The 54,953-nt window shown below is 62.9% G+C and carries 55 protein-coding genes (1 of these 55 running past the window's edge); 26 read left to right on the forward strand and 29 right to left on the reverse strand.

What is annotated here, in order from left to right; translation table 11 throughout:
- The first annotated feature begins 309 nt into the window (after window positions 1-309).
- Window positions 310-1,923 carry a peptide chain release factor 3 gene (locus FBR05_01220; GenBank protein ID MDL1870807.1) on the forward strand — a complete coding sequence of 538 codons (1,614 nt, stop codon included), beginning with the start codon at window positions 310-312 and terminating at the stop codon, window positions 1,921-1,923.
- 35 nt (window positions 1,924-1,958) lie between these two features.
- Here FBR05_01220 and FBR05_01225 read toward each other — a convergent pair whose 3' ends face one another.
- On the reverse strand, window positions 1,959-2,522 hold the full coding sequence (locus tag FBR05_01225; protein MDL1870808.1) for a hypothetical protein: 564 nt from the start codon (window positions 2,520-2,522) through the stop codon (window positions 1,959-1,961).
- Window positions 2,523-2,588: 66 nt separating this feature from the next.
- Complete coding sequence (locus FBR05_01230; GenBank protein MDL1870809.1) at window positions 2,589-2,846, reverse strand: hypothetical protein; 258 nt, start codon at window positions 2,844-2,846, stop codon at window positions 2,589-2,591.
- Between the two features lie 87 nt (window positions 2,847-2,933).
- Here FBR05_01230 and ald point away from each other — a divergent pair, with 87 nt between their 5' ends.
- On the forward strand, window positions 2,934-4,034 hold the full coding sequence (ald, locus tag FBR05_01235; GenBank protein ID MDL1870810.1) for an alanine dehydrogenase: 1,101 nt from the start codon (window positions 2,934-2,936) through the stop codon (window positions 4,032-4,034).
- A gap of 91 nt (window positions 4,035-4,125) precedes the next feature.
- On the opposite strand, the gene FBR05_01240 is transcribed toward ald, so the two are convergent.
- The 3 genes from FBR05_01240 to FBR05_01250 all read right to left on the reverse strand — a co-directional run bounded on the left by FBR05_01240 (window position 4,126) and on the right by FBR05_01250 (window position 6,509).
- Entirely contained in the window at window positions 4,126-4,692 is a 567-nt protein-coding gene (locus FBR05_01240; protein ID MDL1870811.1) for a hypothetical protein, read from the reverse strand.
- A 188-nt stretch (window positions 4,693-4,880) separates the two neighbouring features.
- Window positions 4,881-5,690 carry a type III pantothenate kinase gene (locus FBR05_01245; GenBank protein MDL1870812.1) on the reverse strand — a complete coding sequence of 270 codons (810 nt, stop codon included), beginning with the start codon at window positions 5,688-5,690 and terminating at the stop codon, window positions 4,881-4,883.
- Window positions 5,691-5,726: 36 nt separating this feature from the next.
- Complete coding sequence (locus FBR05_01250; GenBank protein ID MDL1870813.1) at window positions 5,727-6,509, reverse strand: biotin--[acetyl-CoA-carboxylase] ligase; 783 nt, start codon at window positions 6,507-6,509, stop codon at window positions 5,727-5,729.
- 243 nt (window positions 6,510-6,752) lie between these two features.
- Between FBR05_01250 and FBR05_01255 the strand changes: the two genes are divergently transcribed.
- Window positions 6,753-8,282: a diguanylate cyclase gene (locus tag FBR05_01255; protein MDL1870814.1), complete on the forward strand. Its 1,530-nt coding sequence runs from the start codon at window positions 6,753-6,755 to the stop codon at window positions 8,280-8,282.
- A gap of 11 nt (window positions 8,283-8,293) precedes the next feature.
- Here FBR05_01255 and FBR05_01260 read toward each other — a convergent pair whose 3' ends face one another.
- The 5 genes from FBR05_01260 to FBR05_01280 form a co-directional block, all read right to left on the reverse strand.
- Window positions 8,294-9,100: an NDP-sugar synthase gene (locus FBR05_01260; protein ID MDL1870815.1), complete on the reverse strand. Its 807-nt coding sequence runs from the start codon at window positions 9,098-9,100 to the stop codon at window positions 8,294-8,296.
- Window positions 9,100-10,152: an aminoglycoside phosphotransferase gene (locus FBR05_01265; GenBank protein MDL1870816.1), complete on the reverse strand. Its 1,053-nt coding sequence runs from the start codon at window positions 10,150-10,152 to the stop codon at window positions 9,100-9,102. The genes FBR05_01260 and FBR05_01265 overlap by 1 nt, the downstream gene beginning before the upstream one ends.
- Window positions 10,153-10,207: 55 nt before the next feature.
- Window positions 10,208-10,507, reverse strand: a complete 300-nt coding sequence (locus FBR05_01270) for a hypothetical protein (GenBank protein ID MDL1870817.1) — start codon at window positions 10,505-10,507, stop codon at window positions 10,208-10,210.
- A 171-nt stretch (window positions 10,508-10,678) separates the two neighbouring features.
- Window positions 10,679-11,725, reverse strand: a complete 1,047-nt coding sequence (locus tag FBR05_01275) for a radical SAM protein (GenBank protein MDL1870818.1) — start codon at window positions 11,723-11,725, stop codon at window positions 10,679-10,681.
- 89 nt (window positions 11,726-11,814) lie between these two features.
- Window positions 11,815-12,921: an HD domain-containing protein gene (locus tag FBR05_01280; GenBank protein MDL1870819.1), complete on the reverse strand. Its 1,107-nt coding sequence runs from the start codon at window positions 12,919-12,921 to the stop codon at window positions 11,815-11,817.
- A gap of 124 nt (window positions 12,922-13,045) precedes the next feature.
- Here FBR05_01280 and FBR05_01285 point away from each other — a divergent pair, with 124 nt between their 5' ends.
- From FBR05_01285 to purE, 8 genes are all read left to right on the forward strand, one after another.
- Complete coding sequence (locus tag FBR05_01285; GenBank protein MDL1870820.1) at window positions 13,046-14,296, forward strand: NADP-dependent isocitrate dehydrogenase; 1,251 nt, start codon at window positions 13,046-13,048, stop codon at window positions 14,294-14,296.
- 73 nt (window positions 14,297-14,369) lie between these two features.
- A complete protein-coding gene (gene mdh, locus FBR05_01290) occupies window positions 14,370-15,299 on the forward strand; it encodes a malate dehydrogenase (GenBank protein ID MDL1870821.1) in 930 nt (309 codons plus the stop codon).
- Window positions 15,300-15,301: 2 nt separating this feature from the next.
- The gene (gene sucC, locus FBR05_01295) at window positions 15,302-16,459 is read left to right on the forward strand and encodes an ADP-forming succinate--CoA ligase subunit beta (protein MDL1870822.1); all 1,158 of its coding nucleotides are present in this window, start codon (window positions 15,302-15,304) and stop codon (window positions 16,457-16,459) included.
- On the forward strand, window positions 16,456-17,325 hold the full coding sequence (sucD, locus tag FBR05_01300) for a succinate--CoA ligase subunit alpha (GenBank protein MDL1870823.1): 870 nt from the start codon (window positions 16,456-16,458) through the stop codon (window positions 17,323-17,325). The genes sucC and sucD overlap by 4 nt, the downstream gene beginning before the upstream one ends.
- 12 nt (window positions 17,326-17,337) lie before the next feature.
- Window positions 17,338-17,763 carry a nucleoside-diphosphate kinase gene (locus tag FBR05_01305; protein ID MDL1870824.1) on the forward strand — a complete coding sequence of 142 codons (426 nt, stop codon included), beginning with the start codon at window positions 17,338-17,340 and terminating at the stop codon, window positions 17,761-17,763.
- Between the two features lie 200 nt (window positions 17,764-17,963).
- Entirely contained in the window at window positions 17,964-18,317 is a 354-nt protein-coding gene (locus FBR05_01310) for a Spx/MgsR family RNA polymerase-binding regulatory protein (protein ID MDL1870825.1), read from the forward strand.
- Window positions 18,318-18,396: 79 nt separating this feature from the next.
- Window positions 18,397-19,545: a 5-(carboxyamino)imidazole ribonucleotide synthase gene (locus FBR05_01315; protein MDL1870826.1), complete on the forward strand. Its 1,149-nt coding sequence runs from the start codon at window positions 18,397-18,399 to the stop codon at window positions 19,543-19,545.
- Entirely contained in the window at window positions 19,530-20,060 is a 531-nt protein-coding gene (purE, locus tag FBR05_01320) for a 5-(carboxyamino)imidazole ribonucleotide mutase (protein MDL1870827.1), read from the forward strand. Before FBR05_01315 ends, purE begins: the two co-directional genes overlap by 16 nt.
- A gap of 59 nt (window positions 20,061-20,119) precedes the next feature.
- Here the strand turns inward: purE and FBR05_01325 are convergent, their stop codons facing one another.
- A complete protein-coding gene (locus FBR05_01325) occupies window positions 20,120-20,821 on the reverse strand; it encodes a carbonic anhydrase (protein MDL1870828.1) in 702 nt (233 codons plus the stop codon).
- Between the two features lie 62 nt (window positions 20,822-20,883).
- The gene (locus FBR05_01330; protein MDL1870829.1) at window positions 20,884-21,933 is read right to left on the reverse strand and encodes a methyltransferase domain-containing protein; all 1,050 of its coding nucleotides are present in this window, start codon (window positions 21,931-21,933) and stop codon (window positions 20,884-20,886) included.
- 148 nt (window positions 21,934-22,081) lie between these two features.
- On the opposite strand from FBR05_01330, the gene FBR05_01335 reads away from it, so the two are divergent.
- On the forward strand, window positions 22,082-22,579 hold the full coding sequence (locus FBR05_01335; GenBank protein ID MDL1870830.1) for a hypothetical protein: 498 nt from the start codon (window positions 22,082-22,084) through the stop codon (window positions 22,577-22,579).
- Between the two features lie 6 nt (window positions 22,580-22,585).
- Here the strand turns inward: FBR05_01335 and FBR05_01340 are convergent, their stop codons facing one another.
- The 3 genes from FBR05_01340 to FBR05_01350 all read right to left on the reverse strand — a co-directional run bounded on the left by FBR05_01340 (window position 22,586) and on the right by FBR05_01350 (window position 26,162).
- A complete protein-coding gene (locus FBR05_01340) occupies window positions 22,586-23,794 on the reverse strand; it encodes a hypothetical protein (GenBank protein ID MDL1870831.1) in 1,209 nt (402 codons plus the stop codon).
- 246 nt (window positions 23,795-24,040) lie between these two features.
- Complete coding sequence (locus FBR05_01345) at window positions 24,041-24,694, reverse strand: hypothetical protein (protein ID MDL1870832.1); 654 nt, start codon at window positions 24,692-24,694, stop codon at window positions 24,041-24,043.
- 280 nt (window positions 24,695-24,974) lie between these two features.
- Window positions 24,975-26,162 carry a hypothetical protein gene (locus FBR05_01350; protein MDL1870833.1) on the reverse strand — a complete coding sequence of 396 codons (1,188 nt, stop codon included), beginning with the start codon at window positions 26,160-26,162 and terminating at the stop codon, window positions 24,975-24,977.
- Between the two features lie 154 nt (window positions 26,163-26,316).
- On the opposite strand from FBR05_01350, the gene FBR05_01355 reads away from it, so the two are divergent.
- Window positions 26,317-26,607: a hypothetical protein gene (locus FBR05_01355; protein ID MDL1870834.1), complete on the forward strand. Its 291-nt coding sequence runs from the start codon at window positions 26,317-26,319 to the stop codon at window positions 26,605-26,607.
- A 34-nt stretch (window positions 26,608-26,641) separates the two neighbouring features.
- Here the strand turns inward: FBR05_01355 and FBR05_01360 are convergent, their stop codons facing one another.
- Genes FBR05_01360 through FBR05_01370 form a run of 3 tightly spaced genes read right to left on the reverse strand, consistent with a single transcriptional unit; the run spans window position 26,642 to window position 28,436 of the window.
- Entirely contained in the window at window positions 26,642-27,844 is a 1,203-nt protein-coding gene (locus tag FBR05_01360) for a DEAD/DEAH box helicase (GenBank protein ID MDL1870835.1), read from the reverse strand.
- A gap of 9 nt (window positions 27,845-27,853) precedes the next feature.
- On the reverse strand, window positions 27,854-28,177 hold the full coding sequence (gene grxD / locus FBR05_01365; GenBank protein MDL1870836.1) for a Grx4 family monothiol glutaredoxin: 324 nt from the start codon (window positions 28,175-28,177) through the stop codon (window positions 27,854-27,856).
- Between the two features lie 13 nt (window positions 28,178-28,190).
- Window positions 28,191-28,436, reverse strand: coding sequence for a BolA family transcriptional regulator (locus tag FBR05_01370; GenBank protein MDL1870837.1), 246 nt, complete (start codon window positions 28,434-28,436; stop codon window positions 28,191-28,193).
- Between the two features lie 201 nt (window positions 28,437-28,637).
- On the opposite strand from FBR05_01370, the gene FBR05_01375 reads away from it, so the two are divergent.
- From FBR05_01375 to FBR05_01395, 5 genes are all read left to right on the forward strand, one after another.
- Complete coding sequence (locus tag FBR05_01375; protein MDL1870838.1) at window positions 28,638-31,565, forward strand: hypothetical protein; 2,928 nt, start codon at window positions 28,638-28,640, stop codon at window positions 31,563-31,565.
- Between the two features lie 17 nt (window positions 31,566-31,582).
- Entirely contained in the window at window positions 31,583-32,755 is a 1,173-nt protein-coding gene (locus FBR05_01380; GenBank protein ID MDL1870839.1) for a tRNA-dihydrouridine synthase, read from the forward strand.
- Window positions 32,756-32,771: 16 nt separating this feature from the next.
- The gene (maf, locus tag FBR05_01385; protein ID MDL1870840.1) at window positions 32,772-33,380 is read left to right on the forward strand and encodes a septum formation protein Maf; all 609 of its coding nucleotides are present in this window, start codon (window positions 32,772-32,774) and stop codon (window positions 33,378-33,380) included.
- 23 nt (window positions 33,381-33,403) lie between these two features.
- The gene (locus tag FBR05_01390) at window positions 33,404-34,222 is read left to right on the forward strand and encodes a polyphosphate kinase 2 family protein (GenBank protein ID MDL1870841.1); all 819 of its coding nucleotides are present in this window, start codon (window positions 33,404-33,406) and stop codon (window positions 34,220-34,222) included.
- Between the two features lie 69 nt (window positions 34,223-34,291).
- Entirely contained in the window at window positions 34,292-36,700 is a 2,409-nt protein-coding gene (locus tag FBR05_01395) for a plasma-membrane proton-efflux P-type ATPase (GenBank protein ID MDL1870842.1), read from the forward strand.
- Here the strand turns inward: FBR05_01395 and FBR05_01400 are convergent.
- From FBR05_01400 to FBR05_01415, 4 genes are all read right to left on the reverse strand, one after another.
- The gene (locus FBR05_01400) at window positions 36,697-37,770 is read right to left on the reverse strand and encodes a hypothetical protein (GenBank protein MDL1870843.1); all 1,074 of its coding nucleotides are present in this window, start codon (window positions 37,768-37,770) and stop codon (window positions 36,697-36,699) included. The two genes, FBR05_01395 and FBR05_01400, sit on opposite strands and share 4 nt — an antisense overlap.
- Window positions 37,771-37,931: 161 nt before the next feature.
- Window positions 37,932-38,315, reverse strand: a complete 384-nt coding sequence (locus FBR05_01405; GenBank protein MDL1870844.1) for a PIN domain nuclease — start codon at window positions 38,313-38,315, stop codon at window positions 37,932-37,934.
- Entirely contained in the window at window positions 38,302-38,529 is a 228-nt protein-coding gene (locus FBR05_01410; GenBank protein ID MDL1870845.1) for a hypothetical protein, read from the reverse strand. Before FBR05_01410 ends, FBR05_01405 begins: the two co-directional genes overlap by 14 nt.
- A gap of 50 nt (window positions 38,530-38,579) precedes the next feature.
- Complete coding sequence (locus FBR05_01415) at window positions 38,580-39,599, reverse strand: 3'-5' exonuclease (GenBank protein ID MDL1870846.1); 1,020 nt, start codon at window positions 39,597-39,599, stop codon at window positions 38,580-38,582.
- Here FBR05_01415 and FBR05_01420 point away from each other — a divergent pair.
- Genes FBR05_01420 through FBR05_01435 form a run of 4 tightly spaced genes read left to right on the forward strand, consistent with a single transcriptional unit; the run spans window position 39,598 to window position 42,162 of the window.
- Window positions 39,598-40,347, forward strand: coding sequence for a hypothetical protein (locus FBR05_01420; GenBank protein MDL1870847.1), 750 nt, complete (start codon window positions 39,598-39,600; stop codon window positions 40,345-40,347). The two genes, FBR05_01415 and FBR05_01420, sit on opposite strands and share 2 nt — an antisense overlap.
- A gap of 1 nt (window position 40,348) precedes the next feature.
- Window positions 40,349-40,927 carry a hypothetical protein gene (locus FBR05_01425; GenBank protein ID MDL1870848.1) on the forward strand — a complete coding sequence of 193 codons (579 nt, stop codon included), beginning with the start codon at window positions 40,349-40,351 and terminating at the stop codon, window positions 40,925-40,927.
- A gap of 4 nt (window positions 40,928-40,931) precedes the next feature.
- The gene (locus FBR05_01430) at window positions 40,932-41,330 is read left to right on the forward strand and encodes a hypothetical protein (protein MDL1870849.1); all 399 of its coding nucleotides are present in this window, start codon (window positions 40,932-40,934) and stop codon (window positions 41,328-41,330) included.
- Window positions 41,326-42,162, forward strand: coding sequence for an RNA polymerase sigma factor (locus FBR05_01435; protein MDL1870850.1), 837 nt, complete (start codon window positions 41,326-41,328; stop codon window positions 42,160-42,162). The genes FBR05_01430 and FBR05_01435 overlap by 5 nt, the downstream gene beginning before the upstream one ends.
- On the opposite strand, the gene FBR05_01440 is transcribed toward FBR05_01435, so the two are convergent.
- The 3 genes from FBR05_01440 to FBR05_01450 form a co-directional block, all read right to left on the reverse strand.
- Window positions 42,148-44,049 (reverse strand): hypothetical protein, encoded by a 1,902-nt coding sequence (locus FBR05_01440; protein MDL1870851.1) that lies wholly within the window; start codon window positions 44,047-44,049, stop codon window positions 42,148-42,150. The genes FBR05_01435 and FBR05_01440 overlap by 15 nt on opposite strands.
- Window positions 44,050-44,072: 23 nt before the next feature.
- A complete protein-coding gene (locus FBR05_01445; GenBank protein ID MDL1870852.1) occupies window positions 44,073-45,407 on the reverse strand; it encodes a hypothetical protein in 1,335 nt (444 codons plus the stop codon).
- Between the two features lie 170 nt (window positions 45,408-45,577).
- Window positions 45,578-46,300 (reverse strand): ABC transporter ATP-binding protein, encoded by a 723-nt coding sequence (locus FBR05_01450; GenBank protein ID MDL1870853.1) that lies wholly within the window; start codon window positions 46,298-46,300, stop codon window positions 45,578-45,580.
- A gap of 318 nt (window positions 46,301-46,618) precedes the next feature.
- Between FBR05_01450 and FBR05_01455 the strand changes: the two genes are divergently transcribed.
- Window positions 46,619-47,362 (forward strand): outer membrane lipoprotein-sorting protein, encoded by a 744-nt coding sequence (locus tag FBR05_01455; GenBank protein ID MDL1870854.1) that lies wholly within the window; start codon window positions 46,619-46,621, stop codon window positions 47,360-47,362.
- Between the two features lie 3 nt (window positions 47,363-47,365).
- On the forward strand, window positions 47,366-48,724 hold the full coding sequence (locus FBR05_01460; GenBank protein MDL1870855.1) for a DUF1302 domain-containing protein: 1,359 nt from the start codon (window positions 47,366-47,368) through the stop codon (window positions 48,722-48,724).
- Between the two features lie 78 nt (window positions 48,725-48,802).
- Here the strand turns inward: FBR05_01460 and FBR05_01465 are convergent, their stop codons facing one another.
- The 4 genes from FBR05_01465 to FBR05_01480 all read right to left on the reverse strand — a co-directional run bounded on the left by FBR05_01465 (window position 48,803) and on the right by FBR05_01480 (window position 53,879).
- A complete protein-coding gene (locus tag FBR05_01465; protein MDL1870856.1) occupies window positions 48,803-49,315 on the reverse strand; it encodes a biotin/lipoyl-binding protein in 513 nt (170 codons plus the stop codon).
- 7 nt (window positions 49,316-49,322) lie between these two features.
- Window positions 49,323-50,840 (reverse strand): acetyl-CoA carboxylase biotin carboxylase subunit, encoded by a 1,518-nt coding sequence (accC, locus tag FBR05_01470; GenBank protein ID MDL1870857.1) that lies wholly within the window; start codon window positions 50,838-50,840, stop codon window positions 49,323-49,325.
- A gap of 13 nt (window positions 50,841-50,853) precedes the next feature.
- The gene (locus FBR05_01475; GenBank protein ID MDL1870858.1) at window positions 50,854-52,389 is read right to left on the reverse strand and encodes a methylmalonyl-CoA carboxyltransferase; all 1,536 of its coding nucleotides are present in this window, start codon (window positions 52,387-52,389) and stop codon (window positions 50,854-50,856) included.
- A gap of 158 nt (window positions 52,390-52,547) precedes the next feature.
- Window positions 52,548-53,879, reverse strand: coding sequence for an NAD-dependent malic enzyme (locus FBR05_01480; protein MDL1870859.1), 1,332 nt, complete (start codon window positions 53,877-53,879; stop codon window positions 52,548-52,550).
- 228 nt (window positions 53,880-54,107) lie between these two features.
- Here FBR05_01480 and mce point away from each other — a divergent pair, with 228 nt between their 5' ends.
- Both mce and FBR05_01490 read left to right on the forward strand, forming a co-directional pair.
- Window positions 54,108-54,527 carry a methylmalonyl-CoA epimerase gene (gene mce, locus FBR05_01485; GenBank protein ID MDL1870860.1) on the forward strand — a complete coding sequence of 140 codons (420 nt, stop codon included), beginning with the start codon at window positions 54,108-54,110 and terminating at the stop codon, window positions 54,525-54,527.
- Between the two features lie 32 nt (window positions 54,528-54,559).
- Window positions 54,560-54,953, forward strand: partial view of a CoA ester lyase gene (locus FBR05_01490; GenBank protein MDL1870861.1) — the 5' portion only. Its footprint extends 599 nt past the window's final position; 394 of the gene's 993 nt are visible here — the first part of the coding sequence; its start codon is at window positions 54,560-54,562; its stop codon lies off the right edge, out of view.

The raw sequence follows: 54,953 nt of genomic DNA on the forward strand, positions 1-54,953 counted from the left end.
CGAACTTGTGGGGTGACGGAGCTCTGCTCGCAGTCGGCGATCCGGTTGGCAACCGCGGCGTCAGCGCCAAGGACGACAAGGGGCCCGCCAACACGCAAAAGTTCTGCGAAGAGGGCAGCAGCGATCCCGATTGCATTCGGGCCGAGAAGCGCCAGACCTCTAAGGGCACCTGGCAGGACGACTGCGCCACCGGCGCGACGAAGGCTTGCCCCAAATAGCCATGCGGGAGGGTCCGGCGCGAAGCCGCCGGCGTTTTCGGTTGCCACCAAAAGGGTTGTGTTCGGTCCCGCATTTTTCTAGGTTCCGGGCATGAGCCCGCTCAGCCCCGAGATCCTGCACGAGATCCGCCGCCGCAAGACCTTCGCGATCATCTCGCACCCCGATGCCGGCAAGACCACCATCACCGAGAAGCTGCTGCTTTTCGGCAACGCCATCCACATGGCCGGGATGGTCAAGGCCAAGCGCGCCCAGCACTATACCACCTCCGACTGGATGGAGATCGAGAAGCAGCGCGGGATCTCCGTCTCCTCCTCGGTCATGCAGTTTTCCTATGGTGGCAAGGAATTCAACCTCCTCGACACCCCGGGCCACGAGGACTTCAGCGAGGACACCTACCGGGTGCTCACCGCGGTCGACAGCGCCCTGATGGTGATCGACTCCTCGAAGGGCATCGAGACCCAGACCAAGAAGCTCTTCCAGGTCTGCCGGGATCGCCACCTGCCCATCCTCACCTTCATGAACAAGGTCGATCTCGAGGGCCGCGATCCCTTCGAGCTGATCGACGAGGTCGAGCAGGTCCTCAAGTTGCCCTGCTTCACCGTCACCTGGCCGGTGGGGCAGGGGAGCCGCTTCCAGGGCGTCTACGACCTCATGGAGAAAAAGATCCGCCTCTTCCAGCCCGGGAAGCTCACCCGCGATTTCCAGCAGGAGGTCTTTTCGGACTTGGACGATCCGGCCCTGCGCGAGCGCGTCGGGGCCGAGTGGCTCGACAAACTGAAAGACGACCTCGAGCTGCTCTGCGGGGCGGGGCACGACTTCGACGAGGCGAAATTCCTCTCGGGGAACTTGAGCCCGGTCTTTTTCGGGTCGGCCGTCAACAACTTCGGCGTCCAGGAGCTGCTAGATGCCTTCGCGCGCTACGCGCCCTCGCCGCGGCCGCGGCAGGCGGAGGGCCGGCAGGTCCGGCCGGACGAGGAGAAATTCAGCGGGCTCGTCTTCAAGATCCAGGCGAACATGGATCCCAAGCATCGCGATCGCTGCGCCTTCCTGCGCGTCTGCAGCGGGGAGTTCGTCCAGGGTATGACGGTTTACCACGTGCGGCAGGAGAAGGACTTCAAGATCAACAACGCGCTGCAGTTCATGTCGCAGGAGCGCAAGAACGTCGACCGGGCCTACGCGGGCGACATCATCGGCATCCACGACCGCGGCAACCTGCGCATCGGGGACACCTTGACGGAAGGCGAGGCATTGAAGTTCGTCGGGATTCCCCAGTTTTCGCCGGACCTGTTCTCGCGGGTGGAGCTGAAGAACCCGATCAAGAACAAGCAGCTGCAAAAGGGGCTCGAGCAGCTCTCGGAGGAAGGTACCTCGCAGATCTTCCGCCGCAAGAACACCTCCGAGACCTTCATCGGCGTCGTCGGGCAACTGCAGCTGGAGGTCGTGAAGTTTCGCCTGCTCAACGAGTACGGGGCGGATGCAGTCTTCACGCCCATGAACTACTCGGTGTCGCGCTGGTTCCACGCGGAAGATCCCAAGGCCATGGACGAGTTTTTGCGCTACTACAGCTCGCACGTCTTCTACGACGTCCGCGGCTATCCGATGATCTTCTTCAAAAACGACTGGGAACGCGAATACATCCAGGAGAAGCACCCGTCGTTTCGCTTTTACTCCAGCTTGATCAACTACGAGCAGGAGTGCCTTTAAATTTTTGGGTATTTGCCGCGCCCGCCCCGGCCGGCTCACCAATAGGGATAGGGATCCCAATCCGGCCAACCGAACCAAAAGGGATAGGCCCAGCCGACGGGAACGAAGACCGAGGAGTAAGGCGTGAAACCCACGTTGGCCTGCACCGCGCCCTTCGGGTTGGGGTCCTCGTCGAGCTCGGCGTCGTTCTGCTTTTCGAATTGCGTCGCCGCTTTTTGCAAGGCCGCCACCGCCTTGGGGTCGTCTTGGGGCGATCCCTTCCAGTTTTCCGGATGCGCCGCCGTCGGGGCCTGCTGCAATTGCTGGGCTAAGGCCTGCGCCTTCTGGGTGAGGGGCTTGGGGTCTTTTTTGAAGGAGTCGGGCGCGGCTTTGTCGAGCTGCAGGCTTTGGCTGAGGATGTGGAAGATTTCAGAATGGGCGGCGACGGTCTGGAAATTTTTCTGGGCCGGATCGGGCAGCGTTTGGAGCGCTTGGCGGAACTCCTGCCCCGCCTGCCGATTGAGGTCGGCGGTCTTGCGCAGCAGGTCATAGTGATTTTGTGCCAAGTCGGCGGCGATGGGCTGCAATTCCTTGGGATAGGCGGCGTCGATCTGTTTCACCGATTTGCCGGTTTGGGGTCCGAAGGCGGCCAGGTCTTCCACTAGTTTAGGATAGCGCAGCAGCCTTCAGAGTTTTTTTTGCGTGTCCTGCGGGGCGGTCGCCAATAAGCTCCGAAAGGCGGCGCCGGTCTTCGCCTGGATCTGGGCGAGCTGCACCAGGGTCCCGGGATAGGCGAGGACGCCCACGGTCGCCTGGCGGATGTCGGCGGGATAGACCGACAAGGCCTGGATGGCGCTCGGGGCCTTCGTCGGGTTGGGCGCGGCGGCCGAGGCGTTTGCGGGAAGAGACAACAATAGTAGAAGGAGTATGAGGAATCGTCGCATAGTCCTGCCACGCTATCGGCCGGGTCCGCGGAAGTCCATGGAAATTTCCTTCTCTCCATTCCGGCGCCGCTGGGCTAAAATCTCTCCATGATCGTCGGTATTCCCAAGGAGATCAAAGACCACGAAGGCCGCGTCGCCCTCCTGCCGGAGGCCGTGGCCGAATTGGTCCGCGCGGGGCACCGGGTCTTGGTGCAGCGCGGCGCGGGGACGGGTAGCGGGTATCCGGACGCCGACTACCGCCGGGCCGGCGCCGCGCTTACTGCCAACGCGCGCGCCCTATACTCGGGCGCGCAACTGGTGGTGAAGGTCAAGGAACCCCTGCCCAAGGAATTTCCCTACTTCCGTCCGGGCCTCCGCTTGTTTTGTTACCTGCACCTCGCCGCGAATCCGCGCCTGGTGCGAGCCCTGCAAAAATCCCGCGTCGAGGCCCTGGCCTTCGAGACCCTGATGGTCGGCGCCGCCACGCCACTGCTCAGGCCGATGAGCGAGATCGCCGGACGCCTCAGCGTGGTGGTCGGCGCGCATTTTTTGCAGACGGATCAGGGCGGCAAGGGCGTGCTGCTCTCGCCGACGGATTTTTCCGAGGGGGCCTCGGTCGTCGTGGTGGGCGGCGGCAGCGTCGGCCGCGCGGCCGCGGAGGTCGCGGCTGGGATGGGGGCCCGCGTCACCGTCCTCGATCTCAAGCCCGAGGCGCTGGCTTTCTGGGCGCGGAATTTCCCGGCGGTGAAGCTCGAGGCCTCCAGCCCCGAGAGCGTGGGACGCGCGTTGCGCGGGGCGGATCTCGCCGTCGGGGCGGTGTACATCCCCGGCGCGAAGGCCCCCAAGGTGATCCGCCGCGCGATGGTCAAGCGCATGGCGCCCGGCTCGGTGCTGGTCGACGTCGCCGTCGACCAGGGCGGCGCCTCCGAGACCACGAGGCCCACCTCCCATTCGCATCCGGTCTACCGGCGCTACGGCGTCATCCACTATGCCGTTGCGAACATGCCCGCCCTGGTAAGCCGCACCGCCTCGCAGGTCCTGTCGCGGGCCATCCTGCCTTACGTCCTTCAGGTTGCGGAAATGGGGAGATTGGAAGACTTGTCGGCGAACCGGGTCCTGAAGAGCGCCGTCAACGTCGCGGCGGGAGAGATCCTCCATCCCGGCGTGCGGGCGGCCTTCGGGGACCGAGTCGCGGGCGAGGCGCGATGAGCGCGGCGTGGGGTGAAGGGCGGGATGCGGCGAAAAAAAAGGCCTTCCGCCGCGCGGAAGGCCTTTCGTACCCGGAACCAGGATGGAGCTGCTAACGGCGGCGCATCCGCCACAGGGGCAGGGTCGCCATTAAGCCCCAGACCAGGGCTCCGCCCGCGCTGCCGGTCGCGGTAGGGTTCAGGCTGCAACCGCTTCCCTCCATAAAGGTCAGGGCTCCGCCTCCCGTAGCGCCGGTCTCCCCGTCGTCGAGGACTTGGGCGTTGTCGGGGACGTCTCCGTCGCCTGCATTGCCGGACTCGCCCTCCGAGTCGTCGGGGTTTTCTTTCTCCGGGGTATCTCCTTCGTCCTCCGGCGTTTCCTCGCCGGGATCTCCTTCTCCCTCCTCGCCGTCGTCGCCGTCATCCGGCACGTCCGAGGGATCGGGTTCCGATTCGCATTCCCCCAAGCTGTCCATGACGCCCGGCACTTCGCCGTTGACGTGGTCCATGTGGGCCTGGATCAAGGCGGGATTGGCGGTGCAGATCGTGTGGGGGTTGTGATTGACGTTATGGCAGAAACAAACTTTTTCCTGTCCCCGCGCTTCGTCCGTCTTGGCTTGCAAGCTCAAGGGAAACAGGAAGCTCAATGCCAGCAAATACCATCTTATGGAATATTTCATCGTCGCTCTCCTTTGCCGGGGCCTTCTGGAAGCCCCTCGCGAATGAAAGGTAAAGATGGCCAGGGAGCGCTGCGGGACAAGGACTTGACAGCCGACGGGCGCGGACTATCGGTATCTAATAGCCTATAATGATTGGGGAAATATATTTTACGCCGCGGGCAGCCCGCGGCCTTGCAGTAAAGGGAGATTTACTTTTTTCCCGGCTTTCGGCCCTTTCGGTTGAATTCGTGGAGCAGGCGCAGGCCCTCGAGGGTGAGGTAGGGATCGAAGGCCGAGATGGTCCGGCTGGCCTTCGAGATCAGACCGATGAAGCCGCCGGTCGCGACCACCTTGCACTTCGTCTTCGCTTCCTTCTGCATGCGGCGGACGATCTCGTCGACCATGCCGACGTAGCCGTAGAAGATGCCGGCCTGGATGCTCTCGACCGTGTTGCTCCCGATGATGCGGCTCGGCTTGCGGATCTCGACGCGCGGCAGCTTGGAGGCGTGTTGGAAGAGGGCCTCGTTGGAGATGGCGATGCCTGGGCAGATGCAGCCGCCCTTGTAGACCTTGGCCTTGTTGATGAAGTCGAAGGTGGTGGCGGTGCCGAAGTCGACGACGATCAGGGGGCTGCCATACTTCACGACACCGGCGACGCCGTTGACGATGCGATCGGCGCCGACCTCGCCCGGGTGGCTCAGTCCGATCTTGATTGGCATCTTCATCCGTGGCGAGACGAAGAGCGGCTTGAGCTTGAAGTAGCGCTCGCACATGCGGTCGAGGTTGAATTCGAGCGGCGGTACGACGTTGGAGATGATGATGGCGTCGACCTGGTCGAGCTGGAGCCCGGCGAACTGAAATAATTCCTTGAAGAAGATGCCGAACTCGTCGGCCGTCCGTTCTTTTTTGGTCTCCATCCGCCAGTGGTGGAGCAGGCGCGGCTTGCCGCCGGCCTTGGGCCCGTTTCCGTAGACCCCGATGACCATGTTGGTGTTGCCGACGTCGATGGCGAGTAGCATAAATCTCCTAGGGAATGGGGAACACGAGGTTCGTTCCTACAATAACGTCGTATCCTCCGCCAACAGCTCGGCCACCTCGCCGCCCCTTCCGGCCACGCGCAGTTTGCCGTCGGCGGCCAGGCCCAGGACGCGGCCTTCGTCGCGGCGGCCGTCGCACTCGTAGGCGATCTCGAGGCCGAGCATCCCGGAGTCTTGTTCCCAGCGTTGGATCAGGCTGGCGGCGCCCTCGCGGGCCAGGCGGTTGATCTCGCCCAAGACGGCCGGGATCAGGCGCTGCAAGAGCTCGGCGCGATCCGCCGTCACGCCGATCTGCCCCAAAGAGGTCGCTAGCGGGGCCACCTCGGGGCTGAAGTCCGCGGCCGTCTGCGAGACGTTGATCCCGACGCCGACGACGAGGAAACCCACCTTGGAGCCCGAGTGATACATCTCGGTCAGGATGCCGCCCAATTTCTTTTTGGCGACCATCAAGTCGTTGGGCCATTTTAAAACCAGCTCGCGCACGCCGAGCCCGCGAATCGCCTGCGCCAAACCTAGGCCCGCCGCGAGGGTGGTGAGAGGCGCCTGAGCGGCCTCCAAATCGGGGCGCAGCAGGAGCGAAAAATAAAGTCCCCGTCCCGCCGGCGAATCCCAATGCCGCCCCAGCCGCCCCCGCCCCGCGCTCTGCGCCCCGGCCACCACCAAGGTGCCGTGGGGCGCGCCCTTTTTCCCCAACTCCACCGCCTCAAAATTGGTGGAGCCGGTCTCCGAAAAGAAATGGATCTTCGAGAGCACGGGGATTTTCGATGTCAGGCATTCGACTTGAGCTTGAAAATTTTCCATTGGAAAAAACAACTAGCCGAAGCCGGCGCATTAGTCATCGAAATTTAGGGCTAGGTCTCCGTCAAAAGTTCGCGGCACTCCAAAGAATATCTTCACGGGAGAAAATTCGCGCGCTTAATGTCCCGCATAGCGCGATCTCAAGGAGCACTCCTTGCGAGGAGCTCACCGCGGGGCAAGGGAAGGACCGCGTCCCAATCTCCCTATTGACACACCGCATCACCGCCCGTAAACTTTCCCCAACCCATGAAGCTAGTGTCGGCCTTTCGCGAAAATCTAAAAGAAAATCTGGGCCTTAAGATCGGGCTCTCCACCGGGGTCGCGATCTTCGTCCTGGTGCTGCTCTTGCTCGGCTTCGTCGCGGCGATCCAGGGCGACCTGATCAGCAAGTTCACGATGATCCAGGTCCTGCTGGTGCTGGCCATCGTCATCGCGACCTTTTCTATCCTGGTGATCGCGATCTCGACCAATCTATTCATCCACCGTCCCTTAAGCCGCCTGATGGCCGCGATCCGCCAGGCCGAGTCCGGCGACCTGAAGACGCGCGCCCGCGTCGAGACCGAGGACGAGATCGGCCAGGTGGCCTCGCAGTTCAACGACATGCTGGCGAAGATCAACGAGCTGGAAGGGGTGAAGATCGACTCCGAGCGCAAGCTCGCGGCGATGCAGGAGGAACTCAAATTCAAGGCGATGCTCGAGGAAAAGGCGAAGATCATCACCTCGACCAACCGCAAGCTCGAGGAGAGCCTCAACGAGCTTTCGGTGCTCTACAACATCTCTCAGGCCCTGACCGGCAGCATCGACCCCGAGGAGCTCTGCAACCTTTTGGGCGACGTCATCGTGCGCAACGTCGGTGTTCAGGACTTCGCGATCCTGTTGCTGGAGGAAGAGACTCAGAAGATCGAGGTCAAGGCCGCACGCGGCTTCAGCCAGAACGACCACGTCCGTGGGCTGAAGTTCGACCTGGGCGAGGGGATCAGCGGCAAGGTGGCCAAGACCAAGCAGCCGGTCTACATCCCGGACACCTCGAAGGACACCCTTTATATGCATTACAAGGGCGCCAAGCCGGAGGACGGATCCTTCCTCTGTCTGCCGATCGTGGCCAAGGGCTTAAGCCTCGGCGCGATCAATTTCTCGCGGAAGGCGGTGGACGGTTTCAGCGCCAACGAGATCCGCCTGCTCACCACCGTCGCGGGCCAGATCGGCATCGCCCTCGAGAACGCGCGACTCTACGCCAAGACCAAGGAGATGACGCTGATCGACGAGCTCACCCAGGTCTACAACCGGCGCCACTTCCAAAAGATCCTCGAGATGGAATTCAAGCGCGCGAAGCGCTTCCAGCGGCCCTTGACCCTGCTGATGATCGACGTCGATCACTTCAAGGAGTTCAACGACACCTTCGGCCACCTCGAGGGCGACCGCGTCCTCGCCGACCTGGCCGAGGTCCTGGCCGCCAACCTGCGCGAGGTCGACACCGTCGCCCGCTACGGCGGCGAAGAATTCTCCGTCATCCTGCCCAACACCACGGTGGAGGACGCCCAGCACGTCGCGCACAAGATCCGCGAGCTGGTCGCCAAGATGCACGAGAAGCACGGCCGCCCGGCCGCCCAGCAGGTCACGGTCAGCATCGGCATCGCCGCCTTCGACGCCGAGACGGCCGGCCTCGAGGACCTCATCAACCACGCCGACATCGCGCTGTACCGCGCGAAATCCCAGGGCCGCAATCGCGTCGTGCTCCACGACGAGGAGCAGGCGACCTTGCGCGTCGTCGAATAATTTTTCGGAAATCAGCCCAAGGGAATGTCGCCGCGCTCGGCCCAGCGCCGCGCCTCGCGCCACAGCCGCAGGATGGGGGCAGGGCTTTCCTCCCGCCACAGGGCGCGGTCCACCTTGGTGAGCTCGGCGAGGCTGCCCAAGTCCCACCAGCTGCCGCGGTGCTCGTAGGCCTGGAGGCGCTCGCCCCGAGCGAGGGCGGGTTGGTAGACCTGCCGCACTACGCAGCCGAACTCATGGCGGGGATAGCCGCGGAACAACTCCGGCTCCAGCAGGTGGGCCCCCGAGAAGATGGCCTGCTTGAGCCGCGGCAGCCGAGTCGCCGGCTCGGGTCCGCCCGCGATCCGCCGGATGCGGCCCGCGACGTCGAACTCGACGAAGCTTTGCACCTCGGCGCGATCCTTGGGGACGCAGGCCAGCGTGGCCTTGGCCCCGCTGCGCCGGTGGGCCGCAGCCATCTTTTTCAAATCCAGGTCGAAGAGGATGTCGCCGTTCAGCACGAAGGTGCCGCGATCCTCCAGGGCGTCCAGGGCCTGCGCGATGCCGCCGGCGGTGCCGAGGATCTTCGGCTCGAAGCTGTAAGAGAGCTTAAGCCCCAGGCTCTTCCCGTCGCGGAAGCCGCGCCGGATCTTTTCAGGGAGGTGGTGCAGGTTGATCACGATCCGGCGGATACCGGATTCCTTCAGCAGAAAAAGATTGAAGAGCAGGATCGGCACCCCGCCCACCGGCAGCAGGGGCTTGGGCGAACGCAAGGTCAAGGGCCGCAGCCGGGTGCCGAGGCCGGCGGCGAGGACGATGGCTTGTCGCGGAAAGGGGCTCATCAGGCCAGCTCGGGGACGTGCTTCGCCAGGACCTCTTGCAGTCCCTGGAACTCGGGCACCGACGCGAAGGCCGACTTCACGTAGCCCAGCGAGGCCGGGACGTGCGGCAGGAAGTTGGGATTGCCCTTCACCTTCTTGATGTATTGGAAACGCCCGGCGTCCTTCAGCTTGCGCTGGAGGGTGATCAAGTAGAACTGCTTCTTGAAGGTCTCGCGGTCGAGCTTCGGCAGCCCCAGCTTGTCCCGGCCCTCGAGGTAGTAGTCGAGCAGGGCCTCGACGGTCGTGTCGGGCAAGACGACGTAGGAATCGCGCAGCAGGGCGACCAAGTCGTATTGCGGCGGGCCCATCAGGGCGTCTTGGAAGTCGATCAGGTAAAATTGGTACTGGAAGAGCATCAGGTTGCGGCTTTGGAAGTCGCGGTGGGTGAGCCCGTAGGGGATCTTGACGATGCCCTCGACCAGTCGGTGCCCCGTCTCCATCAGCCATTTGCGTTCTTTTTGCGGGATCTTTTTGCCGAAGCGGTCTTCGATGCCGTACTCGAGGAAGTGCTCGAATTCCCATAGGAGCAGCGGGAGGTCGAAGCTGCGCTGGAAGGCCATGCACTCCGGATCGGCTTTCTCCAGGCCCGCCTTTTGGAATTGCAGCAGCAGGTCGACGGCCTGCTTGTAGAAGAAATCGCGCATCGACTCGTTGCAGCTGGGCAGGAGCTTCTCGAGGGTCTTGTCGCCCAGGTCTTGCAAGAGGATCAGGCCCGCGTCGAGGTCGGCGTCGATCACCCGGGGCGCGGGCAGGTCGGCCTTCTCGAGCCAGCGGGCGACGTTGAGGAAGGGGGGCTCGAGCTTCGGGCCCTCGTAGTTGGTGATCTCTTCGGAAGCGCTTTGGCGGCCCGCCGGCATCTGCATGACGATGAAGGTCTCGCCGCCGGCCAGGGTGGCGCGGTAATAGACGCGATAGGAGGCTTCGCCGAACAGCTTGTCCAGGGACACGATCGCCCCGCGCTTCGCAAGCAGGGCGGCCAATTTTTCGGGGACGGCTTCGCTCACCAGGGGCAGGTTTAAACCCGGTAAACTGACCTGTCAATCGTACAGATGGAAGATTCGCTTCGGCCTATTTGCCGGGGACGTAGACGGAGTTTCCGTCGCTGGTCACGCCCGGATAGGGGTAAGGATACCCGTAGGGATAGCCGTAAGGATAATAATAAGGCCGGCCCACCTCGGCGGTGTCCGGCGAGGTGTTGGGCGCCACCGGCGGATAACCCGGATAGGGATAATAGGGATCGCGGAGCCGGTATTTTTGGCCCACGGCCGCGGGCGGCGGGGCGACGGTGCCGTCGCCGGTATAGACTTGGGCTTGGGCGAATCCGGAACTTAAAGTGATAAGAGTCAAGGCCAGTAGGAACGTTTTCATAGGCTTTCTCCGACCTCGATTCTACTCCCTAGGTAAAAGGCTGCGAAAGAGAAATTTATGGGCTTGCGAAAGGCGGTCGAGGCCCGAATCGCGGCCATCGGGTGCGACGCGGCACCGTGGCAGGCCGTCGGCCCCATGGGGACGGCATTTTGCGCCGATGTGGGAACGAGGTTATTTTTCCGCCGAGGTTGAGCCCGCCGGCAGGTGCGTGGCGGTGTGGCGGCGGGTGACGAAGTCTTTGATGTCGCCCAGGACCTCTTGCAGGATGTATTTCCGCTCGGTGCGTTGCTTGAGATAGAAGGGCACGATGCAGCCGCAGCGCTCGCAGTCGGCGTCGGCTCCCATCATGCACTGGTCTTTCTTGTTGCCCAGCGGATCGAAGGCGAAGCCCTTTTGCAAAAAGATGCAGTTGTCGCCGATCGCCTTGTGGCGCTCTTTCTTGCGCATCAGGTTGAGCACGCGCTCGCTGACGCCGATGAAGTCGCCGTACTTCGAGCGCTTGAGCTCGATGATGCGGTCGATGATCTTGTCCTGCTCTTCGAAGGGAATGAAGAGGTCGTGCTTCACGCCCTTCACCGGGGTGAAGAAGTCGAAGAGGATGTGCTTCACCTTCTCGTTGGGGTACCACTCCTCGAGCAGGTCTTCCATGCAGTGCAGGTTGCGCTTGTTCAGGCAGCAGGCCAGCGAGATGTTCATGCCGGGCTCGGCCTCGGCCACCGACTTTTTGATCTTCTGGTAGACGCCCTTGCCGCGGATGTCGTCGTGGTACTCCTCGGTGCCGTCGACCGAGATGTGGAACATTACGTCCGGCCAATTGGGGATGCCGAAGGTGCCGTTGGTGACGACGATGTTGAACATGAAGTACTTGCGCCCGATCTCGATCAGGTCCTTGCGCAGCAGGGGCTCGCCGCCGACCCAGGTGGCGCTGCGGAAGGGGAAGCCGTCTTTTTTCAATTCTTCGAGCTTGGCCAGCCACTCGTCGGGCTTGAGCTCTTTGTCCTGTTCGTAGGCGAAGAAGTAGCAGTGCTTGCAGCGGATGTTGCACTTGTTGGTGACGTCGATGGAGACCACGGCGCGGTCGGGGAAACCGCGCACGAAGAAGGCCACCTTGGGCAGGACGTAGTCTTTCCAGAACTTGCGCTTCTTTCCCCGGATGGTCGGCGTCTTGATCTCTTCCTTGCGAACCGGGGCTTGGAGTGCTTCGGCGGCTTCAGCCATAGCGGGCCTCTTTTGCGAATGATTATTGAGCGGGATGAGATATGCCGCTTGCCCCGTGAAGTCAAGTTTTGTCGCGGGGTTAGGGGAATTTATCCCTTGGAATTCAGAGACTTCTGCAAGGCTTCCCCCAAACTGCTGGTGAGCGGTTGTTTCGCGATTGCCGGGTTGTTTGTCCGTGCGGCGCCGGAAGGCGGGCCCTGGGCGGGAGACTTTTCGTTTCCGAGGCTCTCGGCGAGGTCCTGGGCGGCGCGTTTGTACAGGGGACGCTCGAAGAGGCGGTTATTGTGCGAGGTCCAGGCCGCGTCGCCCTCGCCCTCGCGGGCCACCAGGTCGAGGAAGCCCTGGATTTTCGAGTCCATGTCGTCCAGGTGGTGCACCACGATGGCCTCGAGGGTCTTGGGGCGCTTGGGCGAGCCGTATTCGAGGCGGCCGTGGTGGCTCAGCACGATGTGCTCGATGTGCTGCAGGACCTTTTCGGGGAAATCGGGGATCTGGGCGGCCTTGCGGATCAGGATCTCGACGCTGGTGATGAGGTGGCCGATCAGCCGGCCCTTGTCGGTGTACTCGAAGGCGCGCTCGGACTCGAGCTCCTCGATCTTGCCGAAGTCGTGCATGATGAGGCCGGCCAGGACCAAGTCGCGGTCGATCATCGGGTAAAAGGGAAGTACCGCCTTCGCCAGCTTGCACAGGCCCAGGACGTGCTCGAGCAGGCCGCCGACCCAGGCGTGATGGTTGGTCTTCGCAGCGGGGGCGCGCTGGAAGTCACGGCTGTACTTCGGGTCCTCGAGGATGCCCAGGATCAACTTCTGCACCCAGGGATTCTTCATGTCCTCGCGGCAGATCCGCAGCAGCTCTTGGTACATCTTGGGGATGTCCTGCTTGGAGGCGGGCAGAAAATCCGCGGGGTTTACCTGGGCGTCCTCGACGCGCTGGATCTCGAAGACGTTGAGCTGGAGGTGGTCCTGGTAGAGCACGACCTTGCCCTTGACGCGGACATAGTCGTTCTTTTCGAAATTCTGGCTGAGCAGCTCGGCCTTGTCCCAGATGCGGGTCTCGATCTGGCCGCTGCGGTCCAAGAGCTTCATGTTGACGTAGGCCTTGTTGTTCTTGCCGAAGAGCAGGGCCTTGTGGATACAGAGGTAGATGCTGTCGACGTTCGAGCCCTCGCGGAGCTCCTGGATGTAGGTCTTGGACATAGGGGGCGCACCGTAGCGCAAAGCGATTCCCGGCTTCAATACAAAGTAGGCTTGACACTGCCCCGCGCGATTGGATAGTGTAACGCGCCTTTCAAAAAACCCATATATTTTAAGTAGTTAACTCATGAAAGTCCAGATCCCCGCCGGCGGCGACAAAATCACCATCCAAAACGGAAAACTTCAAGTCGGGGCGCGTCCCGTCATCCCCTTCATCGAGGGCGACGGCACCGGTCCCGACATCTGGAAGGCGGCTGTCAAGGTCTTCGACGCCGCGGTGGCCAAGGCCTACCAAGGGCAGCGTCAAATCCAGTGGTGCGAGGTCTACGCCGGCGAAAAGGCGCAGCAGGTTTACGGCGCCGAGTGTCCGCCCAACCTGCTCCCGCAAGAGACCCTCGACGTCATCAAGGAATACCTGGTCGCGATCAAGGGGCCGCTGACCACGCCGGTCGGGAAGGGTTTTCGTTCGCTCAACGTGACGCTGCGCCAGGAGCTGGACTTGTACGTCTGCCTGCGGCCGGTGCGTTACTTCAAGGGCACGCCCTCGCCGGTCAAGGCCCCCGAGAAGGTCGACATGGTGATCTTCCGCGAGAACACCGAGGACATCTACGCCGGCGTCGAATGGGAGGCGCAGAGCGCCGACGTCAAAAAGGTGATCGCCTTTTTGCAGAACGAGATGGGGGTCAAGAAGATCCGTTTCCCCGAGACCAGCGCCATCGGCATCAAGCCGGTCTCGATCGAGGGCAGCAAGCGCCTGATCCGCGCGGCCATCCGCTACGCCGTCGAGCACAAGCGCCGCAGCATCACCCTGGTGCACAAGGGCAACATCATGAAGTTCACCGAGGGCGGCTTTCGGCAATGGGGTTACGAGCTAGCCAAGGAAGAGTTCGCCGAGCAGGTGGTCAGCTGGGAGGAATGCCAGGGCAAGGTCCCCGCGGGCAAGATCCTCATCCAAGACGCCATCGCGGACGCCTTCCTGCAGCAAATTTTGACCCGCGCCAACGAGTTCGACGTGATCGCCACCCTCAACCTCAACGGCGATTACATCAGCGACGCGCTCGCGGCGCAGGTCGGCGGCATCGGCATCGCGCCGGGCGGCAACATCAATTACGTCAGCGGGCGCGCGATCTTCGAGGCGACCCACGGCACCGCTCCCAAGTACGCGGGGCAAGACAAGGTCAATCCGGGATCGGTGATCCTCTCGGGCGTCATGATGCTCGAGTACCTGGGTTGGCAGGAAGCGGCCGATTTGATCAACCGGTCCCTCGAAAAAACCATTTCGCAAAAGACCGTCACCTACGACTTCGCACGCCTGATGGAGGGCGCGAAGGAGTTGAAGTGTTCGGAGTTTGCGCAGGCTATCGTCAATAACATGTAGAAGGAATGCGGGTTTGGAAAACCTCGCGGCGGCTGTAGGGGCCGTTCGCGAACGGCCCCTACGGAGATCGTTTATGGCAAGGAAGAAAATAGCTTTAATCGGCGCCGGCAATATAGGCGGAGAACTCGCCCAACGCATCATGGTTAAGGAATTGGGCGACGTCGTCCTTCTCGACGTGATGGAAGGGGTCCCGCAGGGCAAGGCCCTCGACCTCATGGAGGCGCGTCCGGTGGATGGCTCCGACAGCAACTTGATCGGCACGCAGGACTACAAGGACATCGCCGGTAGCGACGTGATCATCGTCACCGCCGGCCTGGCCCGCAAGCCCGGCATGAGTCGCGACGACCTGCTCGCCAAGAACCTCGAGATCATCAAAAACGTCGCCGAGAACGTCAAACAGCACGCGCCGAACGCCTTCGTCATCGTCGTCAGCAACCCGCTCGACGCCATGGTCTACGCCATGCAGAAGGTCACCGGCTTCCCGCACCGCCGCGTCATCGGGATGGCGGGGGTCCTCGACTCCGCCCGCTTCCGCGCCTTCGTTGCGATGGAGCTGGGCGTCAGCGTGCAGGACGTCACCGCTCTCGTGCTCGGTGGCCACGGCGACGACATGGTCCCGATCATCCGGCTTTGCACCGTCAACGGCATCCCGATCACCGACCTGCTGCCGCAGGACAAGATCGACGCCATCGTCAAGCGCACCCAGATGGCGGGTGGCGAGATCGTCGCCCTGCTCAAGACGGGCAGCGCCTACTTCAGCCCGGCGGCCAGCGCGATCGAGATGGCCGAGAGCTACCTGAAGGACAAGCGCCGCGTCCTGGCCTGCGCCGCCTACCTGAACGGCGAATACGGCATCAAGGGCTACTACATGGGCGTCCCGGTGGTGATCGGCGCCAACGGCGTCGAGCGCGTCATCGAGGCCAAGTTGAACGAGGAAGAGAAGCGCGCGCTGCTCGGCAGTTTCGAGCACGTGAAGACGCTGGTCGATTCCATTAAGTTATAATTATGAAAATCCACGAATACCAAGGCAAACAGATCCTCAAAAAATACGGCGTCCCCGTCCCCGAGGGACAGCTGGCGCTCAGCGTCGACGAGGCCTACCAGGCCGCGCAGAGCCTGGGCGGCGTGACGGTGGTCAAGGCCCAGATCCACGCGGGCGGCCGCGGCAAGGGCGGCGGCGTCAAGGTCGCCAAGACCCCCGAGGAGGCCCGCGCCTTCGCCGGCCAGATCCTCGGCATGAGGCTCAAGACGCATCAGACCGGACCCGAGGGCCAGGAGGTCAAGAAGGTCTGGATCGAGAAGGGCTGCAACATCGACAAAGAATTCTACCTGGGCATGGTTCTCGACCGCGCCACCTCGCGCGTGACCGTGATGGCCAGCACCGAGGGTGGCATGGAAATCGAAGAGGTCGCGGCCAAACACCCCGAGAAGATCCTCAAGGTCGCGATCGACCCCGCGGTGGGCCTGCAGGCCTACCAGGGCCGGCAGCTGGGCTTCGGCCTGGGCTTGCCCGCGGCGCTCGTCAACAAGTTCGTGAAGTTTGCCGGCGCGCTGGCGACCGCCTTCATGGAAGCGGACTGTTCGCTCCTCGAGATCAACCCCCTGGTTCTCACCAAGGAGGGCGACTTGCTGGCGCTCGACGCCAAGGTCAACTTCGACGACAACGCCTTGTTTCGCCACCCCGACTACGAAGACCTCCGCGACTTGGACGAGGAGAACCTCAACGAGATCGAGGCCAAGAAGTTCGACCTAAGCTACATCAGCCTGGACGGCAACATCGGCTGCATGGTCAACGGCGCGGGCCTGGCGATGGCCACGATGGACATCATCAAGCTCTACGGCGGCGAGCCCGCCAACTTCCTCGACGTCGGCGGCGGCGCCACGGCCGAGAAAGTCACGGCCGCCTTCAAGATCATCCTCTCCGACCCTAAGGTGAAGGCCATCCTGGTCAACATCTTCGGCGGCATCATGAAGTGCGACGTCATCGCCACCGGCGTGGTGACGGCGGCGAAGGAGATCGGGCTGAAGGTGCCGCTGGTCGTCCGTCTGTTGGGCACCAATATGGAATTGGGAAAGAAAATCCTGGCCGAGTCCGGCCTGCCGATCATCTCGGCGGACCGCATGGATGAAGCGGCCGAGAAAGTCGTGAAGGCCATCCGATGAGCGTCCTCGTCAACAAAAACACCAAAGTCGTCACCCAAGGGATCACCGGGTCCACGGGGCAATTCCACACCCGCGCCTGCAAGGAGTACGGCACGCAGATGGTCGCGGGCGTCACGCCCGGCAAGGGCGGGCAAGACTTCGAGGGCATCCCGATCTTCGACACCGTCCGCCAGGCCAAAGAGAAGACCGGCGCCAACGTCTCGGTCATCTACGTCCCGCCGCCCTTCGCGGCCGACGCCATCCTCGAGGCGGTGGACGCGGATCTCGACCTCGCGATCTGCATCACCGAGGGCATCCCGGTCACCGACATGATCCGAGTGAAGCGTGCCATGGAAGGCCGCCGCACTCGACTGATCGGGCCCAATTGCCCCGGCATCATTACCCCGGGCGAGTGCAAGATCGGCATCATGCCGGGCCACATCCACAAGCCCGGCGCGGTCGGCGTGGTCTCGCGCAGCGGCACCCTCACCTACGAGGCGGTCTACCAGCTGACCGAACTCGGCATCGGCCAGTCGACCTGCATCGGGATCGGAGGCGACCCGGTCAACGGCACCAATTTCATCGACGCCCTCAAGCTCTTCAACGAGGACCCCAAGACCGAGGCGATCGTCATGATCGGCGAGATCGGCGGTTCGGCCGAGGAAGAGGCCGCGGACTACGTGAAGAAGCACGTCAAGAAGCCGGTGGTGGGATTCATCGGCGGCATGACCGCGCCCCCGGGCAAGCGCATGGGGCATGCCGGGGCGATCATCTCCGGCGGCAAGGGCACCGCGGCCGAGAAGATCGCGGCCTTGGAGGCGGCGGGCATCAAGGTGAGCCGCTCGCCGGCCGAGATCGGCAAGACTTTAAAATCCGTTTTGAAATAAAGGAATACGACCATGGCCAAAGAACGCACCCTCTCCATCATCAAGCCCGACGGCGTCGAAAAGAACGTCATCGGCGAGTGTTTCCGCCGCTTCGAGCAGGGCGGCCTCAAGATCGTCGCGACCAAGATGATCCACATGGACCAGAAGAAGGCCGAAGGCTTCTACGCCGTCCACAAGGAGCGCCCCTTTTTCCAAAGCCTCGTGAAGTTCATGACCCGCGGCCCGGTCGTGGTCTCGGTGCTCGAGGGCGAAAACGCCATCGCCAAGCACCGCGAGATCATGGGAGCCACCGATCCCGCCAAGGCCGCGCCCGGGACCATCCGCAAGGATTTGGCCAGCAACATCGAGGAGAACACCGTCCACGGCAGCGACGGGCCGGATACGGCGAAGTTCGAGGTGTCCTACTTTTTCGAGACCTCGGAGATTTTTTCGCGCTAGTTTGTTTTTTTGCCGCCACGCCCCTTGGCGAGAGGGCGATATCTCCTGTCGCACCGGGCCCGCCCCTCAAGCCGGGGCGGACCCTACGTCGAAAAATCCTAAGGAATATTAGAAGGCTTTAAGGAAGGATTTTTCGAAAGTTGCGACAGGAGATATCGCCCTCTCACCAAGGGGCTTTGTGCCGGTCTTGGGGCTCTCTTATGCTTCGATTCTATTGGTATTCTAAATGCGATACTTGCCGCCGAGCCAAGAAATGGCTTGAGTCAAACGGGCGGAAGTTCGAGGAAATCGACATCACCCTCGCGCCTCCTTCGCTTGCGGATTTGAAAGACTATCTCAAGAAGAGCGGCAAGGAGTTAAAAGACTTCCTCAACCGCAGCGGCGTCCAATACCGCGAGCTCAACATGAAGGATAAGGTGAAGAGCCTTCCGGCCGACAAGATCCTCGAGATGCTCGCCAAGGAAGGCCGCCTGATCAAGCGGCCCATCCTCACCGACGGCAAGAAGGTCTCGGTCGGCTTCGACGAGAAGGAATTCGCCCGGCTTTGGGCCTGAAGTTTTGGTGGCTCGAGCGTACTCCCATTCTTGAAAACGCCCCCTTGTCTTTTTTTCGATCCTTTTCTAGCTTCCACCCATGTCTCGATCCGACACAGTTGGAATCCTCGGCGGCGGCCAGTTGGCGATGATGCTGGCCCAGGCCGCGGAGCGTTTGGAGCTGTCCGTCAGCGTCTACGAAGAAGACCCGGGCGCCCCGGCTTTTCACACCCGGGCCTCCCGCGTCCAGGCCTCGCCGCGGGACCGCGACCGGCTGCGCGCCTGGCTCGAGGGGCTTTCGGTGCTCACCTTCGAAAATGAATTCGTCGACACCTCGACGCTGCGGGAGTGCCTTCCCGCCGGCCTCCAGGTCTTTCCCTCGCTCGCCGCCCTCGACCTCGTGCAGGACAAGCTCCGGCAAAAGGCCTATCTCGCCGAGCTGGGTTTTCCCGTTCCGGCCTTCCGCGAGGCTCCCGACGCGGCGGCGGCGGAAGCCTTCGCCGCCGAGCAGGGTTGGCCCCTCGTCCTTAAGGAGCGCCGCCACGGCTACGACGGGCGCGGCACCTATGTCCTCAAGGATGCCGAAGAGCTACGCCGATTTTTCGCGGCGCGAAAATCCCCCGACTCGCTCCTGGCGGAGGCCTTCGTGCCCTTCACCATGGAGATCGCCGTCCAGGTCGCGCGCAACCCGCGGGGCCAGGTCTCCTGCTTTCCGATCGTCAAGACCTTCCAGACCAACGGCGTCTGCCATTGGGCCAAGGCCCCGGCGAGCCTCGGTCCCGAGGAAGCCGAGCAGATCACGTCCCTGGCCCGGCGGCTGATGGAGAGCCTCCAAGCGGTGGGCGTCTTCGCCGTCGAGATGTTTTGCGCGCCGGAAGGGGGCATCCTCATCAACGAGCTGGCGCCCCGCGTGCATAATTCCGGACACTACACCATCGAGGGCTGCCGGACTTCCCAGTTCGAGCAGCACCTCCGGGCCGTGACGGATGCCGACTTGGGATCGACGGAACTCCTCCATCCGGGCATGGCGATGATCAATATCCTGGGCGATTTCGAGGGTCCGTATCGCCTGGAAGGGGCCGATCGGGTTTCTCAAAACCACCCGGCCATCCTGCACTGGTACCACAAAAAGACCTCGGGCCGCGGCCGCAAGCTGGGCCATTTGACCGCCTGGGGTAGCACCTCCGACGAGGCCATGCGGCACGCCTTGGAGGCGCGAAAGGAGCTGCATCTATGTCCCTCCGACTGAAACCCCTCGTGGGTATCGTGATGGGGAGCGACTCCGACCTGCCGACCATGGTCGAGGCCGCCGAGACGCTTGCGGACTTCGGCGTCCTTACGGAGGTGGAGATCCTCTCCGCGCATCGTACGCCCCGGCGGATGTTCGACTACGCCGAGTCGGCGCAGGATCGAGGCTTGAAAGTGATCATCGCCGGCGCCGGCGGCTCGGCCCACCTGCCGGGCATGGTGGCGGCACTGACGCCGCTGCCGGTCATCGGCGTGCCCATCCTTTCCAAGGCGCTGAGCGGCGTCGATTCGCTCTTGTCGATCGTTCAGATGCCGCCGGGCGTTCCGGTCGCGACGGTGGCGGTGGGCGGGGCCAAGAACGCCGGTCTCTTGGCGGCGCAGATCCTGATGCTCTCGGACCCGGACTTGGCCGAGCGGGTGCGGGAGTACAAGGCGAGGCTCGGGCGCGAGGTCGCCGCCAAGAACCAAAGTCTCAAGAAGCTGGGGCCCCGCCGCTACCTGCGCCGGAAACAATGACTCGCCGCCGAGAGATTTTTTATAAATACTCGCCGCCGCGCCAGTAGCTCGGCGGGCGGTTAGTTTTTCCAGTCCACTTGGCCGCTGTCCAAGTCCACCACCGCACCGAGGATCTTGATTTTTCCCTGCTTCACCAGATCAGGCAGGACGGAGCCCTGGGTCGAGAGCCGGTGGACGATGTAGTTGACATTGGCTTGGATCGAGCAGTCGAGGACTTGGTTGGATTTCTTGCAGGAATCCCCGGCCAAGGCCGGCTTGACCGCGTCGACGACCTTCTGGATGTCGCCGGGGACCGGCTGACCCTTGAGGGTGGCGTCGATCGCGCCGCAGCGCTCGTGGCCCAGGACGACGACGAGCGAGGAGCCCAAGACCGCCGTCGAAAACTCCAGGCTGCCGATCGCGACGGGGTCGGCTACGTTGCCGGCGGTTCGTACGACGAAGAGGTCGCCCAGTCCTTGATCGAAGACCAGCTCGGGCGGGACCCTGGAGTCCGCGCAGCCCAGAATCGAGGCGAAGGGCGCCTGCTTCTGCGCGATCTCGCCGCGGCGTTGCGGGCTTTGGTGGGGGTGTTTCAACTGACCCGCCGCGAAGCGAGCGTTGCCATCTTTGAGGGCCTGAAGGGCGGCGTCGGGACCCTGAGGCGCCTGGCCGCGGGTCTCCGCGGAAAGGGCGATAGCTAGAACGGCGAGCAAGAGGGCGGCTGGGACGTGTCGGGACATTGCGATCTCCTTTGGGGTTCGAGCGTTTAAACCTGTCGGCATTCCGCCTTGAAGCGGATAATTTCATGACCAAGCTTTGGTTTTTCCGAAGTAGCTGAAATCGCCTAGCGCGCCTCCAACACCATGTTGAAGGGCGTCTCGGCGGCGCGCCGAATCTTGGCGAAGCCGCCCTTTTCCAAAATCTCCCGCAGCCGCCTTTCGCCCGCCTGCGCGCCGAGCGCGGGACCGTCCTGCGCCAGCGAGGCCGGCACGCAGACGCAAGTGGAGGCTGCGTAGAACACCCGGCCCACCGGGTTGAGGTTGTCCTCCAGCTTGTCGCCGGCGCGGGGCTCGACGATCATCCATGTGCCGTCGGGCTTGAGGCTCTGCTTGACGTGGCGGGCCACCGCTACGGGGTCGCCCATGTCGTGTAGGCAGTCGAAGTGCGCGACCAGGTCGTAGTCGTTGCCGGGGTAGTTCGTGGATTCGGCGACCTCGAAGTCGACGCGGTCGGCGACGCCCGCACGCTTGGCGCGGTGCCGCGCTTCCTCGATGGAGGCCGCGTGGAAATCGAAGCCGAAGAATTTCGACTGCGGATAGGCCTGGGCCATCAGGATCGTCGAGGCCCCCAGGCCGCAGCCGACGTCGGCGACTTTCGCGCCCGCCTTCAGCTTGGCCTCGACGCCGTCGAGGGCCGGAATCCAGGATTGAATGAGGTTGCCGATATAGTTAGGCCGGAAGAAGCGCTCGGTACCAGTGAAGAGCAGGTGGTGGTGGCCGCCCCAGTCCAGGCCCTCGCCCGATTTGAAGCGTTCGACGATCTTTTCGTGGTCGAGAAACATCGAGGCGATGGTTTGGAAGGCCCCGGGCAGGAAGAAAGGGCTGTCCTCCTGCGCCAGCGTCGCGACCTGCTCGGGCTCGAGGGAGAACGTTCCGCTCGCGGCGTCGTAGGCGACGAAACCGCCGGCGGCTTGGTTGCTCAGCCACTCGCGGACGTAGCGCTCCGCGGTGCCGGTGCGTTTTGCCAACTCCCCCGGCGTCGCCGGGCCTTCCGCCAAGGCCTTGTAGAGGCCCAGCCGGTCGCCGATCAGCGCCATCACGGCGCTGGCCGCGGCGCCGATCTCGCCGACGGCACGATTCATAAAGGCTTCCAGTTTTTGGGGATTGAGATCCATAGGCCCTCCTTTTATTCGAACGGGGACAAGGATAAGCCTTTTTCCGGATCTTGAAAAACAAAAGGATGAGGGCCGCGGGACCGGGATCAGCCGGCCGGCTTAAAGGGCGGAAGGGGGGCGTGGTCGCTGCGGGGAGCGCGGTAGTCCCTTGACGGGAGAAACCGACTTGTCTACGATTTATGGAGATTTAGGGACGCTTATGAAAGGACTTCCCTGGAAGCTTGCGCTTGTCGCCTGCCTGGGCTTGCTCGACATTCAAAATCCGGCAATGGCCACGTCGCGCTCGCAATATTTCGACAATTGCTCGGCTGGGAAAAACTGCGACGAAAAGCTCAGCTGTTGCCGGGAGGCATGCGGCTCGTATTCCGAAACGAATACCTCGGATGGAAAAAGGAGCTGCACCTGCACCTTCAATAATCCGGATGCCTCCCTCGAATCCTGCAAGCCGGCGACCAAGGCGGTCGATTTCACCGTTCAGCCCGACCTTCAGGGCGTCGAGCCCGTCAACCCCCGCGAATTCCGGACACATCCGGGCACGTTCCAGCAGCTCGAGCCGGTGAATGAACCCAACCTGCCGGGGGAAGGGACCTCCACACCTGGGCGTTTTCAGGTCCCTCGATGGTTGGATGGCCTCGAGGCGGATTAACCGGCGCTAATGTCCCTCCGCCGCGTTAGCCGTCCATCGCCAATGCCAGGGCTCGAAGGCCATGCCTAAAGCATTGTTCAATGGATAAGAGAGGCGAAAACCCGCCAGGGGCGCGTTCCGCTCCAGCCAGCGGAAGGCCTCGGTTTGTTCCAACGGAATATCCGTGTCGCCCAAGACGCCGAAATCTATCGCGGGAAAATCCACGCAGGAGTGCTCGCTTTCCTCGGGAAGGGCGACCCTTTGGAATGTCCGACTCAGGCAGTAAGCATCCTGTCGCAGAAAGGCGAGCATGAGGTAGTGCTGGTAGCCGGCCGCGCGGTATGCGGAGGTGACGATCAGCGGGATTCCATCGGCATGAGCCCGGGCGAACAAGGAATGAAGGGACGCGTAAGCGGGTTGCGGGATCCAGTAGGTTCGGTTGCCATATTCGTTCGAGGCCTGCCCGAGCGGAATGAGTCTCGCTTGGGCGGGGTCGGCGGGACGTTCGCAGGCGAGTAAGGGCAGGGGGCGGCGTTCTCGTTTCTTCTGCAGCAAGCTTCGAATAAAGGCGATTTCCTCCGTCTCAAGCGATTCCCACAGCCGTTCCTCGGTGAGCAAAAAAGCCCGCCCCGAGAGGATGTCGTTGGCGAAGGTGCTGAAAACCTTGGCGACGATGTAGTCCGTCCGTTCGGATTCCTCTATGGTCAAGCGGTCGTCACAAGCCTCCGCGGTTTTTTCCCGGCGAATGGGAGGAAGATAGGATTGAAGGAGGAGATCGAAAATGCGGCTGCCCGCCTCGGTGAAACGTTCGTGGAAATTCTCTTCATCGGCGCGTTCGGGGTTCGGGAGGATCGAGGCCAAATACGAGGCTTCCAGGGGCCCCAGTTCTTCAGGCAGCTTGCCGAAGTAGTGTCGGGAAGCCGCTGTGACCCCGAACAGGGAAGGGCCCCATTGGGCGACGTTGAGGTAAATCTCCAGAATCCGGTTTTTCGTCAGGCTTCGTTCCAGCTTCAGGGCGAGAATCACCTCGCGAAGTTTGCGTGACAGGGTCTTTTCAGGGCCTAGATACAAATTCTTGGCGAGCTGCTGGGTGATCGTGCTGCCGCCCCAGACGATTTTTCCCTGCTTGAGATTGATCCAGAACGCTGCCCGAAGGCTTTTCCAATCAAGACCTGGATGAAAATAAAATCGGAAGTCCTCCGCCACCACGACGGCTTGCGGAATAAACGGCGACATCCTCGCAAGAGGCGTCCAGGCGATGGAGCACTCCGCTTCACATTTCCTCTTGATGAAACTAGTCGTCTTCGGATTGGCGTTTTGGAGGGGGCTCGGATCCGGAGCGCGAAACCAGAACCAGGCGAAGCCGATCGAGAGAAGGATCGCTGGAGCTAAGGCCAGAGCGGTGAAAGCCAGGAACCGGCGTCTTCGGCGCACCGGGCTAGTTTAAACCATCCATCGGGGAAACGCCACCGGTCCGGGGAATTAGCCGGGACGCGCGACCTTGATTTGGGTCTTATGGAGGCGGTTCGCCCAGTCGCGATAGTATACGGTAAATACGTTCTTCTTGGCCGGCAGCCGGAACTTTAAAAGACCGACGTGGGAGTGAGTTCCCGTTCGAGGGATCATGACGTCGATGTAGTTGTACGGCCTGGTATTGGGATTGGAGGCGTAACACTCCTCGCTCGAAATCCCCTGAATACCCGCGCGAGGAATCTTACAGTAGTTTATGGGAAGCGAACCGACGCCCGCGGCAAAGGGCGAGCCGGCCAAATTTCCCAGCAGTTCGGACTCGTTCGAAAGCGGAGCAAAGGCATAGGGATCGTTGGCCTCCCCCGCGAACTGCGAGAAGGAAATCGGATCGGCGAATCGGTAGTTCGTCGGCACCCGCAGGAAAGCCGATGCTACATAGGAGGCGCTCCAGCGGATTTGCGCGTAATTAAAGCTGAGGCTGTAATTCAGAGAAACCGCTCCCGGAGGAAGCGCGGAGTCGGAGGGCCGGTGCCCGGACCCCTGATGGGGAGAAACGATTTCCGGCGACAGGTCCGAGGTATCCATTTGCTCCGCAGAATCGACGTTACCGCAGGCTGCGAGAGACATTGAAAAAAGAACTAAGAAAATTGGATTGGATTTTTTCACCGAGCCCCCCTGTTCTACGACCGCATACATAAGCAAGCCCGAGGCCAAAACTTTTCCCAAGGGGAGCCGAGGAGGGTGTTTTTATAAGACACCGATATTACCGGCGATTTTAGCGGAGTCTCTTGGAGTCCATTGAGGGGCATGCAAGGCGATTGGGGGGTGAGCCCCTCGGAAAGGGGCGGGCTGAGGGAATTTGATACCCTGCTTCTCAAAAGGGGAAAGAAAAAGCCGTTTATTTCGGATCTTGAAAAACAAAAGGATGAGGGCCGCGGGATCGGGATCAGCCGGCCAGCTCGAAGCGCAGGACGGCGGGGTGGTGGTCGCTGGGCCTCGCCCCGGCGGGGTAATCGACCCCGGGCTGCAGCGCGATCACCCGCCTCTCGAGGCTGCGCAGGCCCCGCGCTGCGAACCAATCCAGCTTCAGGCTGATCTTTCCACCGCCCTTTTGGATCTGCCGGTTGATCCATCGGACGATCCATTCGGGGAATTGGTCCCGGGCCATGTGGCCCAGGTCGCGGTCGTCGGAGACCAGGTCGTAGGTGCCGGCGCCGGGCTCGTTGCAAGCGCGGAAATCGAAGCCGCGTCCCTCGAGCATGCGGAAGAGGGGGCGGTCAAACTTATGCTCGGGTCCCGGGTAATGCCTGCGAATCATCGCTTGGGGTCCCGTCACCAAGACCTGCCGGAGCACGCTTAGCAAAACCGCCGGGCCGTGCGTGGTGTCGAGGGTGTTGGTGTTCCAGTCGCCGGCGACCAGGGCGCGAGGCCGTTCGTCGAGGGCCGAGATCGCCCTTCCCAGCTGCGCGGCCCGGGCCCGCGGCGAGGAGAAGGCGTCCAGGTGCGTGCAGGCCAGCGTCAAGGTCTCGCCGCCGAGCTTGAGGTCGGCCAGTAGGGCGCGTTTCTCGCCGAGCCGCGCCTCCTTGGACTTGAGCTTGTCGATGGCGTTGTCCATGCGGACCACGCGGAGGTTCTCGAGGCGGTAGCGCGAGAGGATGGCCTTGCCGTGAAGCCCCAGGGCGTTCCGGCCCTCCTGGTGGCGCTCGGAGCCGTGGCCGAGGGTGAAGTTGAAGTAAGACGGAGCAAAGTAGGCGTGAAGGCCGAGGGCCTCGGCCAGCTCGGCCGCGACGTTGCGGTTCTCGGAGCGCGCCATCCCCCAATCCACCTCGGTGAGGAAATAGAAATCGGCGTCGTTGAGGCGCGGGTCCTCGCTCAGGCTGTGCCGTAGGGCCGCGAGCTGCTTGCCGCGCTCGATGTTCCAGGTGACGGCCTTCCAAGTCCGCGGCGCTTCGGGCCCGGCCGGCGGGGAGGCCGGGACATGCACCTCGAAGCCGCGGTGCAGGCCTTCGGCGACGGCGCGGGCGAGCTCGCGCAGCCGAGGGTCCTTTTGTAGCCGGACATGGACCGGGACCGGGCTCGGGTCGCGGGCCAGGTAGTCGGAGGTCTCGGCGCAGGCTTGCAGGAAGGGGTCCATATTTAAAAATATAGAATAATTTTTTGAATAAAATTTATAAAATAAATGTATAAAATTTAAATTAATTAAAAATTATCAAATAATTTCAATATCTTAATTAATAAGAAAGACTGGCATCCGCGTTGCAATTATCTCCAACTGAAGGAGAGGCGCTATGGAATCCCAATTCAGCCAGGACCCGACGATTCAAGAGCTTTACCAAGGCGTGGTGACCCAGCTGAAGCGGACCCTGTCCAGCCAAGAGCCCCGGCAGGCCGTGAAGGAGATCCAGTTGGCGGAAAAGATCATGTCGAACATCGAGCGCTGCTTCCTCTCCGACCCCTTCGCCCGCTCGGAAGACTTGGGCAAGATCGTCGAGTTCACCCGCGGCCAGCTCTGGAACCAGGCCCGCAACTACGTCGCGAAGCTGCAGGGCGCCCAGCGCGTCCCCGCCTTCACTTCTTAATATTATACTCCCGAAATTTTCGAAGAACGTCCGATCAGCGCAGCCGCACCCGCTTGCCGCGCGTGCCGATCCTTCCGAAGGGCGTGACCGGGATCGCGGGGGTTTCCTCGAAGGCGGGGATGCCCTCGAGCTGCTTGCGCGGCAGCTGGAAGCCGACCTGTTTCTCGATCTGCTCGATAAAATGGCTCTCGACCCAGGTGGCCAGCGTCGAGGCGCGGCCGGTGGCGTTCATGCGCGCGGTGCGGCCGCTGCGGTGGACGTAGTCTTCGGCCGTCTGCGGGATGTCGTAGTTGACGACATGGCCGATGCCCTTGACGTCGATGCCGCGGGCCACGATATCGGTGGCCACCAAGATCTGGAACTTGCCGTCCTTGAAGCCCTGCAGCACCGCGATGCGCTCGCCCTGGCTGCGGTCGGAGTGGATCGCCTCGACCGAATGTCCCTCTTTCGCCAACAGGCGGCTCAGCCATTCGGCGTCCAGCCGGGTGCGGGTGAAGACCAGCGTGGAATCGGCCTCCGCCTTCAAGAGCTTGAGGATGGCCTCGCGCTTGTGCTGCGGTTCCATGACGTAGAGGGCGTGTTCGATGCCTTCGGCGGCGGTGCCGGGACGCGCGATCTCGACCCGCTGCGGGTTGTTGAGATACTGCTCGGCCAGTCGCGTGATCTCGGAGGGCATGGTCGCGCTGAACATCAGGGTCTGCCGGTCCTTCGGCAGCACGCGCAGGATGCGGCGGATCTGCGGCAGGAAGCCCAGGTCGAGCATGTGGTCGGCCTCGTCCATCACCAAAAAACTGATATTGCCCATATGGACGTTGCGGCGTTCCATGTGGTCGCAGAGCCGGCCGGGCGTCGCGACGAGGATCGAAGGGTGTTTTTGCAGGGCGGCGGTCTGGCTGCGGATGGGCTTGCCGCCGATGATCGCCACCGAGTGGACTTTGAGCGGCGTACCGACCTTCTCGATCGCCGCGTGGGTCTGCAGCGCGATCTCGCGAGTGGGGCAGAGGATGACCGCGCGGGTGCCCTCGATGCCCTGGAGCTTCTCGACCAGGGGGAGCACGAAGGCCAAGGTCTTGCCGGTGCCGGTCTGCGCGATGCCGATCAGGTCGTTGTCGGCCATGGCGACGGGGATCGCGGCCTCCTGGATGGGCGTGGGGTGGTGGTAGCCGGCCTTTTCGAGGCTGTGCAGCAGCTGCTCGGAGAGGCCCAGGTCTTTAAAATGCCGTTGGGTGGTTTCCATGGATGCGTTTTAAGCTTTTTGGGCGGCGGCCTGGACGAGGGGTTGCAGCTCGCCGCGGGCGTACATCTCGCGGACGATGTCGCAGCCGCCGATGAATTTTCCATCGATGTAGATCTGCGGGATGGTCGGCCAGTTCGAGAAGGCCTTGATGCCGTCGCGGATCTCGGGGTTATCCAGGACGTTGACGGTCTGGTAGGGCACGCCCAGGCGGTTGAAGACGTCGACCACCGCGGCGGAGAAACCGCACTGCGGGAAGGCCGGGGTCCCCTTCATATAGATGAGGATCTTATTGTCTTGGATCTGCTGGGCGATGGTCTGTTGGACGTCGGACATGGATTCGCTCTCCTTAGCTGTTTTTCCACTGTTGGGGGGTATAGGTTTTCAGGGCCAGGGCGTGGATCGCCTCTTTCATCAGGTCCCCCAGCGCCTTGTACACCATCTGGTGCTGTTCGACCATGGTTTTGCCCTCGAAGAGGGGGCTGATGATCAGGACCTGGAAATGGTCCATGGTGCCGGTCGTGTCTTGGACGACGACCTCGCTGTTGGGAAAGGACTGGACCAGTTTTTCCCGGACTTCTTCCGGATGCATCATGGACAAAACCTCCTTTGAGGACAACGGGTTGCACTTCATTAACCAAGTGGGGGAAATAATCAAGGCTCATCGTAGGCAAGCGGCGGCTTGGGCCGCTTTCCTTTCCTGGATCGGATCGGAAGCGGTCCCCGCGGCCTCAGGCTCCCTGCCTCGACAAATCTATCCGTTGAATCTTATTGAGGAATATGAAAACCTCCTCGGATGAGCCAAGAACTCGATTCCGGTGCGGCCGTGGCGACCGGAGGGGGCCGTTACTCCGTCTTGCGCTGCCTGGGGGCGGGCGCCAAGGCCGAGACCTATCTCTGTGCGGACTCCCAGACCGGCGGAGCCTCGGTGGTCCGCAAGCTCTTGAGTCCCGAGCTCTCGGCCGAAAATCCCGACATCGTCGACGCGGTCTTCCCGCGTTGGGCGGCTTTGGTTCAACCCAACCTCGTCCGGGTCCTCGACTACGGTTGGGAGGAAGGCCGTGCCTACCTCAATACCGAATTTTTTGAAGGGGTCCCGATCCTCCAAGCCTTGTCCGGCGCGCCCTTGGACAAGGTCTGGCGGGTCTTCGGCCAGCTGCTCCTGGCCTTGGACCGGCTCTACGCCCACAACGTCCCGCACCTGGACCTCAAGCCGCAAAACGTCTTGCTGGGCGCCGACGCCTCCGGGGCCCCGCTCTTGAAGCTCGTCGATTACGGCTGGATGGCCTTGCTCCATCCCTACAATCCCGCGGATAGCAACGCGATCGGCACCGCGCCCTACGCGGCGCCCGAGTACGCCCTGCGCCGCAGCCCCGACCTGCGCGCGGATCTCTACTCGGTCGGGATCTTGCTTTTTTCGGTCCTCGCGCGCCGGCCTCCCTACGAGGGGAGGGACGCCGCCGCCCTGCTGCAGGCCCAGTTTCAGCGCGATGCCCCGGCCCTCAAGTCGGTGGTGGCCGGGGCCCCCGCGCCGCTGTCGGATTTCATTCAGCACCTATTGAACCGAGACCCGCAGGGCCGCTTCGAGAGCCCGCAACAGGCGTTGGCTGCCCTGCAGGCCGCAGTGGGGGCGTCCTTCCCGACCGACGCCTTGCCTTGGCCGCCGGCCTTCAGCGACCCGCAGCAGGTCTTTCGTTCCAAGGAGGCCCTGAAATTATTCCGGCGCATCGCCATTCAAGGCGGGCGCTGGGCGATCCAGGGACCGGAGGGCTCGGGCAAGAGCTTTTTCGCGCGCTGGCTCGAACGTCTGCTCTGGAGCAATCAGAAGCGCGTCTTTCGACTCTTGGGAGAAAACCTTTCCCTGATCCAGGGGGAGGTCTCGCTCAACCCCTCCGTTCCCACTTACCTGATTGTCGACGACGCGGACCGCGCGGCGATCGAGGCTTGGCTCGCGGCGCGGCCCTACGGCCACGTCGTCGCCTTGGGCCGGGACATGGCCTGGGCGAAGGCGGAGCAGGGCTGGCAACGCGTCGAGTGGAAGGCGATGAGCCCCGCCGAGACGGTGGCGCTCTGCGAGGCCGCCTTCGGCAAGCTCGACGCGCGGGTGCCGCAGGCCTTGCAGGCGCGCTTTCGCGGCCTGCCCGGGGGGCTGGCCGCGGGCGCGGCCGCGCTGGAGCGCCAGGGCGTCTTGCGCCGCGAGGGCGCGGTTTGGAGGCTGGACGTCGAGAAATTCTCGCGAGGCGCCGGTTCGCCGCAGCTCGGCTCTCCCTGGGCGACGCTGCCGGAGGCCTCGCGCCGGCGCCTGGCCCGGCTCGCCGCTGCGCCGGTGCCCTGGCCCGCGGCCGTGCTGCGGGAAGAGCCCGAGCTCGAGGCCTGGTTGCGCGCCGGCTGGCTGCGCCGGCGCCTGAAGGGCGGCGAGGAGTTTTTCCAATCCGAGCTGGGGCTTGCCTCGGCGGCCGAGGGCGGGTTGTCTCCCGAAGATCTCTTGGCGGCGCTGGAGGAGGTCCTGCGCCGCGGCTGGGCCGGTGAGGTCCGGGAGGCGCTGGGGCGTTTCTTTCCGGCCGAAGGCGCCCCGCCCGCTGCGTCGCTGCTGCGCGCGCGCGCGGCCGTCGCCCGGGGGGATCACGCCGAGGCGCTCAAGCTTTTGACCGCGCCCTTCGTGAACGGTCTGGACGCCGCCGCCAAGCCCTTGGCCTTCGAAACGCTGGGGCTGGCGCTCGATGCGACCGGCAAGGCCCCGCAGGCCGAGGCGGCCTTCAAGAACGCCTTCCAAGCCTACAAGGCCGCCGGCCAGGCCGCGGGACAGGCGCGGGTCCTCTTGCATCTGGGCGTCGCGACCCGGCGCGCGGGCGACGGCGGAAAGGCGCTGGGTTTTTTCCAGCAGGCCCTGGCCGCCGCCGCGGGCGCGCCGGAAAAGGACGAGCTGCGGGGGCGCATCGAGCTGGCCGTGGCGCAACTCTACGCGGCCGCCACCGATTTCGAGGGCGCGGAGTCGCACTTTCAAGAGGCCTTGGGCGCCCTCGAGGCCGCCCGGCACGGCGGGGCCCTGGCCGAGGCCTATGCCGTCTACGCCGAGCATTGTTTTCAGACCCTCGACTCCGACCGGGCGGAGATCTTCTGTCACGAGGCCCTGGGCTGGGCCCTTTTTCAAGGGGACTTGGCCGCGCAGGCGCGGATCTGCCGCTTGTGGGCCCGCATCCTGATGGTGCGCGAGGACCTGCGGGGGGCGGGCGCGCGGCTCGGCGAGGCGGTCGCGGCCCTGGCTAAGTCCCCCGACGAGGCGGCCTACGCCCGGGCGCTGCTCGAGCGGGCGGAATTCGCCGAGGCGGCGCGGGACCTCGAGTCCGCGCAGCGGGACTCGCGCAAGGCCTTCGAGATCGCGCGGCGGCTCAAGCTGGGCGAGCTGGAGGGCGAGACCCTGCTGGTCGTCGGCAAGATCCAGAGCCGCGACCTCGAGCGCCTGGATGCCGCCGTCAAGACCTTGCAGGGCGCGCGGCAGATCCTGGAGAAACTCCCCGGCGCGAAGCGGCTCTGGGAGTGCGATTTTCAGCTGGGCGACATCGCGCGCTTCCGCGGAGACGGTCCGACGGCCCGCGCCCATTACCAGCGCGCCCTGCAGGGTCTCGACGGCGTGATGGCGGCCCTGCCGCCGCAGGGCGAGGAGGTCGAGCGCCTGAGGAGGCGCCGCGGCGAATTAGAGATGTCGATACAGGTGTTGGGATAGACGGGAAACGTTATTTCATGAACTTCTGGAACACATTGCAAAGGCCGATCCTGGGCCTGTCGCCGATGGACGGCGTGACCGACGCCGCCTACCGCCGGGTCGCGGCGCGGCACGGCGGGCCGGACGTGGTGCTCACCGAGTTCACCAACGTCGAGGGCCTGTCGCGCAACGCCGACGTCATGTTGGACGACTTTATTTACTCCGAGGCCGAGCGTCCCGCCGTCGCGCAGATCTACGGCAAGGAACCCGAGGCCTTTTATAAAGTTGCGGTGCTCGCCTGCGAGCTGGGCTTCGACGGCGTCGACGTCAACATGGGTTGCCCCGCGAAGAACGTCGCCTCGCGGGGCTGCGGCGCCGGCCTGATCCGCACGCCGGAGCTGGCCAAGGAGATCGTCCGCCGGGTTCAGGCGGGGATCCGCGACTGGAGCAACGGGCTCTCGGCCGAGGACCTGGGCCTGAAGCCGCGCATGGCGATGAAGGTGCGGCGGATGAACCTGGCCCGCGCCGGCGTCGAGCGCGTCGCCGAGCGGCGGGTCATCCCCGTCTCGGTCAAGACGCGGCTCGGCTTCGACTCGATCATCGTCGAGGATTGGGTGCAGCACCTCTTGGAGACCGAGCCCGCCGTGATCTCCCTGCACGGCCGCACCCTCAAGCAGATGTACACCGGCTCGGCGGACTGGGACGCCATCGCGCGGGCCGCCGAGGTTATTCATCAAACGCCGACCTTGGCCCTGGGCAACGGGGATATCCAAACCTTGGAGGAGGGCCTGCAACGCATTCGCCAGAGCGGGGTCGACGGGATCTTGATCGGCCGCGCGGCGATCGGCGCGCCTTGGATCTTTCGCGGCAAGACGGCCTTAAAGGCGGCCGCCGCGGGCCTTCCGGACGACGCGCCTTTGGACGCCCCGGTTTCCCTGGAGGAGCGCTTTGCGATCCTGCTCGAGCACGCGCGGCTCTTCGAGGAAATCAAGGGGCTGAAACGCTTCTCCGCGATGCGCAAGCACTTCGCCTTTTACTGCAAGGGGATCCCGCGGGCGGCGGAGCTGAGGAACCGGATGTTCCAGACAAGGTGTCCGGAAGATGTGGAGAGAATTTTGCGGGAATATCTGGTTGCTTTGAATCGGGACGACCTACTGTCGGGCAAGTCCGGCTATTCCTGTTTGGAAATGGCGGGTTCCGGTGCAAATTGAGACTCCGGGTAAAACTATGAAACGCCTGATCCTCGCCTCCACCTCCCCGCGTCGTCGCGAGCTGATGTCCCATCTGCGGCTTCCCTTCGAGTGCCATGCCCCGAATTTCGAGGAGGCCAGCGACCCTGCCCTCTCCCCCGCGGAGGAGGCGATGGAGTTCGCCCGCGCCAAGGCCGCCTCGCTGCTCGCCGAATTCCCCGACGCCCTGCTGATCGGCAGCGACACGCTGATCGCCCTGGACGGCCGAAAGATCGGCAAGCCGAGGGATCCGGAGGACGCGGTCGCGATCCTGGAGACGCTCTCCGGCAAGATCCATCAGATCTTCACCGCGGTCGCGGTCCTCGAGACTTCGACCGGCAAATGGGCCGGCGCTTTGAGCCAGGTGACCGTCGCGATGCGCGTCTCCACCGAGGCCGAGCGGCGGGCCTATGTCGCGACGGGCGAGCCGCTCGACAAGGCCGGCGCCTACGCCATCCAGGGCGCCGGGCGGCACTTGATCGCCGCAGTGGAAGGGGACTACTACGCCGCCGTCGGGCTGCCGCTGCACGAGCTGGCCGAGGCCCTGCGGGATTTCGGCCTCGAGCCGTCGATTTCGTTTCCACCCGCCCCGTTTCCCGGGCCATAATCCTCCCCCAAAAGGGAGCGTCCATGAAACAGTACCTGGTTTCCCCGAAGAAGAACTTCAAGCTCAAGAAGTACGATCCTTCCGATACCGGCGACTACGAAGCCAACGAGGACGGCGAGAAAAAGGCGGAACAGCACACGCGCCAGATCCTCTCGAAGCTCGACGAGCTGCAGGAGCGGCTCTACGCCTCCCGGAAGCAGTCCCTGCTGATCGTCCTGCAGGGCATGGACACCGCGGGGAAGGACGGCACGGTGAAGCACGTGATGGACGGGGTCAACCCCACCGGCTGCGTCGTCCACTCCTTCAAGGTGCCCACCGAGGAAGAGCTGGCCCACGACTACCTCTGGCGGGTGCACCAAAAGGTCCCCGCGAAGGGTTTCATCGGGATCTTCAACCGTTCGCATTACGAGGACGTCCTCGTCACCCGCGTGCACGGTCTGGTCTCGGACAAGGAAGCGGCGCGGCGCTTCCGCGAGATCAACGACTTCGAGGACCTGTTGGTCCGCAACGGCACCGTCATCCTGAAATTCTTCCTGCATATCTCGAAGGAAGAGCAGCGCCAGCGCCTCGAGGCCCGGGCGCGCAACCCGCAAAAGCGCTGGAAGTTCAGCTTGAACGACGTGAAGGAGCGCCGCTTCTGGTCGCATTACCACCAGGTCTATCAAGAGGCGATCGCCGCTACCAGCGCCCGCGAAGCGCCCTGGTACGTCGTGCCTGCGAACCACAAGTGGTACCGCAACTACGTGGTGGGCAAGATTATCATCGAGACCCTGGAGGGCATGAAGCTCAAGTTCCCGCCGGCGGCACCCGGGGTCAACTTCGACAAGATCAAGGTACCTTAGCCGCCGTTCCCCGTGCGGGTCCGCCGAATCCGAGGCCCCGCTATCATTCCGAAAATTCCGGAGGAGAGGATGAGCGTCCCCACCCTAAGCTTGAGCGAATGGCAGCAGCGCCTCGGCGCCGATCCGGTACAGGGGCTAAGCCCGGCCGAGGCGGCGCGGCGCCTGGCGCAGGACGGCCCCAACGCCCTCCCCGAGAAGCAGGCCAACCCCGTCTTGAAATTCCTCTCCTATTTCTGGGGGCCGATCCCCTGGATGATCGAGGTCGCTGTTGTGCTTTCGGCCCTGGTCGGGCACTGGGCGGATTTTGGGATCATCCTGGTCCTGCTGGTGATCAACGCCGTCGTGGGCTTTTGGGAAGAGTTCCAGGCGGGCAACGCGATCGCGGCGCTTAAGGCGAAGCTGGCCTTGAAGGCGAAGGTGAAGCGAGGCGGGGCTTGGCTGGATGTCCCGACCCGCGAGCTGGTGCCCGGCGACTTGATCCGGATCCGCCTGGGCGACATCGTCCCCGCCGACGCGGTGGTCCTGACGAGCGATCCGATCGAGGTGGACCAGTCCGCCCTGACCGGCGAATCCCTGCCGGTGACGCACGGCCAGGGCGAGTCGCTCTACTCGGGATCGATCCTGCGCCAGGGCGAATGCGACGCCCTGGTCAGCGCGACCGGCCTCAAGACCTATTTGGGCAAGACCGCCGAGCTGGTCGCGGACGCGAAAAGCGTCAGCCACTTCCAAAAGGCGGTGCTCAAGATCGGGGACTACCTGATCGTCTGCGCCCTCGTCTTGGTCGCCGCCATCCTGATCGCGGCGCTGTGGCGCGGCGATCCGCTCTTGACCACGCTGCAGTTCGCCCTGGTGCTCACCGTGGCGGCGGTGCCGGTGGCGATGCCGACGGTGCTCTCGGTGACGATGGCGGTGGGGGCGCGGCTCTTGGCCCGCAAGGAGGCGATCGTCAGCCGTCTCTCCTCGATCGAGGAGCTGGCGGGGATGGACACGCTCTGCTCGGACAAGACGGGGACCTTGACGCAGAACAAGCTCTCCCTGGGCGAGCCCATTTGCCTCACGGGCACGACTCCGGAAGAGCTGGTCTTGGCCGGGGCCCTGGCCTCGCGTGCGGAGGACCGCGACCCCATCGACTTGGCGGTCCTCGCTGGCGTCAAGGACGAGAAATCCCTCGCCGCGCACCAGGTGCTGCATTTCCAGCCCTTCGATCCGGTGCGCAAGCGCACCGAGGCCCAAGTGGAGGATCCCGACGGCCGGGAGTATTGGGTGACGAAGGGGGCGCCGCAGGTGATCGCCGCGCTGGCGGCGGACGCGGCGGCGCGCTCTGAGATCGACCGGCAGGTGGCCGCGCTGGCGGCCCAGGGCACGCGCGCCTTGGTGGTCGCGCGCGCGGACGCGCCCGGCGTCTGGCGGCTGCTGGGGATCTTGCCGCTCTCGGACCCGCCGCGGCCCGACAGCCGGGCCACCATCGCCGCCGCCGAGGCGATGGGCGTGGGAGTGAAGATGGTGACGGGCGACCAGCTGGCGATCGCCAGGCAGATCGCCGGAGAATTGGGGATGGGGACGGACATCCTCGACGCCGGGACCTTGGCCTTTGGCGACGCGGCGCAGACGAGGGCGACCCTGAAGGAGATCGAGGGCGCGGACGGTTTCGCCCAGGTCTTCCCCGAACACAAATACCGCATCGTCGCGGCGCTGCAGCAGGGCGGGCACATCGTGGGGATGACCGGCGACGGCGTCAACGACGCGCCGGCCCTTAAGAAGGCCGACTGCGGCATCGCGGTCTCCAACGCCACCGACGCGGCGCGGGCGGCGGCGGCCATCGTCCTGCTCACGCCCGGGCTCTCCGTGATCGTGACGGCCATCCAGGAGGCGCGGCGCATCTTCCAGCGGATGAACGCCTACGCGATCTACCGCATCGCCGAGACGATCCGCGTCCTGCTCTTCATGACCCTCTCGATCCTGGCCTTCAACTTCTATCCGGTGACGGCGGTGATGATCGTCCTGCTCGCCTTGCTCAACGACGGGGCCATCCTCTCCATCGCCTACGACAACGCGAAATTCTCCAATCGACCGGAGGCCTGGGACATGCGCCGCGTCTTGGGCGTCGCGACGGTGTTGGGCGTGGTGGGGGTGATCGAGTCCTTCGCGGTCTTTTTCGTCGCCGACCGATACTTCCACCTGAGCCGCGACTTGATCCAGACGCTGATCTACCTCAAGCTCTCCATCGCCGGGCACGTCACGGTCTTCGTCGCCCGCACCCGAGGTCCCTTCTGGTCGGAGCGCCCCTCGAACCTGTTGCTGGGCGCGGTGCTCGCCACGCAGATTCTCGCGACCTTCATCGCGGTCTACGGCCTGTTCATGACGCCGCTCGGGTGGAAGTGGGCGGGGTTGGTCTGGGGCTATGTCTTGGTTTGGCTATTTATTGAGGACCAGGCAAAGCTCTTGGCCTATCGGATGCTTGCCAAGGGACGGAATTAGAATTTCCCCGGCGCGAAGCGCTGGATGCCGATTTCGAAGGCGCCGTAGCCGGCGATATTGAACTTGTCGTCGCTGCGGGTGGCGAGCGTCCCCAGTACAAAGTTCAGCACGCGGCTTTTGTCGCCGAAGATCATGACTCGCGCGGAGGCGCCGAATTGGTCCTCGACCTTCGTGCCTTCGAATCCCGCCAGGTCGTCGCGCCAGACGCGGGCGTAATTCGCGTGCAGGCCCCAGTAGCGCCAATGCAAATCGGCGCCGAGGCTGAACTGTTTGCGGTCTTTCAGCGGCGTCAGGCCCTCGCCCGAGGCGGTGTGGACGGGGACGAACTGCCCGTAGCCCGCCTGGATGTCGAAGTGGTCGCCGAAGCCCTGCTGCAAATACGCGCTGGGCGTCAGTCCGCCGCCGGCGTCGGTCGCGTTGATGCCGGGCAGCAGGGCGGGCAGGCTGCCTTCCGGGTAATTCACATAACCGAGGCTGCCGCCGATCACGGTCACCCAGCCCGGCATCTTGTCGGGGTTGAACATGTTGAAGGTCAGCAGGCCTTGCAGCAGGCCCATGCCCTCTTTCTTCCCCCCGAAGGCCCCGGAGAGAGAAAGCCTTAGGTCGACCGGGAATTTTTCCGTCATCGGCTGGTGGAAGCGGACGTCGCCGCCCCAACCGAGGCGGATGTTGGGATCGGCCAAGTTGCCGTCGGTGAAGCCCTCGTAGGACCAGTCGCGGAAGCGGCGCTGCAGGGTGTTGTCCCAGTAATTGCGGCCGAGCCGGATCTGCCACTGGGAAGACGGCTTGAACTGGGCGTAGAGCTCGGGGATGTCGATGCGCAGGTCGCTGTCGGTGCCCTCGATCTTGAAAAGCCGGGGATCGGGGGAGAGGCGCAGCAGGCGGATCTTGGCGTCGGAGAGCCCGGACTCGTTGCCGACCTGCAAGGCGGGGCCGACGACGGTCGTGATCTTGTCGTTGAACTCGTAGCGAAACCGAGGCGCTAGCCTCAGCCCGTAGATATAGTCGTTGTTGATCTCGTGGAAGGGAAAGCTCCCTTCCAACGATAGATCCAGAGTTGGATCACCCATCTTTGCGTACCCCCGTCGTCGCGGCCCGAGCCGCATACCTGAAGTATCGGGAATCACGCAAGAAAGTTACCGGGCGCGGAGCGGAAAAAAGATGCCGCTCTGCGGCGTCGCGAATTCAATAAAAAATACTTTTAATTTCAATGAGTTATACTTGCACGCGGCTAACCCTGCCAAAGGGCGTTTTTCTCATGGAGTCCGAGCTCCGAAAAGTCGCGATCGAAGGCGAGCAGCTTCTCTCCGTTGACGAGCACGACGGCGGCCAAAACGGCATCCGCCAGCGAGGCTTTGCTTTTATTGGAAAGCCTCGCCTTGGCATACAGTTGCGCCCCTAACTGAAGGTGAGTTTTTTCCGGAGCCATGAGCTCGAGGGATTCCAGCTCGTTGGCGATCGCTGTGGGATCCAGTCCTCGCCGCAAGAAGAAGACGAAGGTCTCCGCGTACTGTTGCGGAAGGATTCCCAAGGCTTCTTGTGGGAGTTTGATCCGTTTGGCTTTATCGGTTCCCAAAAGCCATTCCACGGCAAAGCTGGAATCAATCCAAATCATGGTCGCGGTCCAATGCCTTGAGTTCTTCTTGCAGTTTTTTTGAAGGAACCTTTTTTACGTCCTTGAGCGAACCGAAACGAAACCCGGATTTTTTAAGGTGGTATTTTTCGAAGACCAACTCTTTGATCACATCGGTCTTGGTTTTCTTCAGACGGCGGGATAGCCATTCCAAGCGCTTCTCGAATTGGGGGTCTGTATGGATGTTCAGCGCCATATATGGGCTTTAGGATAGCTACAGAGGGTCTTTATGTCAAGGCGGGTGGTTTATTCCGGTTTCCAGTATCCAAAGGCTTCGAGGTAGGGTTTGAAGTAGCCTTCGGCGGCGCGGAGCTTTTCCATTTCGGCCACCGCGGCCTCGACCAAGGCGCGTTCGCGCCCCAAGTCGATCACGCCCCGCAGGACGAGGGTGCGGAGGAAGACGAAGTAGGTGTCCATCGCGTCGCCCAGGCAGTAGTCCTCGATGCGGAACAGGTCGCCGGCCTCGAAGAGCGACTGAACCATGTCGCCCTTCGTGTCCATCTTGCCCGGCTTGCCCAGGATCTTCGAGAAGAGGTTGAGTCCGCCCTTCCAGCGGATCGCGCCGTAGTTGGTGAGGAACTCATGGAGGTCGAGGTGGTGCTCCTCGTTGAAGCGGTAGCGCGGGCCGAACTTGTCGTAGTGCGATTCGCGGATGCTCAAGCCTAAGCGGAAGGCCCAGAGCTCGAGGACACGGAGGTCGAAGCCCTTGCCGTTGAAGTCGACCAGCACCGGCCGGTTTTGATTGTAGGTTTCCCAGAAGTGCTCGACTAAGGCGCGGGGCGTCTTGCCGTCCTTGCCCAGCAGGCCGATCTTGAGGATCTCGAAATCCGGATTGAGGCCGACCGCCGCGATGCAGACCGGGACGTGGAAGGCGGGGTTGATGAAGTCGCGGCCGTCCTGGGCCAGCTCGGCGAGCTGGGCTTGATAGGCCTGCTCGTCGTCGAGGGCCTGGCCGGCGTACAGGACGCGGTTGAGCAGGGCTTTGTCGATGCGTGTCTCGATGTCGTAGACGAGGTAGCGGAATTGGGAGGACATAATTGGGCTCCGCGAAAATTGCGATGAAGGGGCTTGGGTACCTCGCTCGGCGCTAGCATGGGAGGTGCCGAAGGGCAAGTCGCCCGCGGCGCATAGATGGTCCCCGGATACGGCTTGCCATTCCGCCTTGGGGGCGCTAAACCCCTGCGGCAACCGCCGGGAAGGGCCCGCCGATAAAGGGCCCACCGGTTGTGATTTCCTCGGGTAAGGAAATTCCGCAAAGGTTTGCATGGATTTCTTTGCCCGCTTCTTCCTTGGCGTTCTCGTCTCCCTCCCAAGTCGCCCTCGCCCGCATCTTCAACTGAGTAATGGCCAGATTAGCTGCCAGGGCGAGGTCAGGCCGGTGCCTGAGTCTTGCGACGGCCTCGATAACGACTGCGACGGAGTAACGGACGAAGGCTGTGCCTGCGCCCCCGGCGCTGTTCGAGACTGCGGTATCGATTTGGGACCTTGCTCCCTAGGGCAGCAGGAATGCCTACCGGGCGGAACTTGGTCGGACTCCTGCTCCGGGACGGTACCTCAGCCGGAAACCTGCGATGGAGTCGACAACAACTGCAACGGCGCGGTGGACGAGGGTGTTTTGAATCTTTGCGGAACCTGTGGCCCCGAGCCCGCCGAGGTCTGCGACTATATCGACAATGACTGCGATGGTGCGGTGGACGAGGGTGTGAGTAATGTCTGTGGAGGATGCTGGACAGTGGGGCCGGAGGAGTATGCACCGGGTATTTTGGATTGTGATAATGTCGATAATGATTGTGATGGGATTATTGACGAGACAGATGCCCCAGTCATATGTGGTCTCGGAGTCTGCCAGATCCAAGTTGACTCTGTTTGTCAGGAGTGTTTTCCCAATCCAGAGGCAGCTTCAACAGAACATTTTGACGTTGGTAATTGCAATAACGGCGTTGACGATGATTGTGATGGCCTTACGGACGTAGAAGAGTTTCCCGACTGTTTCTTTCTCCAAGGAGGAGGTTGATTTGAAAGGAATAATTTTTTCATTAATCTTTTTAGGAATGGGATTCTTGCAGGCATGCAGTTCCTGCCAAGAATTAAGAACTCCAACGATGTATACAGAATATGGGGAATTCCATCTGATTATCACTAACGCTGATTTTGTCCAATTCGAATTGGATATCAAGCCTTTTAGGCCGATTCGGCATGGTAGTTTTCTTGTAAATGATGGGTATGAGCGGCCCGATAAGACATTTCCCCAAAATCAAGTTACTTTCCAATTTTTCTTCCGTGAAAATGCATTGCCGGGGGGGGAAGATATTTTTGAACAGAAGAAAGGCGAGGTTTTTGAAATCCCTCCTACCCCCTATGAGGTCGACGGAATGGATGTAGTCTATAAAGAGGCGTTTCCTCCTCCTACCCCGGATCCCGATGGGATAGGATGGTGGCTGCCAACGACCTATTCCGGCAAAGTCACCATCCTGGAAGACGACCTCGTCGAATTCGACCTCACCTTCACCGACGGCGTCGAGTCGCGGCGTGTCCTGGCGACCTTCGTTTTCAAAACCTTAGACCTCGTTCAAAACGTCGGGGAATGCGGTTGAACCTATGAAGCGTTTCAGTGAAAAGTTTATTGCCTGTCTTCTGTTGGCGGCTCTTTTTCCCTTCTTCTTCGCCTGCGGCCAATGGCGGCCGGCCAGCCTTCGCGACATCCAAAACGCCTATCCCGAGAAGAAGCAGCAGGGGGAAGAGCTGTATCGCCTGGTGGGGCCCGACGGCAAGGAGAGCCGCTTCCGCCTGCGGAACGTCACCTTGGAGGATAACGGCGTCCGGGTCCGGAAAAATTCCCAGGAGAAATTTTACGGAAGCGAGGAACTCTCCTCCCTGGAGAAATTCGATGTCGACGAGAAGAAGACCCTTATTGTAACCTTAAGCTCCATTTTCGGCGGGATGGCCTTTGCCTTGGGAGTGGGATTAGCGGTCGGACTGGCCACCTACCAAGATTAACGAAATAGGAGCTTGCTTGAGTTCGGACAATCTTCGAAATCCCCTGGGGAAAGATTTCTTCAACGCGGCCGCGGAGAAGCTGAGGCCGCGCCTGCTGGCCTACCTCTACCGCCGCCTCGCGGATCGCGGGGAGGCGGAGGACCTCTGCCAGGAGGCGCTGCTCGGGGCCTATACCGCGCTCTCCGAGTCGAAAGCCGAAGCCGCCTTTAGGGAAGGACTCTTTCAAATCGCCTCCCGCCTCGCCGACCGCGCGGCCGAGGGGGCCCAGCCCTGGGGCGAAAGCTCCCTGGAGGTCCTGCAGGATTACCTCCTGGAGCACGAAGCGACTCAGAACGAGCTGCAAGAGACGCTGGAATCCCGCGAAGAGGAATACTCCCTCGCGGACCACGTCGACTTCTGTTTCACCGTGACCCTCCAATCGCTTTTTCCCCGCGAGCGCAACGCCTTCCTCTTGACCCAAATGGAGGGCTTCACCGCGGGGGAGGCCGCGGGCGTCATGGGGGCCTCGCCGGAGGAGGTCGAGGAAAAGGCCGCTTCCGCGTCGGAGAGCCTGCAGGAGAATTTTGCCGAGCGCTGCAGCCTGGTGAAGGCCGGCGCGCCCTGCAAGCAGTGCCGGGTCTTCGGCGAATGGCTGCTCGGGCCGGAAGAGGCGGAGGAAGAGCTGCGCGGCCTCCCGCTGCAACCCTCGGTGAAACCCGAGGCGACCTTTCCCAAGCGCCTGCAGCTCGTCTCGCGCATCGATCCCCTGCATAACGGTAGCGACCGCTTTCACGAGCAGCTGCTCCAACTGCTGCGCCGCGCCCTGGGGGAAAAGGGCTTACTGAAGCCCTAGGCTCCCCACCTGGCCCGCGTCCTCGCGGCGCTCTTGACGCACCCAAATCTCGGGGACCTTCGTCAGGTCGACGAATTCCTTCCGCGATAGACTCAAGCGATAATAGTCCGCGCTCACGCCGATGGAGCCGTCCGGACGATACTCCAGCTCGGCCTCCAGCTCTCCCGCCGGGATCTGCGGAAAACTTCCGGCCCAGGCCTCGGGCGCGATCAGCCCCATCGATTCGCCGCGTAGCGCCCGGGGCGGCGGCGGAAGCTCGCGCGCCTCGGCGTCGAAGAGGGCGACGCCGTCGTAGCCCTCGGCCTTGCCGCCGTGCAGGGCGATCAAGGTCGGGGCCAGGTCGACCAGGCTCGCGGGCGTCTCGACCTCCTTCAAGTCCGTCCATCGCGGGTCGAAGATCCCGAAGAGGAGGTTGTTCTGTTCGCGGCCCCTCAGGTCGATGCCGTGGATGCCGCCGTAGATCTCGTGACCCGCAACGAAGCGCTCGCCGTGATCCGAGAGGAAGGCGACGCGGTGGCTCGCAAAGTATCCCTTGGCCCGCAGCTCCGCGACCAGCTCCTCCAAGAGGCGTAGCGTGCCCGGCCGTCGCAGGAAATAGGGGTTGTGCCAGCCCTCCGGCGTCCGGCTCAAGGGGTCGCCGGGCTTGGACCAGCGCCAGAAGGAGAAGTCCTTGGGACGAAGCCGGAGCCAATCCTCCAGCCCCGCGAGCTCGCGCCGGGCGAGGCGTATCGGGCTGTGCAGGTGGCAGGTGTGCAGGGCCATCAACCTCGCCCCCTCCGGGAGCCGCGAGAATTTTCGGAAGGCGAAATTGAAGAAGCGCGGCGCGTCGTAATTGAAGAGCGAGGGCGAGTTGAGGCTGAAGCCGCGCAGGTTCTCGACGAAGGCGTTGTTGGTCCAAAGCGCCGGGAAGACGAAGTGGTTGAGCAGCGCCGCGCCCAAGTGGGCCTTCCAGCCGATCTCGGGGATCACGGATTCCGAAAAGCCCCGCTCCGCCGTGAAGTAGCTCGTCTCCGGTTGGTCCGAGGCGAAGAGGCTGTGCCCGCCGTGCCGGTCGCGCAGGCGGCGTTGCAGGGTCAGCGACTCCGCCGCATTGGGCAGGGGGGAGTCGAAGAAAAGACGCACGCCGTGGCGCTCGGGATAGACGCCGCTCAAAACGGAATTCCAGGCAGGGTGCGTGGCGGGCAGCGGCGTGAAGGCCTGGCGGAAGATCCTTCCGCCTAAGCCCGCGGCGGCGCGGGCCAAGGCGGCATTGCCGCTGTCGCCGTCCAGGGCGTCGAAGCCCAGCAGGAGCACGCGCGGCTGCTTCGTCGCGGCGGTGCGGACCGGCGGCAGGTCCAAGGCGGAGTCTCCGGCCAGGGGCGCGTGCAGCAGCGTCGGCAATAGGGCCGCAAGACCCAAGGCGGCGGCGCTGCGCAGGCCCCGGGGCCGCAGCATGGCGAAGGCCAAGAGGAGAAACAAAATTCCCAGCGCGAGGATTTGCGCAAAGCCGACGATCAGGCTCTGCTCCCAAAACATCGGGAGGAAGCCCAGGACGGAAGGGTATTGCCAGGCGGTCCACCCGTAGAGGAAGACGGTCTGCGCGGCCGCGAGGAAGAAAAAGGCCCCGAAGGCGCGGAGGCCTTTCTCGGACCGCCCCGCCGGTCCGCTAGCGGCCCACCCGACCAGCGCCGCATTGACGGCGCCCAAGAACCCGGCCCAGGCGAGGTAAAGCCCGCCGATCTTGGCCAGTCGCAACGCCACGTCGCGCACGATGAAATCGGGCAAGGTCATTTGTCGCAGGGAGGGCAGGTAGAAAGAGGGCGCGTAGAAGAACAGCAGGCACTGTAGGCCGAAGAGCAGGATCGCGAAGAGCAGGGCCGCCTTAAACGAGATGAGGAATCGCTTCATGGGCCCTCGTTTTTCAAAACCGCTTAAAGCGCCGCGTAGCCGATTTGCCAGTCCAGCGTGTTCTCTTCCATCGCGTCGTCGCGTTTGAACTTGGCGATCAGGAGGTTCTGCAGCCTTTGATGGTAGGCCGTGAAGTCCGGGATCGGGTGCGTCGCCACGCCGGACTCCATAGCCGCCTTGGCGATGGCGGGGGCCACGAAGAGCAGGACGCGCGGGTCGAGCGGCTTGGGGATGATGTAATCGGGACCGAACTGCAGCTCCTTGAGCTTGTAGGCCTGGCAGACCGAGAGAGGGACCTTCTCGCGGGCCAGGAAGGCCAGGGCCTTGGCGGCGGCGAGCTTCATCGGCTCGGTGATCTTGGTGGCACCGACGTCTAAGGCCCCGCGGAACACGAAGGGGAAGCCCAGGACGTTGTTCACCTGGTTGGGATAGTCGGAGCGGCCGGTCGCCATGATGATGTCTTTCCGAACGGCCAGCGCCTCGTGGTAGCCGATCTCGGGGATCGGATTGGCCATCGCGAAGACGATGGCGTTGGGCGCCATCGAGGCCAGCATCTCGGGCGTGAAGAGGCCCGGGCCGGAGAGGCCGATGAAGACGTTGGCGTCCTTCGCCGCGTCGGCCATGGTGCGGGCCTTGCCGTCTTGGGCGAAGAAGCCGCGGTTGGGCTCGAGGTCTTTGCGGTCCTTCGTGACCACGCCCTGACGGTCGCACAAGAAGACGTTTTCTTTCTTCACGCCGATCGAGAGGAACATCTTCGCGCAGGCGACGGCGGCCGCGCCGGCGCCGGAGAAGAGCACCTTTACGTCGCCGGCCTTGAGCCCCGCGATCTCGAGGGCGTTGATCAGGGCCGCCGTCGAGATGATGGCCGTGCCGTGCTGGTCGTCGTGAAAGACGGGGATCTTCATGCGCTTGCTGAGCTGCTCTTCGATATAGAAGCACTCCGGCGCCTTGACGTCCTCGAGGTTGATGCCGCCGAAGGTCGGCTCGAGCGAGCGCACGATGTCGATGAACTTGTCGGGGTCCTTCTCGTCGATCTCCAGATCGAAGACGTCGATGTCGGCGAATTCTTTGAACAGGACGCCCTTGCCCTCCATGACCGGCTTGCCGGCCAGCGGGCCGATGTCGCCCAGGCCCAGGACGGCGGTGCCGTTGGTGATGACCGCGACCAGGTTGCCGCGCGCGGTGTAGCGGTAGCTCTCCGCGGGATTGGCCTGGATCTCCAGGCATGGCGCCGCCACGCCGGGCGTGTAGGCCAGGGAAAGGTCTTCCTGGGTGGCGCAAGGTTTGGTGGGGGTGACGGCGATTTTTCCGGGCCGGCCCTGGGCGTGGTAGTCCAGGGCGGATTTCTTGTCGACCATTCCTGTGGGACTCCTCTCCATGGGGCGCCTGGGGCGCCCTTTGGGCTGCTCCTACAAGAGCGCCTCGGGCCTGTCAACCTCCCAATCTTTTTCGAAAAACCTACTATTTTCCGAGGGGTTCACTTGAGGGCGGGTCGCGGGGCCTCCTGTTTGCGGGCCTCCCGGGTGATTTACTTAGAGAGACGTTTCTCCAGGAGATTCGTCACCGTCGCTTGAGGGCCGTCATGTTGTATCACGCCGTCGCTGATTCTGACGATCCGTGTGGCGTGGTGCACGACTCGGGGGTCGTGGGTGGAAAAAACGAAGGTGGTGCGGTGGCTCTGGTTGAGCCGCTGCATCGCGGCCATGATGGCCTCGGCGGATTCGCTGTCCAGGTTGGCTGTCGGCTCGTCGGCGAGGATGAGCAGCGGATGGGTCACCAGGGCGCGGGCGATGGCGACCCGCTGCCTCTGGCCGCCGGAGAGTTCGTCCGGCCGGTGCAGGGCGACTTCTCTGAGCTGCACGTCGGCCAAGGCGGCCCAGACGCGGTCGCGGCGCTCCTTCCGCGTCAACGGGTGGAAGAGCAGCGGGTACTCCACGTTCTCGAAGGCGTTCAGGACCGGGAAGAGGTTGAAGGATTGAAAGATGAAACCCAAAAAACGGCTGCGCAGCCGAGCCGCTTCTTTATAGGAGAGATTTTGCGTCGGCTTGCCCTGCAGGAGGATGCTCCCGGAACTCGGCTCGTCGAGGAGCCCCAGCAGGTTGAGCAGCGTCGTCTTGCCGCTGCCCGAGGGGCCCATGATGCAGAGCATTTCCCCGGAGTTGATGGCGAGGCTGAGGCCGCGCAGCGCTTGGACGTGAAGTTTGCCCAAGGTGTATTCTTTGACCACGTCTTGGGCCTGCAAGATTTCCATGATGACCCTTTTCCCCTGAGATGACCCGGTATGGTGCGCGAGGCGCGAGGCCTTGCGACACGAAAAGATAGAAATGCAATCCATGTGCCGATCGTTCTAGGAAAAAGTCCATGAATTTATGGTTGTTTTCCGCTGGCGCGTCCCGCGGCCGCGTTTCAATCTGATAATTTTCTCCCGGAGCTCGTCAGGCTTTTGACGGAACCGGAAGGGTCGCGGAAATTGCGGGCGCCTTGCAAGATTGGTTGTGATGCCGCCGGTTCTGCCCTTATACTTCCCCGAGGGTTCGATTTATCCAATATCCAATGGGGGTTATCTCTTATGACTAGGAAGTGGGTGTCGGGTTTTATTCTTCTTCAATTGGGTTTCGGCGGCATCTGCTCCGCGGCGGCCGCGGATCCCAACGAGATCGTCGCCAAGGCCGACGCGATCCGCGCGCCGAAGGGTTCCTACGAGTTCGAGGCGACCGTGACGACCTACGAAGGCGCCGAAAAAAAATCCGAAAACGGCTACAAAGTCTTCGTGAGGGATCTGGACCATTCCTTGGTGGAGTTTCGGCTCCCGGCCTCCGAGAAGGGCAAGAGCCTCCTGATGGTCGAGGAGGATCTTTGGATATATCTCCCCAAGGTGAAAAAGCCGGTGCGCATCCCCCTGCAACAGCGGTTGGTGGGGGACGTCTCCAACGGAGACATGGCCAGGGCGAATTTTTCCAACGACTATACGGCCGTTCTCGCGGGCGAGGAGAAGGTCGAGGGGAAGGACGTGTATGTTCTCGATTTAGCCGCAAAATCGCCGAAGAAAACCTATAGCAAGATCCGCTACTGGGTTTCGAAGTCCGACAACCGGCCGGTGCAGGCGGAGTATTTCACCGTCTCGGGTCAGTCCTTGAAGACCGTGACCTTCGAGGACTTCCGCAGCGAGGCGGGCGCGATTCGTCCGATGCGCCTGGTATTCCGCGACACCCTGAACAAGAACAAGAAATCCATTCTCGAGTTCAAGTCCATGGTGAAGAAGGACCTGGCTGAAAACATGTTCACCAAAGACTACATGAAGACCTTGGAGTAGCCGGTGGCGAAACCTCATTGGCGGCGGCTATGGGCGGGGCTGTCGGTTCTGGCATGTCTCTGTGGCGCGGTCCCGGCGGCCGCCGAGGAGGTGGGATCCGAGTCCAAGCCGGGCGAGGGCGCCTCATTTTGGCGGGACAATTTCCAATACAGCGTCGAGTTGCGGCAGGAGACGGCCTACCGCATCGCCTCGCCCCGCAATTTCAGCAAGATCCGGCAATTCGTGAAGGCCGAGACCAAGTTCACCTTCAACGACCATCTCAAGATGAAGCTGGGCGGCCGCGGTTGGTACGACGCCGTCTACGACGTGACCGATCAGTATCCGCCCGACGTGCGCGACAGCCTGCGCAAGGAGCTCACCATCCGGGACGCCTACCTGGACATCGCGGCCCCCAAGGTGAACATCCGCCTGGGGAACCAGCAGATCGTCTGGGGCGAGGCCTTGGGGCAATTCTTCGCCGACGTAGTCACGCCGAAGGATTTGAGGGAATTCTTCCTACCCAGCTTCGAGGACGTCCGGATTCCCATCTGGGCCTTGGACCTCCAATATAATTTTTTGCCGGGCTGGACCCTGGAGGCGGTGTTGTCGCCGGACATGAGCGTGGATAAATTCGCCCCGCCCGGCGCGGACTTCGCCTTCTTCATCCCGCCGCCCCCGCCGGGAGTGAACCAGATCCTTCTGCCCGACGACAAGCCGCAGACCGACTTCAAGCATTGGAACGGCGGCGTTCGCTTTTCCTATTTGGTGAAGGGTTGGGACCTGGCCTGGTTCTATTACACCAGTCCCGATCACGTCCCCGCGCTGTTCAAGACCCTGGGCGTCGACGCGGCGGGCACGCCGACCCTGGTCCTGGACCCGAAGCACAAGCGCGTCCACCACCTGGCCGCCACGTTCAGCAAGTCGATCGGCGATTCGGCGGTGTTGCGGGGGGAGTTCGTCTACACGATCGGGCGCTTCTTCAACGCGCAGAACCTTGCCCTCAACAACGGAGTGGTCCGCCGCGACCAATTCCGCTACGTAGTCGGTTTCGATTACAGTCTCGGGGAATTCGACATGAACGCCGAGTTCCAACAGCAGGCCATCTTCGGCCAGACGGCGAACGTCGCCGACGACATCGTCGACACATGGATCTTCCTGCGCTTCGAGCACGAATTCCTCGAGGCCAAATTGGTGCCGGAGCTGATCTTCATTGTGGGCCTGGAAGCGGGGGACACCCAGGTCAGCCCGCGTCTGCACTACCGCGTCACGCCGGGGGTCACCTTGACCTGGGGCGCGGACATCTTCAGCGGGCCGCAGGACACCCTCTACGGGGAGTTCGACCACAGCGACCGCATCTTTATGAACACCAGCTGGAAATTTTAAAGGAAAGCGGTTTAGCCCGTCTGCGCATTTGCGAGGCGGGAAGAATAAGCCCGGGCGGGATTTGGGAGGGAGCGCGGCTTACTCGGCTTTCGCGACCAAGACAAGCTTTTGCCCCGACTCCACCGCCTCGCCGACCTTGACGTTGACTTCCTGGACGACCCCGTCGATCGCCGCGGCAAGTTCGTTTTGCATCTTCATTGCCTCGATGACGACGAGGGCCTGGCCCTTCTCGACCTTGTCGCCCACCGCGACCTTGACGTCGACGATCTTGCCGGGCATCGGGGCGCTGATCAGGCCGTGGCCGCCGCCCGACGCTTCGCTCTGCGAGACCACGCGGCGGCGCGGGTCGAAGACTTCGAGGTGGTAGGGGATGTTTTGCAGATTGAGCTCGCAGGTGTCCTGGCGGAAGACGACGTCGGCCTCGAGGACCTCCTTGCCGTCGATCAGGAAAGAATAAAGAGAACCCTTCGCCAACAGCGGCGAAAAGCGGTGAGTCGCGCCGTCGAGCGTGACTTCATATTCGCCCTCGACGCTCTTGATCTCGACTTGGCGTTCTTGGTCTTCGAACAATACGGTGTAGATTCGTGACATATAAAAATTAACTTCGCAATCCCAGTTTGCGTCCTGTCAGCCGCCAGGGCGAGGCGTCGGAGACGCCGCCGGCGTGGCTGACGGGACGGGCCTTGCTTTCCTCTAAGTGCTTCGCCAGGGCCGCGGCCATCAGGGCCTTCTGCGTGTCCTCGCGGGAGACGCTCAGGATCTCTTTCATGTGCTTGTCGATGAAGTGGGTGTCGTATTTCCCCTTCACGAAGTCCTCGATCGCGAGGGCGCGGCGGTGGAAGTACAAATTGGTCTTGGGGCCGCTGACCCGGTACTCGCTCAAGGCGCGCTGCATGCGCTGGATAGCCTCCTCGCGGTCGCGGCCGTAGGCGACCAGCTTGGCGAGGATGGGATCGTAGTCCATCGGGACCTGGAAGCCCTGGTAGATGCCGTTGTCCAGCCGGATGCCGGGGCCCAGCGGGTACTGCATGTCGACGACCAGGCCGGGCGCGGGCATGAAATTATGAAAAGGATCCTCGGCGTAGACGCGGCACTCGACCGCGTGGCCGCGCTGCTGGATGTCTTCCTGCTTGAAGGGCAGGGGATCGCCCTGCGCGACGAGGATCTGCGCCTTCACCAAGTCGATGCCCGTGACCATCTCGGTGATCGGGTGCTCGACCTGCAGGCGGGTGTTCATCTCGAGGAAATAATAGTTCTGCTTGTGATCGACCAGGCACTCGATGGTGCCGGCGTTGTAGTAGCCCACCGCCTTGGCCAGCTTCACCGCCATCTCGCAGACGCCCTTGCGGGTCTCGGGGGTGATGAAGGGGGAGGGGGACTCCTCGATGACCTTCTGGTGGCGGCGCTGCACGGAGCACTCGCGCTCCCAGAGGTGCACGACGTTGCCGTGGTGGTCGCCGAAGACCTGGACCTCGATGTGATGCGGACCCTCGACCAGTTTCTCGACGTAGACCGCGTCGTCCTTGAAGGAATTGAGGGCCTCGTTCTGCGCCATCTGGAAGGCGCTCTTGAGCTCTTTTTCCTCGCGCACCGCGCGCATGCCCTTGCCGCCGCCGCCCGCCGCGGCCTTGAGCAGGACGGGGAAGCCGATCTTCTTTGCCACCTCGAGGGCCTCGTCGGCGTTTTTGAGCGCATGCTTGATGCCCGGCACCACGGGGACCCCCGCGGCCTCGGCGATCTGCCGCGCGCCGATCTTCGAGCCCATCTTGACGATGACCTCGGGGTCGGGGCCGATGAAGATCAAGCCGGCCTGGGTGACGGCGCGGGCGAAGTCGGCGTTCTCGGAGAGGAAGCCGTAGCCGGGGTGGATGGCGTCGGCGCCGGTGGCCTTGGCCGCCGCGAGCAGCTTGTCGACGTTGAGGTAGCTCTCTTTGGGCGAGGCGGGTCCCAGGTGGACGGCCTCGTCGGCGCGCCGCACGTGCAGCGCGGCGCGGTCGGGGTCGCTGAACACCGCCACCGTCGCGATGCCCATGTCGCGGCAGGCGCGGATGACGCGCACGGCGATCTCGCCGCGGTTGGCGATCAGGATTTTTTTGATTTTGCGTTGAGTCACCATGAGAGGGCCGCCACTACAGGGGAATATTTCCGTGTTTTTTCGGCGGATTCTTGTCCACCTTGTTCTTCAGCATCTCCAGCGCCTTGACGATCTTCACCCGGGTGAAGCGCGGCTCGATGACCTCGTCGATGTAGCCCAGCTCGGCCGCCTTGTAGGGCGTGGCGAAGGTGGCGCGGTATTCCTCGGTCAGGCGGGCGCGCTCTTTCTCAGGGTCTTTGGCCTTCTCGATCTCCTTGCGGAAGATGATGTTGACCGCGCCGTCTGAGCCCATCACGGCGATTTCGGAAAAGGGGTAGGCGAAGTTGATGTCGCCGCGGATGTGCTTCGAGCTCATGACGTCGTAGGCGCCGCCGTAGCCCTTGCGGGTGATGACCGTGACCTTGGGCACCGTGGCCTCGCAGAAGGCGTAGAGCAGCTTGGCCCCGTGCAGGATGATCCCGCCGAACTCCTGGTCGGTGCCCGGCAGGAAACCCGGCACGTCGACGAAGGTGACGATGGGGATATTGAAAGCGTCGCAGAAGCGCACGAAGCGCGCGGCCTTGATGCTGGCGTCGATGTCGAGGCAGCCGGCCAGGACCTGGGGCTGGTTGGCGACGATGCCGGCGACCCGCCCGTTGTAGCGGCCGAAGCCGATCAGGATGTTCTTGGCGAAGTCGGGCCCCACTTCGAAGAAATAACCGTCGTCCAAGGTGCTCTTGATCAACACCTTCATGTCGTAGGGCTTATTGGGGCTGTCCGGGATCAGGGCGTCGAGCTTTTCGTCGACGCGGTTGGGGTCGTCCTTGGAATTCGCCAGAGGTGGGTCCTCGAGGTTGTTGGCGGGCAGGAAGGCGAACAGCTCGCGGACCTGCTGCAAGGCGGCCTGGTCGTTGGGCGCGCGCAGCAGCGAGACGCCGGACTTGCTGTTGTGGGCGAGGGCGCCGCCCAGGTCTTCCTTGCTGACCACTTCGTGGGTGACGGCCTTGATGACCTCGGGCCCGGTGATGAACATGTGCGCCGTGTTCTCGACCATCAGGATGAAATCCGTCAAGGCGGGCGAGTAGACCGCGCCGCCGGCGCAGGGCCCCATGATGACCGAGATCTGCGGGATGACCCCGCTGGCCAGCACGTTGCGCAGGAAGATGTCGGCATAGCCGGCCAGCGACTGGACGCCTTCTTGGATGCGCGCGCCGCCGCTGTCGTTGAGGCCGATCACCGGCGCCCCGGTCTTCATGGCGAGGTCCATGATCTTACAGACCTTGCGGGCGAAGGCCTCGCCCAGCGAGCCGCCGAAGCTGGTGAAATCCTGCGCGAAGAGGAAGACGGTGCGGCCGTCGATGGTGCCGTGGCCCGTGACCACGCCGTCGCCCAGGATCTTCTTGTCTTCCATGCCGAAGTCGGAGCAGCGGTGGGTAACGAAACGGTCGAGCTCGACGAAGCTGCCGGGGTCGAGGAGGAAGTCGATGCGCTCGCGGGCGGTCAGCTTGCCGGCCTTGTGCTGCGCGGCGATGCGGTCGGCGCCGCCGCCCAGCTCGGCCTCGTCGTTTTTCTTCTTCAAAAGCTCGGACATTTCGCGGTTGGTGGGCATAAAATCACTGATAAACGTTAAAGATTTCGGGGATCCGGCGCCCGTGAGGGCGCCTAGGGCTCATAGATTTTCGGCCCGGGGGGGTCAAGGGAATTTCGACGCGGTATTCCAGGCAGTCGTAGCTGGGATCCGCGCAGGCCCTATTTGAGGAAATCGCGCGTCACTCGCGCCTGCACCGCCGCCTTCGCCACGGCCTTCGCGACCGCCGCGTGGACCAGGGGGTCGAGCGGGTCGGGGATCAGCTCGTTTTCGGGGGTTTGGCCGACGATGGCCAGGGCCGCCGCGATGAAGATATCGGGCGTGAAGCGCAGGGCCTTGGCCTCGATGGCGCCGCGGAAGATGCCGGGGAAGCCGAGCAGATTGTTGACCCGGCTGCCGTCGCTGGCAAAGGCGGCGCCGGCCGCGAGGGCCTCGGTGATGGTGATCTCGGGGAAGGGGTTGCTGAGCGCGAGGATGACCTGGCCCTTCTGCACGTCTTCGGCCTTGATCAGGCCGGGGAGGCCGGTCGTGGCGACGACGACCTGGCATTTCTTCAGCAAGTCCTTCAACTCGGCGACGATGCCGCCCATCCCTTCGAAACGCTTTTTCGCCTCGGGGTTGACGTCGGTGCCGTAGACCGGATTGCCGGTATATTTCATGATCAGGTTGGCGATCGCCGAGCCCGCCGCTCCCAGACCGATTTGGCCGACATTGGCCTTTTTCAGTTCGATGCCTCCGACCCGGCAGGCGTTGATCGTCGCCGCCAAGGCGACCGTCGCCGTGCCGTGTTGGTCGTCGTGCATGACGGGGATTTTCAGACGCGAGATCAGCTCGGCCTCGATTTCGAAACAATCCGGCGTGCGGATGTCCTCGAGCTGGATCGCGGAAAAGGTGGGCGAGATCGTCTCGACCGTGTCGATGAAGCGCTGGACGTCGAGGGTGTTGATCAGGACCGGGATCATGTGCAGGCCGGAAAACTGTTGGAAGAGGGCGGCCTTGCCCTCCATGACCGGCATCGAGGCGGCGGCGCCGAGATTGCCCAGGCCCAGCACGCGGCTGCCGTTGGTGCAGAGGCCGACTGTCTTTCCGATGGTCGTGTAGACTTCGATCTGGCTGGGGTCTTCTTTGAGCAGCTTGCAGACGGAGGCCACACCGGGGGTGTAGACCTTGCGCAGGTCCTCGATGGACTGGATGGGCAGTTTGGGGCGGACCAGGAGCTTCCCGCCCTGGTGCAGCTCGAGGACTTCGTCGATGACCGATTCGAGCTCGACCTCGGGGATCTTGCGCACGGCGCTGACGATGGCGCTAAGATGGTCCTCGTCGTTGACGATGATCGTGATGTCGCGAATGTTGTGCAGCTCGCCGAAGCTGACCGTCGAGATATTGCCGATGTCGCCGCCCATCTGGGAGATGGTCGAGATCAGCTTGGATAAGACTCCGATAAATTTGCGGTTTTTGCAGCGAAGCGTGCGGATGAGTTTTTGATTCGACATAAAGGGGATTTTAATCTCCCGCGAAATGTGAGGGGGGTCAAGGGGATTCTAAGTGTCGAAGTGTTTGAGTGCCTAAGTGTCTAAGTTATTAATCGAGCGGTAGTATACTCGTCAGTTGACAAGGGTGTAGGCGCTTTAGTAGCCCCTTCGCGTATTGCGTTAATTGTTGTTCCTTAGCTACTTAGACACTTAGGCACTCAAGCACTTCGACACTTGAGCGGAGCGTTTATGTCCTTCAAAAAAGTCGATCACGTCGCCATCGCCGTCCCCAACCTGGAAGAGGCGGTCAAGCTCTACCAAAGCCTGCTGGGCAAGGGGCCCGAGCACATCGAGGAGGTGGAGGAACAAAAGGTCCGGGCGGCCTTCTTCGGCGTCGGCGAGACCAACCTCGAGCTGCTCTTCCCCACCTCGCCCGACAGCCCCATCTCGAACTTCCTCGAGCAGAAGAAGGGGCGTGGCGGCCTGCACCACATCTGCATCGAGGTCAGTGGAATTGAGCAGCACCTAGAAGAGCTGAAAAAGCAGGGCGTTCAGCTGATCGACGAAAAGCCGCGCATCGGCGCCCACGGCAAGCGCATCGCCTTCGTCCACCCCAAGTCCACCGGCGGGGTCCTGCTCGAGCTCTCCGAGCCCGTCGCCGACCATTGAGTTTGAATTCAAATCTATAGGAGAAATCTCTCATGAGTCCCAAAGTGCATCCGAACGAGGCCCTCTTCGCGGGCGAAAAGCCCTTTCCGATCATCCCTTCCTGCGAGCATTTCGCCGGCTCCGAAAAGCTGATCACCAAGGCGATGGAGCTGCAGAACACCAAGGGCGGCGTCTTCGACATCACGATGGACTGCGAGGACGGCGCGCCCACCGGCAAGGAGAAGGAGCACGCCGAGATGATCGTCGCGATGGCGAAGGGCCCGCTCAACAAGCACAAGATGGCCGGCGCCCGGATCCACGACTACACCAATGCGCATTGGAAGCAGGACGTCGATATCCTGGTCGGCGGCGCCGGCAACGAGCTGGCCTACATCACAATCCCCAAGCCCACCGCGGTCGGGCAGGTGAAGGAGATGATCGCCTACA

This window comes from Deltaproteobacteria bacterium PRO3 (assembly GCA_030263375.1).
GTDB lineage: Bacteria > UBA10199 > UBA10199 > DSSB01 > DSSB01 > DSSB01.

Excerpts from the sequence above, each read along its gene's own strand:
- FBR05_01260 (MDL1870815.1), bottom strand. The coding sequence starts at position 9,100 with ATGAGCCCCTTTCCGCGACAAGCCATCGTCCTCGCCGCCGGCCTCGGC.
- mce (MDL1870860.1), top strand. The coding sequence starts at position 54,108 with ATGTCCTTCAAAAAAGTCGATCACGTCGCCATCGCCGTCCCCAACCTG.
- FBR05_01375 (MDL1870838.1), top strand. The coding sequence starts at position 28,638 with ATGAGCCAAGAACTCGATTCCGGTGCGGCCGTGGCGACCGGAGGGGGC.
- sucC (MDL1870822.1), top strand. The coding sequence starts at position 15,302 with ATGAAAATCCACGAATACCAAGGCAAACAGATCCTCAAAAAATACGGC.
- FBR05_01350 (MDL1870833.1), bottom strand. The coding sequence starts at position 26,162 with ATGGACCCCTTCCTGCAAGCCTGCGCCGAGACCTCCGACTACCTGGCC.
- FBR05_01415 (MDL1870846.1), bottom strand. The coding sequence starts at position 39,599 with ATGCAAACCTTTGCGGAATTTCCTTACCCGAGGAAATCACAACCGGTG.
- FBR05_01400 (MDL1870843.1), bottom strand. The coding sequence starts at position 37,770 with ATGGGTGATCCAACTCTGGATCTATCGTTGGAAGGGAGCTTTCCCTTC.
- FBR05_01250 (MDL1870813.1), bottom strand. The coding sequence starts at position 6,509 with ATGGAAAATTTTCAAGCTCAAGTCGAATGCCTGACATCGAAAATCCCC.
- accC (MDL1870857.1), bottom strand. The coding sequence starts at position 50,840 with ATGGTGACTCAACGCAAAATCAAAAAAATCCTGATCGCCAACCGCGGC.
- FBR05_01270 (MDL1870817.1), bottom strand. The coding sequence starts at position 10,507 with ATGAAAACGTTCCTACTGGCCTTGACTCTTATCACTTTAAGTTCCGGA.
- FBR05_01240 (MDL1870811.1), bottom strand. The coding sequence starts at position 4,692 with ATGAAATATTCCATAAGATGGTATTTGCTGGCATTGAGCTTCCTGTTT.
- FBR05_01370 (MDL1870837.1), bottom strand. The coding sequence starts at position 28,436 with ATGATGCATCCGGAAGAAGTCCGGGAAAAACTGGTCCAGTCCTTTCCC.
- FBR05_01390 (MDL1870841.1), top strand. The coding sequence starts at position 33,404 with ATGAAACAGTACCTGGTTTCCCCGAAGAAGAACTTCAAGCTCAAGAAG.
- FBR05_01220 (MDL1870807.1), top strand. The coding sequence starts at position 310 with ATGAGCCCGCTCAGCCCCGAGATCCTGCACGAGATCCGCCGCCGCAAG.
- FBR05_01440 (MDL1870851.1), bottom strand. The coding sequence starts at position 44,049 with ATGAAGCGATTCCTCATCTCGTTTAAGGCGGCCCTGCTCTTCGCGATC.
- FBR05_01405 (MDL1870844.1), bottom strand. The coding sequence starts at position 38,315 with ATGATTTGGATTGATTCCAGCTTTGCCGTGGAATGGCTTTTGGGAACC.
- FBR05_01245 (MDL1870812.1), bottom strand. The coding sequence starts at position 5,690 with ATGCTACTCGCCATCGACGTCGGCAACACCAACATGGTCATCGGGGTC.
- FBR05_01355 (MDL1870834.1), top strand. The coding sequence starts at position 26,317 with ATGGAATCCCAATTCAGCCAGGACCCGACGATTCAAGAGCTTTACCAA.
- FBR05_01330 (MDL1870829.1), bottom strand. The coding sequence starts at position 21,933 with ATGGATCTCAATCCCCAAAAACTGGAAGCCTTTATGAATCGTGCCGTC.
- FBR05_01480 (MDL1870859.1), bottom strand. The coding sequence starts at position 53,879 with ATGTCGAATCAAAAACTCATCCGCACGCTTCGCTGCAAAAACCGCAAA.
- purE (MDL1870827.1), top strand. The coding sequence starts at position 19,530 with ATGTCCCTCCGACTGAAACCCCTCGTGGGTATCGTGATGGGGAGCGAC.
- FBR05_01455 (MDL1870854.1), top strand. The coding sequence starts at position 46,619 with ATGACTAGGAAGTGGGTGTCGGGTTTTATTCTTCTTCAATTGGGTTTC.
- FBR05_01275 (MDL1870818.1), bottom strand. The coding sequence starts at position 11,725 with ATGGCTGAAGCCGCCGAAGCACTCCAAGCCCCGGTTCGCAAGGAAGAG.
- FBR05_01395 (MDL1870842.1), top strand. The coding sequence starts at position 34,292 with ATGAGCGTCCCCACCCTAAGCTTGAGCGAATGGCAGCAGCGCCTCGGC.
- mdh (MDL1870821.1), top strand. The coding sequence starts at position 14,370 with ATGGCAAGGAAGAAAATAGCTTTAATCGGCGCCGGCAATATAGGCGGA.
- FBR05_01465 (MDL1870856.1), bottom strand. The coding sequence starts at position 49,315 with ATGTCACGAATCTACACCGTATTGTTCGAAGACCAAGAACGCCAAGTC.
- maf (MDL1870840.1), top strand. The coding sequence starts at position 32,772 with ATGAAACGCCTGATCCTCGCCTCCACCTCCCCGCGTCGTCGCGAGCTG.
- FBR05_01255 (MDL1870814.1), top strand. The coding sequence starts at position 6,753 with ATGAAGCTAGTGTCGGCCTTTCGCGAAAATCTAAAAGAAAATCTGGGC.
- FBR05_01305 (MDL1870824.1), top strand. The coding sequence starts at position 17,338 with ATGGCCAAAGAACGCACCCTCTCCATCATCAAGCCCGACGGCGTCGAA.
- FBR05_01230 (MDL1870809.1), bottom strand. The coding sequence starts at position 2,846 with ATGCGACGATTCCTCATACTCCTTCTACTATTGTTGTCTCTTCCCGCA.
- FBR05_01285 (MDL1870820.1), top strand. The coding sequence starts at position 13,046 with ATGAAAGTCCAGATCCCCGCCGGCGGCGACAAAATCACCATCCAAAAC.
- FBR05_01280 (MDL1870819.1), bottom strand. The coding sequence starts at position 12,921 with ATGTCCAAGACCTACATCCAGGAGCTCCGCGAGGGCTCGAACGTCGAC.
- sucD (MDL1870823.1), top strand. The coding sequence starts at position 16,456 with ATGAGCGTCCTCGTCAACAAAAACACCAAAGTCGTCACCCAAGGGATC.
- FBR05_01430 (MDL1870849.1), top strand. The coding sequence starts at position 40,932 with ATGAAGCGTTTCAGTGAAAAGTTTATTGCCTGTCTTCTGTTGGCGGCT.
- FBR05_01325 (MDL1870828.1), bottom strand. The coding sequence starts at position 20,821 with ATGCCGACAGGTTTAAACGCTCGAACCCCAAAGGAGATCGCAATGTCC.
- FBR05_01475 (MDL1870858.1), bottom strand. The coding sequence starts at position 52,389 with ATGTCCGAGCTTTTGAAGAAGAAAAACGACGAGGCCGAGCTGGGCGGC.
- FBR05_01420 (MDL1870847.1), top strand. The coding sequence starts at position 39,598 with ATGGATTTCTTTGCCCGCTTCTTCCTTGGCGTTCTCGTCTCCCTCCCA.
- grxD (MDL1870836.1), bottom strand. The coding sequence starts at position 28,177 with ATGTCCGACGTCCAACAGACCATCGCCCAGCAGATCCAAGACAATAAG.
- FBR05_01450 (MDL1870853.1), bottom strand. The coding sequence starts at position 46,300 with ATGGAAATCTTGCAGGCCCAAGACGTGGTCAAAGAATACACCTTGGGC.
- FBR05_01340 (MDL1870831.1), bottom strand. The coding sequence starts at position 23,794 with ATGTCGCCGTTTATTCCGCAAGCCGTCGTGGTGGCGGAGGACTTCCGA.
- FBR05_01410 (MDL1870845.1), bottom strand. The coding sequence starts at position 38,529 with ATGGCGCTGAACATCCATACAGACCCCCAATTCGAGAAGCGCTTGGAA.
- FBR05_01315 (MDL1870826.1), top strand. The coding sequence starts at position 18,397 with ATGTCTCGATCCGACACAGTTGGAATCCTCGGCGGCGGCCAGTTGGCG.
- FBR05_01380 (MDL1870839.1), top strand. The coding sequence starts at position 31,583 with ATGAACTTCTGGAACACATTGCAAAGGCCGATCCTGGGCCTGTCGCCG.
- FBR05_01445 (MDL1870852.1), bottom strand. The coding sequence starts at position 45,407 with ATGGTCGACAAGAAATCCGCCCTGGACTACCACGCCCAGGGCCGGCCC.
- ald (MDL1870810.1), top strand. The coding sequence starts at position 2,934 with ATGATCGTCGGTATTCCCAAGGAGATCAAAGACCACGAAGGCCGCGTC.
- FBR05_01360 (MDL1870835.1), bottom strand. The coding sequence starts at position 27,844 with ATGGAAACCACCCAACGGCATTTTAAAGACCTGGGCCTCTCCGAGCAG.
- FBR05_01310 (MDL1870825.1), top strand. The coding sequence starts at position 17,964 with ATGCTTCGATTCTATTGGTATTCTAAATGCGATACTTGCCGCCGAGCC.